49 protein-coding genes, 1 pseudogene and 1 riboswitch (1 of these 51 only partly in view) are annotated in these 56131 nt (G+C 72.7%); of the genes and pseudogenes, 22 read left to right on the forward strand and 28 right to left on the reverse strand.

Going from position 1 to position 56131, the window contains the following annotated elements; genetic code table 11:
• The first annotated feature begins 298 nt into the window (after positions 1 to 298).
• The gene (locus ACWGJB_RS00935) at positions 299 to 1522 is read left to right on the forward strand and encodes a cytochrome P450 (RefSeq protein WP_453378576.1); all 1224 of its coding nucleotides are present in this window, start codon (positions 299 to 301) and stop codon (positions 1520 to 1522) included.
• A 13-nt stretch (positions 1523 to 1535) separates the two neighbouring features.
• Here ACWGJB_RS00935 and ACWGJB_RS00940 read toward each other — a convergent pair whose 3' ends face one another.
• The 3 genes from ACWGJB_RS00940 to ACWGJB_RS00950 are packed head-to-tail and all read right to left on the reverse strand — an operon-like array spanning position 1536 to position 4086.
• On the reverse strand, positions 1536 to 2015 hold the full coding sequence (locus tag ACWGJB_RS00940; RefSeq protein ID WP_453378163.1) for a hypothetical protein: 480 nt from the start codon (positions 2013 to 2015) through the stop codon (positions 1536 to 1538).
• A complete protein-coding gene (locus tag ACWGJB_RS00945; protein WP_453378577.1) occupies positions 2012 to 2650 on the reverse strand; it encodes an RNA polymerase sigma factor in 639 nt (212 codons plus the stop codon). The genes ACWGJB_RS00940 and ACWGJB_RS00945 overlap by 4 nt, the downstream gene beginning before the upstream one ends.
• Complete coding sequence (locus ACWGJB_RS00950; protein ID WP_453378164.1) at positions 2647 to 4086, reverse strand: S8/S53 family peptidase; 1440 nt, start codon at positions 4084 to 4086, stop codon at positions 2647 to 2649. Before ACWGJB_RS00950 ends, ACWGJB_RS00945 begins: the two co-directional genes overlap by 4 nt.
• Before the next feature lie 152 nt (positions 4087 to 4238).
• Between ACWGJB_RS00950 and ACWGJB_RS00955 the strand changes: the two genes are divergently transcribed.
• Positions 4239 to 6803 (forward strand): CHAT domain-containing protein, encoded by a 2565-nt coding sequence (locus ACWGJB_RS00955; protein ID WP_453378578.1) that lies wholly within the window; start codon positions 4239 to 4241, stop codon positions 6801 to 6803.
• A gap of 118 nt (positions 6804 to 6921) precedes the next feature.
• On the opposite strand, the gene ACWGJB_RS00960 is transcribed toward ACWGJB_RS00955, so the two are convergent.
• The gene (locus ACWGJB_RS00960; RefSeq protein ID WP_453378165.1) at positions 6922 to 8649 is read right to left on the reverse strand and encodes a LuxR family transcriptional regulator AbsR2; all 1728 of its coding nucleotides are present in this window, start codon (positions 8647 to 8649) and stop codon (positions 6922 to 6924) included.
• Positions 8650 to 8743: 94 nt separating this feature from the next.
• Here ACWGJB_RS00960 and absR1 point away from each other — a divergent pair, with 94 nt between their 5' ends.
• Positions 8744 to 9823 (forward strand): beta-glucuronidase AbsR1, encoded by a 1080-nt coding sequence (gene absR1, locus ACWGJB_RS00965; RefSeq protein WP_453378166.1) that lies wholly within the window; start codon positions 8744 to 8746, stop codon positions 9821 to 9823.
• Positions 9824 to 10058: 235 nt separating this feature from the next.
• Here absR1 and ACWGJB_RS00970 read toward each other — a convergent pair whose 3' ends face one another.
• A complete protein-coding gene (locus tag ACWGJB_RS00970; RefSeq protein WP_453378167.1) occupies positions 10059 to 10907 on the reverse strand; it encodes a sulfurtransferase in 849 nt (282 codons plus the stop codon).
• 409 nt (positions 10908 to 11316) lie between these two features.
• On the opposite strand from ACWGJB_RS00970, the gene ACWGJB_RS00975 reads away from it, so the two are divergent.
• The 5 genes from ACWGJB_RS00975 to ACWGJB_RS00995 all read left to right on the forward strand — a co-directional run bounded on the left by ACWGJB_RS00975 (position 11317) and on the right by ACWGJB_RS00995 (position 15977).
• The gene (locus tag ACWGJB_RS00975) at positions 11317 to 12237 is read left to right on the forward strand and encodes an ABC transporter substrate-binding protein (RefSeq protein ID WP_453378168.1); all 921 of its coding nucleotides are present in this window, start codon (positions 11317 to 11319) and stop codon (positions 12235 to 12237) included.
• Between the two features lie 116 nt (positions 12238 to 12353).
• The gene (locus ACWGJB_RS00980; protein ID WP_453378169.1) at positions 12354 to 13391 is read left to right on the forward strand and encodes an ABC transporter substrate-binding protein; all 1038 of its coding nucleotides are present in this window, start codon (positions 12354 to 12356) and stop codon (positions 13389 to 13391) included.
• The gene (locus tag ACWGJB_RS00985; RefSeq protein ID WP_453378170.1) at positions 13388 to 14152 is read left to right on the forward strand and encodes an ABC transporter permease; all 765 of its coding nucleotides are present in this window, start codon (positions 13388 to 13390) and stop codon (positions 14150 to 14152) included. Before ACWGJB_RS00980 ends, ACWGJB_RS00985 begins: the two co-directional genes overlap by 4 nt.
• Entirely contained in the window at positions 14149 to 14910 is a 762-nt protein-coding gene (locus ACWGJB_RS00990; RefSeq protein ID WP_453378171.1) for an ABC transporter ATP-binding protein, read from the forward strand. The genes ACWGJB_RS00985 and ACWGJB_RS00990 overlap by 4 nt, the downstream gene beginning before the upstream one ends.
• The gene (locus ACWGJB_RS00995; RefSeq protein ID WP_453378172.1) at positions 14907 to 15977 is read left to right on the forward strand and encodes a phosphotransferase enzyme family protein; all 1071 of its coding nucleotides are present in this window, start codon (positions 14907 to 14909) and stop codon (positions 15975 to 15977) included. Before ACWGJB_RS00990 ends, ACWGJB_RS00995 begins: the two co-directional genes overlap by 4 nt.
• A gap of 3 nt (positions 15978 to 15980) precedes the next feature.
• On the opposite strand, the gene ACWGJB_RS01000 is transcribed toward ACWGJB_RS00995, so the two are convergent.
• The 12 genes from ACWGJB_RS01000 to ACWGJB_RS01055 form a co-directional block, all read right to left on the reverse strand.
• Positions 15981 to 17105: an LLM class flavin-dependent oxidoreductase gene (locus ACWGJB_RS01000; RefSeq protein WP_453378173.1), complete on the reverse strand. Its 1125-nt coding sequence runs from the start codon at positions 17103 to 17105 to the stop codon at positions 15981 to 15983.
• Positions 17098 to 18180, reverse strand: coding sequence for an LLM class flavin-dependent oxidoreductase (locus ACWGJB_RS01005; protein ID WP_453378174.1), 1083 nt, complete (start codon positions 18178 to 18180; stop codon positions 17098 to 17100). Before ACWGJB_RS01005 ends, ACWGJB_RS01000 begins: the two co-directional genes overlap by 8 nt.
• On the reverse strand, positions 18177 to 19550 hold the full coding sequence (locus ACWGJB_RS01010; protein WP_453378175.1) for an NtaA/DmoA family FMN-dependent monooxygenase: 1374 nt from the start codon (positions 19548 to 19550) through the stop codon (positions 18177 to 18179). Before ACWGJB_RS01010 ends, ACWGJB_RS01005 begins: the two co-directional genes overlap by 4 nt.
• A 20-nt stretch (positions 19551 to 19570) precedes the next feature.
• On the reverse strand, positions 19571 to 20782 hold the full coding sequence (locus tag ACWGJB_RS01015) for an LLM class flavin-dependent oxidoreductase (protein WP_453378176.1): 1212 nt from the start codon (positions 20780 to 20782) through the stop codon (positions 19571 to 19573).
• 105 nt (positions 20783 to 20887) lie between these two features.
• The gene (locus ACWGJB_RS01020; protein ID WP_350785419.1) at positions 20888 to 20983 is read right to left on the reverse strand and encodes a putative leader peptide; all 96 of its coding nucleotides are present in this window, start codon (positions 20981 to 20983) and stop codon (positions 20888 to 20890) included.
• A gap of 43 nt (positions 20984 to 21026) precedes the next feature.
• Positions 21027 to 21773 carry a GNAT family N-acetyltransferase gene (locus ACWGJB_RS01025; protein WP_453378177.1) on the reverse strand — a complete coding sequence of 249 codons (747 nt, stop codon included), beginning with the start codon at positions 21771 to 21773 and terminating at the stop codon, positions 21027 to 21029.
• 56 nt (positions 21774 to 21829) lie between these two features.
• The gene (locus tag ACWGJB_RS01030; protein WP_453378178.1) at positions 21830 to 22855 is read right to left on the reverse strand and encodes an ABC transporter substrate-binding protein; all 1026 of its coding nucleotides are present in this window, start codon (positions 22853 to 22855) and stop codon (positions 21830 to 21832) included.
• Between the two features lie 63 nt (positions 22856 to 22918).
• A complete protein-coding gene (locus tag ACWGJB_RS01035) occupies positions 22919 to 23713 on the reverse strand; it encodes an amino acid ABC transporter ATP-binding protein (RefSeq protein ID WP_453378179.1) in 795 nt (264 codons plus the stop codon).
• A complete protein-coding gene (locus tag ACWGJB_RS01040; RefSeq protein ID WP_453378180.1) occupies positions 23710 to 24690 on the reverse strand; it encodes an amino acid ABC transporter permease in 981 nt (326 codons plus the stop codon). The genes ACWGJB_RS01035 and ACWGJB_RS01040 overlap by 4 nt, the downstream gene beginning before the upstream one ends.
• 205 nt (positions 24691 to 24895) lie before the next feature.
• Positions 24896 to 25054, reverse strand: coding sequence for a hypothetical protein (locus ACWGJB_RS01045; protein ID WP_360479225.1), 159 nt, complete (start codon positions 25052 to 25054; stop codon positions 24896 to 24898).
• Positions 25055 to 25091: 37 nt separating this feature from the next.
• Positions 25092 to 25203: riboswitch (SAM riboswitch) on the reverse strand.
• 77 nt (positions 25204 to 25280) lie between these two features.
• Entirely contained in the window at positions 25281 to 26153 is an 873-nt protein-coding gene (locus ACWGJB_RS01050; RefSeq protein ID WP_453378181.1) for a glutathione S-transferase C-terminal domain-containing protein, read from the reverse strand.
• A gap of 199 nt (positions 26154 to 26352) precedes the next feature.
• On the reverse strand, positions 26353 to 26484 hold the full coding sequence (locus ACWGJB_RS01055) for a putative leader peptide (protein ID WP_360479219.1): 132 nt from the start codon (positions 26482 to 26484) through the stop codon (positions 26353 to 26355).
• Between the two features lie 159 nt (positions 26485 to 26643).
• Here ACWGJB_RS01055 and ACWGJB_RS01060 point away from each other — a divergent pair, with 159 nt between their 5' ends.
• Together ACWGJB_RS01060 and ACWGJB_RS01065 are read left to right on the forward strand one after the other, a co-directional pair.
• Positions 26644 to 26901, forward strand: coding sequence for a hypothetical protein (locus ACWGJB_RS01060; RefSeq protein WP_453378182.1), 258 nt, complete (start codon positions 26644 to 26646; stop codon positions 26899 to 26901).
• Positions 26902 to 27043: 142 nt separating this feature from the next.
• Positions 27044 to 27853, forward strand: a complete 810-nt coding sequence (locus ACWGJB_RS01065) for a hypothetical protein (RefSeq protein WP_453378183.1) — start codon at positions 27044 to 27046, stop codon at positions 27851 to 27853.
• Position 27854: 1 nt separating this feature from the next.
• Here ACWGJB_RS01065 and ACWGJB_RS01070 read toward each other — a convergent pair whose 3' ends face one another.
• Positions 27855 to 28193 (reverse strand): DUF2218 domain-containing protein, encoded by a 339-nt coding sequence (locus tag ACWGJB_RS01070; protein WP_453378184.1) that lies wholly within the window; start codon positions 28191 to 28193, stop codon positions 27855 to 27857.
• Between the two features lie 103 nt (positions 28194 to 28296).
• On the opposite strand from ACWGJB_RS01070, the gene ACWGJB_RS01075 reads away from it, so the two are divergent.
• Complete coding sequence (locus tag ACWGJB_RS01075; protein WP_453378185.1) at positions 28297 to 28488, forward strand: hypothetical protein; 192 nt, start codon at positions 28297 to 28299, stop codon at positions 28486 to 28488.
• 14 nt (positions 28489 to 28502) lie between these two features.
• Here the strand turns inward: ACWGJB_RS01075 and ACWGJB_RS01080 are convergent, their stop codons facing one another.
• Entirely contained in the window at positions 28503 to 29123 is a 621-nt protein-coding gene (locus tag ACWGJB_RS01080) for a hypothetical protein (protein WP_453378186.1), read from the reverse strand.
• Positions 29124 to 29397: 274 nt separating this feature from the next.
• Here ACWGJB_RS01080 and ACWGJB_RS01085 point away from each other — a divergent pair.
• A pseudogene (locus ACWGJB_RS01085) lies at positions 29398 to 30633 on the forward strand (glycoside hydrolase family 71/99-like protein); the annotation flags it as partial.
• Between the two features lie 343 nt (positions 30634 to 30976).
• Here ACWGJB_RS01085 and ACWGJB_RS01090 read toward each other — a convergent pair.
• From ACWGJB_RS01090 to ACWGJB_RS01100, 3 genes are all read right to left on the reverse strand, one after another.
• A complete protein-coding gene (locus tag ACWGJB_RS01090) occupies positions 30977 to 32341 on the reverse strand; it encodes an MFS transporter (RefSeq protein WP_453378187.1) in 1365 nt (454 codons plus the stop codon).
• Positions 32342 to 32398: 57 nt separating this feature from the next.
• Positions 32399 to 33874 carry an NAD-dependent succinate-semialdehyde dehydrogenase gene (locus tag ACWGJB_RS01095; protein WP_453378188.1) on the reverse strand — a complete coding sequence of 492 codons (1476 nt, stop codon included), beginning with the start codon at positions 33872 to 33874 and terminating at the stop codon, positions 32399 to 32401.
• Between the two features lie 148 nt (positions 33875 to 34022).
• Complete coding sequence (locus ACWGJB_RS01100; RefSeq protein WP_453378189.1) at positions 34023 to 34820, reverse strand: IclR family transcriptional regulator; 798 nt, start codon at positions 34818 to 34820, stop codon at positions 34023 to 34025.
• 221 nt (positions 34821 to 35041) lie between these two features.
• Between ACWGJB_RS01100 and fae the strand changes: the two genes are divergently transcribed.
• Genes fae through ACWGJB_RS01125 form a run of 5 tightly spaced genes read left to right on the forward strand, consistent with a single transcriptional unit; the run spans position 35042 to position 40411 of the window.
• Positions 35042 to 35605 (forward strand): formaldehyde-activating enzyme, encoded by a 564-nt coding sequence (gene fae / locus ACWGJB_RS01105; RefSeq protein WP_453378190.1) that lies wholly within the window; start codon positions 35042 to 35044, stop codon positions 35603 to 35605.
• Positions 35602 to 36714 (forward strand): mandelate racemase/muconate lactonizing enzyme family protein, encoded by a 1113-nt coding sequence (locus ACWGJB_RS01110; protein ID WP_453378191.1) that lies wholly within the window; start codon positions 35602 to 35604, stop codon positions 36712 to 36714. Before fae ends, ACWGJB_RS01110 begins: the two co-directional genes overlap by 4 nt.
• The gene (locus ACWGJB_RS01115; RefSeq protein WP_453378192.1) at positions 36711 to 38231 is read left to right on the forward strand and encodes an aldehyde dehydrogenase; all 1521 of its coding nucleotides are present in this window, start codon (positions 36711 to 36713) and stop codon (positions 38229 to 38231) included. Before ACWGJB_RS01110 ends, ACWGJB_RS01115 begins: the two co-directional genes overlap by 4 nt.
• 43 nt (positions 38232 to 38274) lie before the next feature.
• A complete protein-coding gene (locus ACWGJB_RS01120) occupies positions 38275 to 39204 on the forward strand; it encodes an NAD(P)-dependent oxidoreductase (RefSeq protein ID WP_351703363.1) in 930 nt (309 codons plus the stop codon).
• Positions 39205 to 39250: 46 nt separating this feature from the next.
• Positions 39251 to 40411 carry an iron-containing alcohol dehydrogenase family protein gene (locus ACWGJB_RS01125; protein WP_453378193.1) on the forward strand — a complete coding sequence of 387 codons (1161 nt, stop codon included), beginning with the start codon at positions 39251 to 39253 and terminating at the stop codon, positions 40409 to 40411.
• 36 nt (positions 40412 to 40447) lie between these two features.
• Here the strand turns inward: ACWGJB_RS01125 and ACWGJB_RS01130 are convergent, their stop codons facing one another.
• The 4 genes from ACWGJB_RS01130 to ACWGJB_RS01145 all read right to left on the reverse strand — a co-directional run bounded on the left by ACWGJB_RS01130 (position 40448) and on the right by ACWGJB_RS01145 (position 45115).
• Positions 40448 to 41611: a cytochrome P450 gene (locus ACWGJB_RS01130; protein WP_453378194.1), complete on the reverse strand. Its 1164-nt coding sequence runs from the start codon at positions 41609 to 41611 to the stop codon at positions 40448 to 40450.
• Positions 41612 to 41726: 115 nt separating this feature from the next.
• Positions 41727 to 42155: an OsmC family protein gene (locus ACWGJB_RS01135; protein ID WP_453378195.1), complete on the reverse strand. Its 429-nt coding sequence runs from the start codon at positions 42153 to 42155 to the stop codon at positions 41727 to 41729.
• A gap of 27 nt (positions 42156 to 42182) precedes the next feature.
• On the reverse strand, positions 42183 to 42917 hold the full coding sequence (locus ACWGJB_RS01140; RefSeq protein WP_453378196.1) for a hypothetical protein: 735 nt from the start codon (positions 42915 to 42917) through the stop codon (positions 42183 to 42185).
• Complete coding sequence (locus tag ACWGJB_RS01145) at positions 42914 to 45115, reverse strand: SpoIIE family protein phosphatase (protein ID WP_453378197.1); 2202 nt, start codon at positions 45113 to 45115, stop codon at positions 42914 to 42916. Before ACWGJB_RS01145 ends, ACWGJB_RS01140 begins: the two co-directional genes overlap by 4 nt.
• 194 nt (positions 45116 to 45309) lie before the next feature.
• Between ACWGJB_RS01145 and ACWGJB_RS01150 the strand changes: the two genes are divergently transcribed.
• From ACWGJB_RS01150 to ACWGJB_RS01170, 5 genes are all read left to right on the forward strand, one after another.
• Entirely contained in the window at positions 45310 to 46287 is a 978-nt protein-coding gene (locus ACWGJB_RS01150; RefSeq protein WP_453378198.1) for a cyclase family protein, read from the forward strand.
• A gap of 135 nt (positions 46288 to 46422) precedes the next feature.
• Entirely contained in the window at positions 46423 to 49245 is a 2823-nt protein-coding gene (locus tag ACWGJB_RS01155) for a SpoIIE family protein phosphatase (RefSeq protein WP_453378199.1), read from the forward strand.
• A gap of 122 nt (positions 49246 to 49367) precedes the next feature.
• Entirely contained in the window at positions 49368 to 50897 is a 1530-nt protein-coding gene (locus ACWGJB_RS01160) for a sugar ABC transporter ATP-binding protein (RefSeq protein ID WP_453378200.1), read from the forward strand.
• Positions 50894 to 51964 carry an ABC transporter permease gene (locus ACWGJB_RS01165; protein ID WP_453378201.1) on the forward strand — a complete coding sequence of 357 codons (1071 nt, stop codon included), beginning with the start codon at positions 50894 to 50896 and terminating at the stop codon, positions 51962 to 51964. The genes ACWGJB_RS01160 and ACWGJB_RS01165 overlap by 4 nt, the downstream gene beginning before the upstream one ends.
• 35 nt (positions 51965 to 51999) lie before the next feature.
• Entirely contained in the window at positions 52000 to 53151 is a 1152-nt protein-coding gene (locus ACWGJB_RS01170; RefSeq protein WP_453378202.1) for a substrate-binding domain-containing protein, read from the forward strand.
• Between the two features lie 43 nt (positions 53152 to 53194).
• On the opposite strand, the gene ACWGJB_RS01175 is transcribed toward ACWGJB_RS01170, so the two are convergent.
• Positions 53195 to 54445 carry an XdhC family protein gene (locus ACWGJB_RS01175; RefSeq protein ID WP_453378203.1) on the reverse strand — a complete coding sequence of 417 codons (1251 nt, stop codon included), beginning with the start codon at positions 54443 to 54445 and terminating at the stop codon, positions 53195 to 53197.
• Positions 54438 to 56131 carry the 3' portion of a xanthine dehydrogenase family protein molybdopterin-binding subunit gene (locus tag ACWGJB_RS01180; RefSeq protein ID WP_453378204.1) on the reverse strand. Its footprint extends 433 nt past the window's final position, so 1694 of the gene's 2127 nt are visible here — the last part of the coding sequence; its start codon lies off the right edge, out of view; the stop codon is at positions 54438 to 54440. Before ACWGJB_RS01180 ends, ACWGJB_RS01175 begins: the two co-directional genes overlap by 8 nt.

Below are 56131 nucleotides of genomic sequence, written 5' to 3' on the forward strand. Positions count from 1 at the left end.
GAGTTTGCGCCGTGTTATTTCCCGGGGACCCCGCGGCGGGTCGGGCCCATGTTACACTACAGCGGGCGGTACCAAGCCGGGCGGGGGGGGGGCGGGGGGGGGGGGGCGCCCCCCCCCCCCCCCGCCACCGCACTCGCCGCGCTGGTGGACTGCGCCGGCCGCTGACCCTCCGGCTGGAGCATTCCCGCAGGACACGAGGTGAGGGCCGTACGACCGTGGAGGCATGACCACGGAGATATCCGCGCCCACGCCCACGGAGCCGGCCGGGCTCACGACGACGGAACCGGCCCCGCCTCCGATGACGGAACCGGCTCCGTCCGTCTGCCCGGCGGCGCCGCCCGTACGGGACTGGCCCGCGTACGACCTGGAGGGGACCGAGTTCGACCCGATCCTCGCCGCGCTGATGCGGGAAGCGCCGGTGACGCGGATCCGGTTGCCGTTCGGTGAGGGCTGGGCGTGGCTCGCCACCCGGTACGAGGACGTCAGGACGGTCACCAACGACCCCAGGTTCAGCCGTACCGAGGTCACCCGGCGCCAGGTGACCCGGCTCGCGCCGCACTTCGCGCCCCGTCCCGGCTCGCTGGCCTGGGCCGACCAGCCCGACCACAACCGGCTGCGCAAGCCGGTCGCCGGTGCCTTCACGGTCGGCGCGATGAAGCGGCTGCGGCCCCGGGCGCAGGAGATCCTCGACGAACTGGTCGACGGGGTGGTGCGGGAGGGGCCGCCCGCCGATCTGATCGAGCGGGTGCTGGAGCCGTTCCCGATCACGGTGGTCAGCGAGGTGATGGGGGTGCCGGACACCGACCGGGAGCGGGTGCACGCCTGGACCCGGCAGATCATCTCCACCTCCGGCGGCGCCGAGGCCGCCGACCGGGCCAAGCGGGGGCTGTACGGGTGGATCACCGAGACGGTACGCGCGCGGGCCGGCGGCCCGGGCGACGACGTGTACTCACTGCTCGGGGGTGCGGTGGCCCGGGGCGAGATCGGCGAGGAGGAGGCCGTCGGGCTGGCCGGTCCGCTGCAGATCGGCGGTGAGGCGGTCACCCACAACTGCGGTCAGATGCTCTACCTGATGCTCACTCGCCCGGAGCTGATGGCGCGGCTGCGGGACCCGGCGGTGGAGCGCGGGCCGGTCATTGACGAGCTGCTGCGCTGGATCCCGCACCGCAGCACGGTCGGGCTGGCCCGGATCGCCCTGGCGGACGTCGAGCTGGGCGACGGCACCCGGATCGCGGCCGGCGATCCGGTGTACGTCTCCTATCTCGCCGCCAACCGCGACCCGGCCGTCTTCCCCGACCCGCACGGTATCGTCCCGGACCGCGAGCCCAACCCGCATCTCGCCTTCGGCAACGGTCCGCACTACTGCACGGGCGCGGTCCTCGCCCGGCTGCAGACCGAACTGCTGGTCGACACCGTGCTCGACCGGCTGCCGGGGCTGAGGCTCGCGGTGCCGGCCGAGGACGTGGAGTGGCGCCGCAGGACGATGATCCGGGGGCCGCTGACCCTGCCCGTCACCTGGTGAGTCGGAGCCGGACTCAGGCCCGCAGCCACTCCGTGACGATCACGTCCCCGCCGGTCCGCAGCCGGAGCGCGAACGGGCCGGCGGGCGGGGTGTCACTGGCGAACCGGCCCATGCCGTCGGCCGTGAGCGGGCGCACCGCCGCCGGACCGCCGAGCACCTCGATCCGCGCGGACTGCGGGGGCAGCACCTGGCCCAGCAGTCCCTCGTCGGTGACCTCGATGTCCACGGTCAGATCGCCCGCCTGGAAGGTCAGCATCCGGGGCGGGGCCTCGGCCCCTCTGACCGGGATGGCGTCGACCAGCGAGTCGAAGGTCAGCTCGGCGACCCGGGCCTCCAGGTCGTGCAGCACATAGGCGTCCATGGCCAGTTGGAGCAGCCCGGCCGGGAGCGGGTCGAGGACGACGGCCGCCTGGCGCAGTTCCTCCTCCAGGAGGTCCGCGTCGAAGTCGGCGCCGTCGAAGTCCTCCGCCACCGGGAAACCGTCGTCGCTCATACCGCACCCCTCGCGTCGAGCCGGGCCCGCAGCCGGCGCAGACAGCGCTGGCGCAGCGGGCCGATGCTGCCCACCGCGATACCCAGCGACACGGACACCTCGACATAGCTGGGCGGCGGCGAGGCCATCAGGACCCGCAGCAACTGCCTGCACCGGTCGCCGAGTTCCTCGAACTCCTGCCACAGCAGACGGATCCGCTCGGCCTCGTCCGCCTGGTCCTCCGCGTCGATCAGGGACTGCTCGGGCGTACGGACCTCGCTGACCCGGTCCAGGACCTGCGGATCGTCGGTCGGCAGCAGCCGGGTCAGCCCGCGGATCACCTTCAGACACTCGTTGCGTGCCGTGCTGGCCAGCCAGGAGCCCGCCTTGTCGGGTTCCCGGATCCGGCCCAGGTGCTGGGCGAAGCGGAACCACACGGTCTGGTACACCTCGTGCCCGTCCGCGTCGGAGAGCCGATGCGCGCGCACCACGGACCACACCAGTGGGCTCAGCCCTTCCACGAGCGCCTTCCAGGCCGCCGCGTCGCCGTCGACGGCGGACTGGACCAACGCGCCGACCTCTGCTCGGTCCACGGTCCCACCCCTCGTGTACGGCCAGTCATGGTACGCCGTGGAGGGGAGTGTTCCGGAACTCAGGCCGGAGGAGCCAGCCGTACGACCGGGACCGGCTGCCAGCTCGCCGGGCGGAGCGCCGGTACATGGGCCCCGCGCACCTCGGCGTAATCCGTGCCGCTCTCCAGCAGCTGGGTGCGTGCGGCGCGCGGGTCGGACTCCTTGTGCGCGGTCATCCGGGCGGCGACGAGGCCGGCGGCGATGGGGGTGGCGAACGACGTTCCGCTCCACTGTGCGAACCCTTCGAACATCACTTGGTCCGGTTTGCCGGGGCCGGTGGTCCCGGTGTCGGTCAACACGCCGGTGTGGCGCGGGTACTGGCAGGTGCAGGCGTAGGTGAAGCCGAACCGGCAGGCCTCGTAGGTGGTGTGCTGGTACACGTACGGCACGGGCGCGGCGAAGCCGGCCAGGGAGCTGGTGAGTTGCTCGCCGGGGGCGTAGACCTTGACCCAGCCGCCGTGGTTGGTGAAGCAGGCGCCGTACTCGCCGTCGCTGCGCAGCGCGCCGACCGAGAGGACCGCGTTCTCGTAGCCGGGCAGGTCGGCGTAGGCGGCGGGCCAGAACGGGGTGGCGCTGCCGTTGTTGCCGGCGGCGGCGACCAGCAGGGTGCCGGGCTGGTCGAGCAGGGCCTGCATGAAGCTCTCGACGCCGAGCAGCCCGTCGGTGCTGCCGTTCGGGGTGCCCGCGGAGAGGCTGATGACATCGGGCCACCCATGCCGGTCGACCGCCTCGAAGAGTTTCGCACCGAACTCCGACTCCAGGATGGCCCCCGCGTCGTTGAGGGTGTTGGTGACCGTGATGTCGGTGTTGGGGGCGAGGGCCGCGACGAGTCCGGCGATGAACGTGCCGTGGCCGACGTACTGCTGGAGGATGCCGTCGGCATCCGTCTCCGTCAGCTGCGGGTCGCCCTGGACCCGGTCGAGGAGCGGGTAGCTGCGGTAGTCGTGCACCAGACCGGTGTCGATCACCAGGACGCCGACGGCGGTGTCGGGGTCGTAAGCGCCGTCCACCGGCTGCGGGTTGGGCGTCTGGGTGAGCAGGGCGGGGAGCGGCTCGGCGGGGTTGCAGGCGTTGACCGTGGTGGACACGACGTGGTTACGGCTGACCAGTCGGCGTCCGGCGCGGCCCTCCGCCTCCCGCAGCGCGCGCAGCGCGTGGCCGACCGCACGGTCGCCGGTCCGGTCGCCGTGGTTCGGGTCGCCGACCTGGATACGGGTGATTCCGGTGCGGTTGGTCTCCGGGCCCGCCCGGCGCACCCGGTCGGCGATCAGGCCGGTGGTGGCGGTGAAGTGGGCGCGCACGGCGTCCTCGACGGCCCGGGCCTCCTCACCGTCCCGGGCGAGGACGACCCCCTTCTCGTAGAAGAACTCGGCGGAGTCGTCCGGCCCCATCGCCAGCGGAACGTCCGGCATGGAGCGCTGGATCTGATCGAACTGCTCGTGGAATCGCTGAGGTGCCATGGCCTGTCGTCCTCCCCCGGAAACGGCGTTCTTCAGTCAGAGTCTCGCGCCTGCCGCCTGATACAGCGCCAAACCAGTGGGGCATGTATGCCCAGGCCACTACCATCCGAGGGGTGACTGCGCGAAGCGAATCGGTTACGGAACTTCTGCCGATGGTGTTCGCCGCCCCCGGCGAGGCCCTGGCACGGGCGGAGCGGGTCCTTCGGTCCGATCCGTCGCCGCTGGACGCGTCCATCGCCCACCAGGTCATCGGCATCTGGCAACGGGACTTCGGGGATCTCGGCGTCGCCCTCGACCACCTGCGGCGCGCCCGGGACTTCGCGGCGCGCGCGGACTCGGCGGAGCGGGAGGCGGACGTCCTGGCCACTCTGGGGGTCGCGCTGGTGCACGCGGGGCGCACCCGAGAGGGGCTGGCCGCGTTCGAGCGCGGGGTCGCGCGGGGCAGCGGGCACACCCGCGCCCGGGTGCTGTACCGGAGGGCGTACGTCTGGTGGGTGCTGGGCCGGCACAAGGAGGCCCTGGAGGACGTACGGCGGGCGATACCGGTGCTGCGGCAGGCCGACGACGTCATCTGGACGGCCCGGGCACTGACCCTCCGGGCCACCGTGCATCTGGCCCTCGGCGCGGTGGACCGGGCGGACGCGGATTTCACGGCGGCGGAGCTGCTGTGGGAGACGACGGGCCAGGAGCACGACAAGGCGGACGCGGTGGAGAGCCGGGGCCTGGCCGCGTTCCGCGCGGGCGACATCCCGGCGGCGCTGCGGCTGCTCGCCGAGGCCGAGGAGCGGTACGCCGAGCTGGGCACACCGACGTTCATGCTGTACATCCGGCGCTGTGAGGTGCTGATGGCGGCCGGGCTCGCGCCCGAGGCGCTGGCCGAGGCGGACGCGTCCATCGCGGCGCTGGACCGGCTCGGCGGGCAGTCCACGCGCAAGGCCGAGCTGCTGCTGGCCGCCGCCCGGGCCGCGCGTTCGGTGGGGGACGCGCCGACCGCGATCGCCCGTGCCGCCGTCGCCGTACGGCTCTTCTCGGGGCAGCGGCGCAGCTGGTGGGAGACGCATGCCCGGCTGGTGCTGATCGAGGCGCGGGTGGCGGGCGGGGCCGCTTCGGGACGGCTGGTGCAGGACGCGGCGGCGGTCGCCGACCAGCTGGCGTCCTTCGGGGCGCCGGCCGCGCCGGAGGCCTCGCTGCTCGCGGGGCGGATCGCGCTGGCGCTGGGCTGGACGGCGGACGCGGAACGGCATCTGGCGGTGGCCGCGCGCAGCAGACACGGCGGACCGCCGCTGGCCCGGATGACCGGCTGGGCGGCACAGGCGCTGCGCGCCCGGGCGGCCGGTTCGCGGCGGGGCGTGCTGGAGGCCTGCCGGCGCGGCCTGGACGTCCTGGACGACCACCGGATGACGCTGGGCGCCTCGGAGTTGCGGGCCCGGGCCACCGCACAGGGCGCGGAGCTGGCCGCGCTGGCCCAGCAGGCGAGCCTGGCGCACGGCGGACCGCGCCGGCTCCTGGAGTGGAGCGAACGCTGGCGGGCCACGGTCCTGTCCACTCCCCCGACCCGGCCGCCCGCCGACCCGGCCCTGCTCACCTCGCTCACCGCGTTCCGTGAGATCGCGTCCCGCGCGGAGGACGCCCGCAGGCAGGGCCGTCCGGTGCCCGCCCTGGAGCGCGAACAGCGCCGTCTGGAAGGGGAGATCCGCTCCCGCACCCACCACATCCACGGTGAGGCCCCCGGCGGTGGCGACCGCTTCGACCCGGCCCGGCTGCTCGACCGGCTCGGCGACGCCCGCCTGGTCGAACTCGCCGTGCTGGACGGGCGGGTGCACATCCTGCTGTGCGGGCAGGGCCGGGTACGGCGCTTCGCGGGCGGCCCGCTGGCGGAGGCGGTCGCCGAGGCGGAGCACGTCCAGGCGGGGCTGCGACGGCTGGCGCATCCGGGGGCGGAGGGACGGCTGGCGGTGGTGGAGGCGGCCGGGCGGCGGCTGCAGGAGCTGCTGCTGGGCGCGGCGGCGGACCAGCTCGGCTCGGGGCCGGTGGTGATCGTCCCGCCGGGGGCGCTGCACCGGGTGCCGTGGGCCCTGCTGCCCTCGCTGCGGGAGCGGGTGCTCAGCGTGTCACCGTCGGCGGGGAGCTGGCTGCGGGCCCGGGAGACCGAGCCGCCGCCGGGCGGCCGCCATGTGCTGGTCCGCGGGCCGGGACTGGCGACCGGCGGCGCGGAGGTGCCCGAGGTGGCGGGCCGGTACGCGACGGCACGGATCCTTGAACACGCCGAGGCCCAAGTTCCGCTTGTCCTGGACGAGTTGGACGGGGCGGCGCTGGCGCACATCGCGGCGCACGGCACCTTCCGCGCCGACAGCCCGCTCTTCTCCTCGCTGCGCATGGCCGACGGCCCGCTGATCGTCCACGACTTCGAGCGTCTGGCCCGCAGCCCCTACCGGATCATCCTCTCCAGCTGCGACACCGCCCGCCTCGCCTCGGTCGGCGCCGACGAACTCCTCGGCCTGGTCACGGCGTTGCTGCCGCTGGGCACGGCCGGCGTGGTGGCGAGCAGCGCGCCGGTCAACGACGCGGCCGTGGTCCCGCTGATGCTGGCCCTGCACAAGGGCCTGGGCGCCGGCCTGTCTCTGGCGGAAGCACTCCGGGACGCCCGGGCCGCCCTGCCGGGCGACGCGGTCCACCAGGCGACGGGGTGGGCGTTCGCGGCCTTCGGGGCGGCCTGAGCGGACCGGGCCAAGTCGGCTGCGGTTCGGCGGGGGCGCCGTGCAGGACCGTCGTCGGGGTGTGGCGCCGTCGTGGCTGGTCGCGCAGTTCCCCGCGCCCCTTCGGGGCTCCGGAGCGTCACGCCGACTTCTGCTCGGGCTGTTCCACCAGCCACGGCAGCGCCGCCCGGTCGCTCGCGCCGAGGCGGGTGTATGCGCTGTAGAGGTGGTTGCCCACCGTGCGTACGGACAGGGTCAGCCGCTCGGCGATCTGGCGGTTGCTGAGGCCGGCCGCGGCGAGCGTGACGATCTGCCGCTGCCGGGTGGTGAGTTCACCGAGGACCAGTCCGGACAGGGCCGGGGTGCGCGCGCCCTGGCAGCGGCGGGCGAGGGCGACGGCACGGGTGCGGGACATCCGGGCGGCCCGCGGGTCGCGGTGCGCGCGGACCGCCTGGGCGTGCGCCTCCGCCGCGAACAGCAGCAGACCGCGTTCGGCCAGCGCCTCGCCGGCCTGGTCCAGGGCGGGGCCGTCGCCCCGCGCGAGGGCCTCCGCGTGCCGGGCCAAGACACCGTCCAGCCGCCCGGCGGCCGCCGCCGGCTCCCCCAGCCGTACTGCGCCGTAGTGCGCGAGACCCCCGTCCCCGCGCACTACGGCAGCTTCCCCCGACTCGGCGGCGGCACGGGCGAGTTCGGTACGGCAGGAGGCGTCGCCCGGCGCCGTCCGCAGTCCCTCCCTCGCCCACGCCGCCGCCTCTCGCAGCTCCCCCCGAAGCCGCGAGTACCGGGCACGCACGGCCGCGTACCCGGCCGGTACGGGCAGGCCTCCCGCGGCCAGCCACTCCCCCACCGGGGCCGGCACCTCCCGTACGTCCAAGTGGTCGATACCTTGCGCGAGTTGTTCTTGCTCGCCCTTCAGGGCGGGTTCGCACTGGCCCGGGGTGCGGGCCAGGCGGCGGCCCCGGAGCCGGCCCGCGCGGGCGCGCAGCGCGGGGCCGTGCAGCGGATGGGCGAGGCGGACCGCGCCCCGGTCGTCGACATGGATCAGGCCGTGGGTCTCCAGCCGTTCGAGGATGCCGAGGTCGAGGCCGTCGTCGAGATGCGGCGGCAAGGGCTCGGCGAAGGCGAGGCGTTCGAGGGTGTCGCGCTCACCGGGGTCCGGCCGGTCCAGGAGGGGCGTGATCCGGTCCCGTACGGTCGCGGTGAGCGGCAGCGGGCCGCGCCAGGCCCACTCGGCGGTGTCCGGCACCCGGGTCAGCGCACCGGACTCGCGCAGCGCGCCGAGCAGGTCCCGCAGCAGGCGCAGATCGCCCCGGCACACCCGGTGCAGCCGGCGCACGGTGAGCGGTTCCAGGCCGCCGCCGGCGAGCAGTTGGGCGGTCTCGTCGTACGGCAGCGGCTCCAGGGCGAGACGGGTGAGGAGTTCGCCGGTCCACAGCCGGGAGACCGCGCCGGGGACGGCCGCCGGGTCGGCGGCGGCCACCACGAGCCGGGTGCGGCCGTGCACGGCGAGCTGGTGGACAAGGGCGGCCGAGGCCTCGTCGAGGAGGTGGGCGTCGTCGACGACGAGGAGCCGTACCCCCAAGAGGTGCTGGATCGCGGCGGGCAGCGAGAGCCGGCCGGGGAGCAGGTGCGCGAACGCCGCGAAGGGGAGGGCGGAGGTCTCGGGGGTGCCGGTCACCCGGACGCAGTCGGTGCCCCGCACGGCCTCCGTGATCAGCCGGGTCTTGCCGCCGCCGGCCGGTCCGGTCACCACGACTCCCTGCCGGCCCATCCCCAGCGACCGCCTGACCAGCTCCAGCTCGTCCTCCCGGCCGGTGAACGGCCAGGGCGGTTGGAGGGTCCGCGCATCCTGTTCGTAACTCGTCACGTGAGTATGAGTCGCGTTACTCAGCCCTGATACAGGGGGACTTGAGTAGCTCCCGACTCAGGCGGCCGGCCGGGGGGAACGGCAGTCTGGGCGCATGACCCGACGCTACTGCTCGCTTGCGCGGCAGTCGGTCCCGGCGTTCGCCCCGGGGCTGGCCGCCGAGCGGCTGGGCGCGCTGACCGGCGGGCGGCGGATGTGGGTCAACGGCACCGTCCTGCACTACTACTTCTTCGATGCCGACACCGACGCCTCGGTGATCCCGGTCCCGGGGACCGGGGAGACCCGCCGGGTGCCGTGGGCCGGCGCCAAGGAGCAGCGGGACGTGGTGCGTGAGTGCTTCCGGGAGTGGCAGGACCTCGGCATCGGGGTGACGTTCACCGAGGTCCCGGACCGGTGCGAGGCCGAGCTGCGGATCGGCTTCCAGCTGGGCGACGGCTCCTGGTCGGCGGTGGGCCGGGACGCGCTCTCGGTGGGCGCCGGCGAGCGCACCATGAACCTGGGCTGGGACCTGACCGAGGCCGGCGGGCGCTGGACGGCCCTGCACGAGATCGGGCACGCGCTCGGGATGCGGCACGAGCACCAGAGCCCGTTCGCCGGGGTCCACTGGGACGACGAGGCGGTCTACACCGACCTCGCCGGTCCGCCGAACCACTGGAGCCGGGACAGGACGGACTTCAACATCCTGCGGAAGCTGGACCCGGCCGAGGCCAACGGCCCGGTGTGGGATCCGCAGTCCGTGATGCAGTTCCCCCTCGGCCCGGGGCTGGTCCTGGAGCCGGAGCAGTACCACAACGGTCTGTATCCGCCGGGTGCGCTGTCCCCGGCCGACAAGGAGTTCGTGCTCCGCTGGTACCCGCCCGCCGACGCCCCGGCCGCGCTGCTGCCGTTCCGTTCGGCGCCGCTCGGCCTCGGCCCGGGCGAGCAGGCGGACTTCGCCGTGGAGCCGCCGGAGACCCGCGTGTACCGCGTGGGCACCTTCGGAGAGAGCGACTCCGTGGTCGTGGTCTTCGAGGAGCGCGACGGGGAACCGCGCTACCTCACCGGCCACGACGACGGGGGCACCCCGCACAACGCCGGGATCAGGGTCCGGCTCGTCAAGGGCCGACGCTACTTCGTCCGCGTCCGTCTCCATTCCACGTGGGGGTCGGGGGAGACAGCGGTCATGTGCTGGTGACACCGGCACAGGGCCGTGACGCGGGGGTCGGACCACTGTCCGGCGCCGGGGGAAGCGGTCGCGGCACGTAGCCTTCGGGGGAGGGATACGTGCCGCGGCCCTACCGGTGCGCCTTTCACTCCGCCGGGGATAAGCCCCAGGGGCGCCGGACCCTGTCGACATGCGGCTCCGCCGCGTGGGCGCGACCGGCCCCCACGCACCCGCACCCGGCGCATCACCGCGTCCACCCCACCCCTCATCCGCCCAGCTCCAGCGGCCGAGAGGGGTCCTTGGCCCATTCCTCGAGCGAACCGTCGTACACGGACACGTCCTCACGGCCCAGCAGCGTGAGCGCAAGCGCCGCCCCCGCCGCCGAGATCCCCCCACCGCAGTAGAGCACCACCGGCGAGGCATCACCCAACTCCCGCACCTTCGCGTCGAGTTCGGCGGGCGGCAGCCCTCGACCGGGAATGCTGAAGCTCCCCGGAATATGACCCCGCCGGCTGTACCGGCTGGGCACGGACCCGGCGTACCCCCCGGAGGGCAACGCGCACACCAGCGCCCCCGGCCGCTCCCCCCGGCTGATCGCCGCCACCTCCTCGATGTCCGACCAGAGTTCGGCCCGCGGCACCGGCGTCACCGGTACGGCGGCAGGCTCGGGGACGCCGTCACCCGTGGCCACCGGCCGCCCAGCCGCCTCCCACGCGGCCAGGCCACCGTCCAGCACCGCGGCCGGTACCGAGATCGCGCGCAGCATCCACCACAGCCGGGCGGCCCAGATGCCACCGCCGGTGTCGTATGCGACGACCTCGGTCCCCTCCCCCACACCCAGCCGGGCCAGCGCGGCGGCCAGCGCGTCCGGGGCCGGAACGGCGAAGTGGTAGGGCGCGCCGGGGTCGGAGAGGTCCCCGGTGAGGTCGGCATGGCGGGAGCCGGGGACATGGCGCTCGGCCCAGCCGGCGCGGCCGGAGGCGGAGCGGTGGTCGCCGTCGTGGCGCGGGGAGGGCAGCAGCGCGGTGGCGTCGAGGACGACCAGCCGCGGGTCGTCCAGGTGGGTCGCGAGCCAGGTGTCGTCGACCAGGGGGCCGGGGAGGAGGGTGGTCATGGCGGCCGATCGTACGCCCGTGACCTGGACGTCTCACTGAATGGGCAGCGACGTCCCACATGACGGACGCGGCTTGCGCGGCACACGGGAGCTGCGGTTATGGTTTCGGCCATCTACGCGGGAGCCCCTCCCCGACCGGGCTGAGAGGGCGTCTGGGATCCGTTCGCCGAGCGCGGGCGCGGTCCCCATGGGGACGCCGACCGCATCAGAAGCGCTTTGCGCCCCGCGTAGGAGTACACGTGTCCACAGCAGTAGAGCCGCAGTCCCCGGTGCCTCACCGCGCTGCCTGCTCCTGTCGTCGTCGCGCCCGCTGTTGTCGCACCTGGTGTCGCCGGTCCCGCTGACCGCCGCCTCCCCCGCATCCCGCTCACCCTCTCGCGCCTGCGCACACCGCCTTCGGAGTACCCCCATGCCGCACATACGGGTCATGCTCGACTATTTCCATCCATGGCCTAATTCAGCCGGCCTCTACGTCGCCCGTGCCCACCGCTGGTACGCGGCCGCGGGGCTGGACGTCGAACTCGTGGTGCAGGATCCGGGGCGCGGGGACACGCTGGAGTACCTGGCCCGGGGCGAGGTCGACTTCGGGATCTTCCCGCCGAACCGGCTGCTCGCCCGCCGGGCGGCACTCGGCCAGCCGCTGGTCGCGGTCGCCGCCGTCAACCATCGCGGTCTGGAGGCGATCCAGACCACGACCTCGACCGGCATCAGCCGCCCCCGCGACCTGGCCGGCCGCCGTCTCGCCTTCAACCCGACCCCGCGCGGGCGGGCCATGGTCCGCCATCTGGTGGCGGCGGACGGCGGCGACCCGGACGAGGTGATCACGGTCGACGCGGGCGCGCGCGAGCTGACCGTGGACGACATCGAGGCGGGCGAGGCGGACGCGACCTTCGGCAACTACTGGTCCTGGGACGCCCTGCGCGGCGACCTGCCCGAGCGGCGGCGCCTGACCTGGCCGGTCGATGAGATCGGTGCGCCCCGCTACCACAGCTATCTGCTCGGCACGAGCGAGCGGCTGCGCGACGAACAGCCGTCCCTGGTACGGGACTTCCTGACCGTGACGGCCCGCGGATACGCCACCGCCGCCGGGGAGCCCGACGCCACCCTGGAGATGCTGGAGCGGGTCATCCCGTACTTCCCGCGCCCGCTCATCGCCCGCTCCCTCGCCCTGATCGCGCCCACGTGGACCGATCCGCAGGGGCGCTGGGGTGTGATCGACGAGGGCCGTATGGGGCCCTACGCGCACTGGCTCGCCGAGAACGGCGCCATCGAGCACGACCACGACTGGAACCGGTCCTTCACCAACAGCCTGCTGGACGTGACCGCATGACCCTGCTCACCCGGCGGCTCGCCGTCGACTTCAAGCGGGTGGACAGCGCGCTGTGTCGGGCCTGACCGCTCAGCACCGCCGCCCGGCTCCCCTCCCCGTACGAAGGACCCTCCACCATGCTCCGCCGCACCGCGCTGCCGGCCCTCGCCGCCCTGACACTGCTCGCCGTCACCACCGCCTGCTCGGCCGACGCCGACTCCACGGCCGCCGCCAAGGACGGCACCACCACCGTCACCCTGGCCCTGGACTGGACCCCCAACACCAACCACACCGGCATCTACGTCGCCCAGGCCAAGGGCTGGTTCAAGGACGCCGGGATCAACCTGAAGATCATCCCCTACGGCTCGACCGCGCCGGAGACCCTGATCGCCAACCACAAGGCCGACTTCGGCATCTCCTACCAGGAGGGTGTCACCACGGCCCGCGCCGCCGGCCAGGACATCACCTCCGTCTACGCCGTCACGCAGAAGACGGACGTGACCGTCTCGGTGCGCGCCGACCGCACCGACATCACCTCGCCCAAGGACCTGGACGGCAAGACGTACGCGGGGTTCGGCGCCCCCTACGAGAAGCCGCTCCTCCAGAAGGTGATCAAGAACGCGGGCGGCAAGGGTGACTTCAAGCAGGTCACCCTCAACACCTCGGCCTACGCGGCGCTGTACGCGGGCAAGGCGGACTTCGCGATGCCGATGCCGACCTGGGAGGGACTGGAGGCCAAGCTCAGCGGGAAGCCGCTGAAGGACTTCCAGCTCTCCGACTACGGTTTCCCGGCGATCTACTCCACGCTGATCGCGTCCTCCGACCAGTTCCTGAAGAAGGACCCGGCGGTGGCGAGGAAGTTCCTGGCCGCCGTCGACAAGGGCTACCGCTACGCGGCCGGGAACCCCGACCAGGCCGCCGACCTGCTCATCGCCGCCAACAAGAGCGTGCTCACCAACACGAAACTGGTGAAGGAGAGTTCGAAGCTGCTGGCCAAGGAGTACTACAAGGGCGCCGACGGCACCACCGGCACCCAGAGCGCCGCGCGCTGGAAGGCCTTCGCCGACTTCGAGTACGACGCCGGGCTGCTCGTCGACGCGAACGGCAAGAAGCTCACCAAGGCTCCGGACACCTCGACGTTCTTCACCGACGCCTACCTCCCGGACACCAAGTGAGGTCCGTACTGCGGTCGTTGTGGCCGCCCCTGCTGGTGCTGGCCGTGGTGGTCGGCGGCTGGCAGCTGTACGTGACGGCGGCCGGTGTCGACCCGACCACGCTGCCCTCCCCCGCCCGGGTGGCCGAGCAGGGCTGGGCGAACCGCCAGGACCTGTGGGACCAGACGCTGCCCACGCTCCAGGAGACGCTGCTCGGCTTCGCGCTGTCGTTCGCGGCGGCCTGGCTGGTGGCCGTGCTGCTCGACTTCTCCGCCGCCGCCCGCCGGGGCCTGTACCCGCTGCTGGTCGCCTCGCAGACGATCCCGATCGTGGCGGTCGCCCCGCTGCTGATCATCTGGTTCGGCTTCGGACTGCTGCCGAAGATGCTGGTGGTGACGCTGACGACGTTCTTCCCGTTGGCCGCCAACCTGGCCGCGGGCTTCGCGGCGACCGACCGGGAGGCCATGCGGCTGCTGCGCTCGCTCGGCGCCGGGCGCTGGCGGGCGTTCCGGCTGGTGCGGGTGCCTAGCGCGATGCCGTACTTCTTCGCCGGGCTGCGGGTGAGCATCACCTACGCCGTCGTCGGCGCGGTGTTCGCCGAGTACGCGGGCGCCGAATCGGGGCTCGGGATCTACATGCAGGCCCAGAAGAGCGCGTTCCGGACCGACCTCGTCTTCGCGGCGGTGGCGGTGACGGCCGCGCTGAGCATCGCGCTGTTCGGGGCGACCTATCTGCTGCAGCGGCTGGTGCTGCCCTGGGAACGGAAGGAGCGGCGGCCATGAGCGGTCTCGGTGTCGAGCGGGTGAGCAAGTCGTTCGGGGACCTCGACGTCCTGCGCGACCTCGAACTCACCGTGGAACCAGGCGAGTTCGCCGCCGTGATCGGGCCCAGCGGCAGCGGCAAGAGCACCTTGTTCAACCTGGTGTCGGGGCTCGACCGGCCGACCTCCGGACGGGTGCTGGTGGAGGGCGAGCCGGCCGGGGTGGAATCCGGCAAGGTCGCCTACATGCCGCAGAAGGACCTGCTGTTCCCCTGGCGGACGGTCCTCGACAATACCGCGCTGGGCCTGGAGGCGCAGGGCGTGCGGAAGAAGGAGGCGCGGGCGCGGGCCGGTGCGCTGTTCGCCGACTTCGGCCTCGACGGCTTCCAGCTGGCGTATCCGTCCCAGCTCAGCGGCGGCATGCGGCAGCGGGCCGCGCTGCTGCGCACGGTGGTGCTGGAGCGGCCGGTGCTGCTCCTTGACGAGCCGTTCGGCGCGCTGGACTCGCTGACCCGCACCGAGATGCAGCTGTGGCTGGCCGGCATGTGGCAGCGCCACCGCTGGACGGTCGTCCTGGTCACCCATGACATCCGGGAGTCGGTGCTGCTCGCCGACACCGTCCACGTCCTGTCCCCGCGCCCGGCCACGGTGGTCGACCGTGTGGAGGTCCCGCTGCCCCGTCCGCGCGGCGCCGACGACTTCACGGCGCCCGAGTTCGCGGCGACGGAACGCCGGATCCTGGACTCCCTGCGCGGCACGACGGCGGTGGGAACGCCGTGACTTCGCATCTCGCCCATGGTCTGGGCACCGAGCCGGTCGAGCCGGACTGGCCGGCGCTGACCGACACCGAGGTCACGGCCGTCACCGGTCCTGCCCGGGTGGTGTGGCGCAGTCCGCGTCCACTGTCGGCGGCTGCCGTGGTGGAACGGGACGGACGGCGGCTGTTCGTGAAACGCCACCATGTCTGCGTACGCACCCCACGGGGCCTGGCGGAGGAACACGCCTTCCTGCGCCATCTGCGGGAGCGCGGGGCACCGGTGGTGGAGGTCCTGGACCTGGTGGTGCGCGGCGAGTGGACGTACGAGGTCCACTCGACCGGGACCGGCACGGACCTGTACCGGGACGCGCTGTCCTGGTCGCCGTTCCGCGGTACGGCTCATGCCCGGGCGGCGGGCGAAGCGCTGGCCCGGCTGCACCTGGCGGCGGAGGGCTTCGCCGCACCGCGCCGCTCACCGCAGCCGCTGATCGCCTCGTTCACGGTGTTCGCGGCACCGGACCCCTGGGCCGCGCTGAAGACGTACACGGCCGAACGGCCCGGACTGACAGGGGCGTTGGCGGACCTTCCCTGGCACGAGGACACCCACCGTGTGCTGCTCCCGCTCCATGAGCGCCTGGCCCCGCACCTCCCGGGTCTCACCCCCCTGTGGACCCACAACGACTGGCACGCCTCCAACCTCCTGTGGGGCGAGGACGGTGAGGTCGCCACGGTCCTGGACTTCGGTATGAGCGACCGGACCACCGCGGTGCACGACCTGGCCACGGCCCTGGAACGCAACACCGTGCAGTGGCTGGCCCCCGACCGCCCGGTCCAGGAGAAGCACGCGATCGAGCTGCTGCACGGATACCAGTCGGTACGCCCGCTCACCGCCGCCGAGTCGGCGGCCCTGCCCGCCCTCCTGCCGCTCGTGCACGCCGAGTTCGCCCTGTCCGAGCTGGACTACTTCCACAGGGTCACCCGGTCCCGGGAGAACGCCCGGCTGGCGTACGAGTACTACGTCGGCCATGCCGAGTGGTTCTCGGGACGGGCGGGCCACCGGCTGCTGGAGCTGGTGGCCGCGCAGGTGTGAGCCTCAGCGCCGACGCCATTCCGCCGCGAGGAGTTCGTAGGAGCGGACCCGGTCGGCCTGGTCGTGGGTGATCGTCGTGATGAGCAACTCGTCGGCGCCGGTGGCCTCCTGGAGCTGTTCCAGACGGTCGGCTACGTGCTGCGGGCTGCCCACGAACTGGGTGTCGAGGCGGTCCTGGACCAGCTCCCGGTCCTCGTCCGTCCAGACGTGGGCCCGGGCCTCGTCGGGGGTGGGGAAGGGGATGGCGCCCTCGGCGGTGCGGATGCTGCGGACCCAGGCGCCGTACCCGGTGGCGAGTTCGCGGGCGCTCGCGTCGTCCTCGGCGACCACGACGTCGGCGGAGACGCTGACGTACGGCTTGTCGAGACCGTCCGAGGGCTGGAAGTACGACCGGTAGCCGTCCACCGCCTCCAGGACCGTGGCCGGGCTGACGTGGTAGTTGGCGGCGAAGCGCAGGCCCCGCTCGCCCGCGACCTGTGCGCTCTCGCCGCCGCTGCTGCCCAGGATCCACACCTCGAGTTCGGCGCCCTCGCCGGGCACGATGTGGGCCTCGACGCCGTCCTCGGTGCGGTAGGTCCCGGCCAGCAGCGCGAGGATGTCGTCGATCTGTTCGGCGTAGTCCTGGGACTCGGCACCCGGGAGCAGCAGCAGCTTGCGGTGGAGCGCGATCCGCGGGGAGCCGAGGAGGCGGGCGAAGGAGAAACGGGGCGGGATGACCAGGCCGCCCGGTGCCCGGCCGTCGACCACCGGGGTCGTCGTCGGGCTCTGCGTCTTCTCCGCGGGCGGGCGGCCGCCGGAGCGGCCGAGGCCCAGGTCGAGGCGGCCCGGATACAGGGCGTCGAGGAGGCCGAACTCCTCGACGGTGGACAGCGCGGTGCGGTGCCCGAGCTGTACGGCGCCGGAGCCGAGCCGGATGGTGGAGGTCGCGGCGGCGGTGAGCGCCAGGACCACCGCGGGGGACGTGCCGGCCACCCCCGGGTTGAGGTGGTGCTCGGCGAACCAGTAGCGGGAGTAGCCGAACTCCTCGGTGCGCCGGGCGAGTTCGATGGAGTTGCGCAGCGCGTCGGCGGCGGTGGCACCGCTCGGGACCGGCACCAGGTCGAGGACGCCGAGCGGGATGTCAGCCATGTGCGGGCTCCTCGGCGGCCGGGAGTACGGGGGCCCACGGGAACGGTGGGTCGGGGATGTCCTTGCGCAGGACCGGGGCCACCGCCGACTGGAAGAGCTCCAGCGAGTCGCGGTGCTGGGTGTCCGTCAGCCCGCCGGCGTCGGCGTGCAGATGGAGGACCGTGTGCCCGAACTGGTCGTGGTAGCGGTGCACTTTCTCGATGACCTGCTGCGGACTGCCGATCAGCGCCGAGCTGCGCTCGACGAAGTCCTCCAGGGTCTCGAAGACGACCGGCAGTCCGGCCCGCCGGAAGAAGGCCAGGTTCGCCTCGAACACCGGGCGGTAGGCGGCCAGCGCCTGCTGGCTGGTGGGCGCCACCAGGACGCCTGCCGTGCCCGCGCCGACTGCGATGTCCGCCGGGTCGTGGCCGTGGTACTCCCAGCGTTCCCGGTAGTAGCGGATCAACTCGGCGTACGGCTCTATGGGATTGGTGACGTTCGCGGAGAACAGCGGGTCGCCGTAGCGGGCGGCGAGGTCGACGGACTCCTTGCTGGTGGCGCTGCCGTGCCAGACCCGCACCGGCCGCTGGTAAGGGCGCGGCCAGACCTCGGCGTCCGTCAGCTCCGGCCGGAACCTGGTCTTCGCCGTCACCTTGTCCTGCCGCCACAGCCGCCGGAACACCTCGTAGCTCTCGGCGTTGCGGTCCCACTGGTCCTCGGGCGTGACATGGAACAGCTCACGCTGGGCGGTGCCGTTGCCCTTGCCGATGATCAGGTCGAGGCGGCCCTCGGAGAGGTGGTCGAGGGTCGCGTAGTCCTCGTACGCCCGCACCGGGTCCAGCAGGCTGAGCGTGGTGACGGCGGTGAAGAGCCGGATGCGCCGGGTGAGCGCGGCGACATGGCTGAGCACCACGGTGGGCGAGGAGGAGATGAACGGGCGCTCGTGCCGCTCCCCCACCCCGAAGCCGTCGAAGCCCAGTTCCTCGGCGAGCACGGCGTTGTCGAGGACCTCGCGGAACCGCTCGTGGGTGGACTTCTGTCTCCCCGTGACCGGATCCGGGCGGTGCACGATCAGGGTGATCGCCAGGAACCTCACGACGCCACCCGCCCGCCGCGGGGCGCGTCGGGGAGGGCGAGGCCGAGGTGGTCGCGCAGTGTGGTGCCCTCGTACTCGGTGCGGTAGACGCCCTGTTCCTGGAGGAGCGGTACGACCGTGTCGGCGAAGAGGTCGAGGCCGCCGGGGGTGATGTGCGGGACCAGGATGAAGCCGTCGGAGACGTCCGCCTGCACGAAGTCGTTGATCGTGCGGGCGACGGTGGCCGGGGAGCCGACGAAGGTCTGCCGGTTGCCGGTGTTGATCACGAGGTCGCGGATGGACCACTTGTTGGCCTCGGCGAGCTCGCGCCACTCACGGGCGATGGCGATCGGGTCGCGGTACATCCGGACCTGCGCGCGGCCCCGGGAGATGTGCTCCTCGCTCACCAGCGGGTCCACGTCGGGCAGCGGTCCCTCGGGGTCGTACGACGACAGGTCCCGGTTCCAGACGAACTCCAGGTGCTTGAGGGCCGTCGCGCCGCTGACCTGCTGGCGGCGCACCTGGTGGGCGATCTCCTCGGCCTCCTCGTCGGTGTCGCCGAGGACGAAGCTGGCGGCGGGCAGGATCAGCAGTTCGTCGGGGCGGCGGCCGTACTTGGCGAGGCGGGACTTCACGTCGGTGTAGAAGGCCTGGCCGGCGTCGAGGGTGGCGTACCGGCTGAAGATCGCGTCGGCACCGGACGCGGCGAACTCGCGGCCCTCGTCGGACTCGCCGGCCTGGAAGATCACCGGGCGGCCCTGCGGGGAGCGCGGCACGTTGAACTGGCCGTGGATGTCGAACTGGGCGCCCTTGTGCACGAAGGAGCCGGCCCTGGCGTCGCTCAGGAAGGTGCCGGTGGCCTGGTCGGCGAGGATCTCGTCGCCGTGCCAGGAGTCGAAGAGCTCGTTCGCGGTGGCGAGGAACTCCTTGGCGCGGGAGTAGCGCTCGTCCTGCGGCAGGAAGCCGCCGCGCCGGAAGTTCTCGCCGGTGAAGGCGTCCCAGGAGGTGACCACGTTCCAGGCGGCCCGGCCGCCGGAGAGGTGGTCGAGGCTGGCGAACTGGCGGGCCACCTCGTAGGGCTCGTTGAAGGTGGAGTTGATGGTGCCGGTCAGCCCGAGGTGCTCGGTGACGGCGGCCAGCGCGGCCAGCACGGTGAAGGTGTCGGGGCGGCCGACGACGTCCAGGTCGTATATCTTCCCGCCCTGTTCGCGCAGCCTCAGGCCCTCGGCGAGGAACAGGAAGTCGAACCTGGCGCGTTCGGCGGTCTTCGCGAAGTGCGTGAAGGAGCTGAACTCGATGTGGCTGCCGGCGGCCGGGTCGCTCCACACGGTGGTGTTGTTGACGCCGGGGAAGTGCGCGGCCAGGTGGATCTGCTTCAGGGGCTTGCTCATGGGAGTGCGGTCCTTCCGGCTCAGGCGGTGGCAGCGGCGTAGCGGTTGGCGGGGCGGGCGAGCCCGAGCAGGCCGCGCAGGGTGTCGGCCTCGTAGGCGGTGCGGAACCGGCCGCGGCGCTGGAGTTCGGGGACCAGGTCCGCGGTGATGCGCGGCAGGTCGTGGCCGAGGACGGCGGGCCGCAGCCGGAAGCCGGTGAGGCCTTCGGCGGCGAACTCCTCGAGGAGGTCGGCGAGTTCGGCCGCCGTCCCGGTGAAGATCCGGGCGTCGCTGCGGTATTCGCCGCCGTCGAGGGCGTCGAGGCGTTCCTTGCGGGCGGCGGCCGCGGCCTGGTCGTCGTCCAGGAAGACCACGAGGTCACCGAAGACGTGCACGGTGTCGTCGGCCCGGCCGGCGGTCTCCTGCTCGGCGCGGATCTCGGCGACGATGGCGCGGGCGTCGGCACCGTCCTGCGGGGTGACGTAGCCGACGTCGGCCTGCCGGGCGATCAGCCGGTAGGGGACGGTCTGGTGGCCGAGGGCGGTGACGAGCGGCTGGCCCTGCGGCGGGCGAGGGGTGATGGAGGGGCCCTTGACGCTGAAGTGCCGGCCCTCGAAGTCGATGTAGTGCAGCTTGTCGCGGTCGATGAAGCGGCCGGTGGCCGCGTCCCGGATCTCCGCGTCGTCCTCCCAGCTGTCCCAGAGCCGGCGCACGGCCTCGACGTGGTCGGCGGCCTCGTCGAAGTGCTCGGTGAGCCGCTGCTGCCCGGCCGGCGACCGCAGCTGTGCGAGGTCGATCGGCGGGAAGGTACGGCGGCCGAAGTGGTCCGCCTCGTGCGGGCGGGCGGAGATCTGCACCCGCAGGCCGGCGCGGCCGGTGCTGACGTAGTCGAGGGTGGCGATCGCCTTGGAGATGTGGAACGGCTCGGTGTGGGTGGCGATCACCGTCGGCACCAGGCCGATGTGACTGGACAGCGGCGCGATCCGGGACGCGATCAGGACGGCGTCCAGCCGGCCGCGGACCTGGTCGGTGCGGCCGTCCGGTTCGCCGTAGTGCGAGGACTGCAGGCCGAGGCCGTCCTCGATGGTGACGAAGTCGATGAGACCGCGCTCGGCCTCGGCGACCAGATCGGCCCAGTATCCGGCGGTGAACAGGTCGCGGGGGCGGGCGACCGGCTCGCGCCAGGATGCGGGGTGCCAGCCGGTACCGTCCAGCGCGACGGCGAGGTGCAGGTGGGAAGCGGGAGATGACACAGGGGTGCCTTCCTGAGGGGTCCGTACGAGGGCGCACCGAAGTCAGGGGCGCGGCGGGCGAGCGCAGGGAGATGGGGGTCCCCCGGCCGAAGTCCGGGGGGAGGGTCAGGAACAACAGAGCGCGCCGGCCACGCGCTGGAGGTCGATGTGCGGCCGGGAGTGCAGGACGGTACGGCGGCTGGGACTGAGGACACGTGTCACGTCCCGCACCTCCCCGCCTGCTCCGCGTACATCTCGTCGTGAGTCACAACAGACCGGTTTCCGTGGTTGTTCCCGGGCTGCGCACCAGCAGGATGCGGGTGCGCAGCCGCTCGGTGAAGCCGATCGACTCGTACAGCCGGATCGCGCCCGTGTTGCCCGGGGCCGCGTGCAGGAACGGTGTGTCGCCACGCTCCCGGATACCGGCGGCGACCGCGCGGACCAGCCGGGTGGCCAGGCCCCGGCCCCGGTGCTCCGGGTCGGTGCAGACGGCGCTGATCTCCGTCCAGCCGGGCAGCCTCAGCCTCTCCCCCGCCATGGCGATGAGCCGTCCGCGGTGCCGGATGCCGAGGTAGGCGCCCATCTCGACGGTCCGCCTGCGGAACGGGCCGGGCTCGGTGCGGGCGACCAGGTCCAGCATCTCGGGCACGTCGTCCGGCCCGAGCCGTACCGCCTCGGGGGCGGGCTCGGCTCGCAGCGCCGTGTCGACGAACTGCACACCGGTCCCGCCGCCGACCACCTCCCAGCCGGGCGGTGCCTCCTCGACCGGCTTGATCTTCACGATCGTTCCCGGGCCGACGAGTGTGCGCAGGTCGGCCCAGGCGTCCGGGTCGGTGGCGTCGGCGAGGGCGGCACAGGCGTAGACGTCGTCGGCGTAACGGGCCGCCCGGCCGGCCCTCTCCGCAAGGTGGGTGTGCGGCCCGGTGAGGGCCGACCAGACGGCGTTGTCGAGCGGGGCCGGGTCGGGTGCGAGCGGGGCCCCGCTTCCGTGCAGGTCGGTCTGGAGGGTCACGGAGGCGGGGTCCTTTCTCGCCTTGCAGGTTCTACAGGATGCTTCTTGACGGCCGATCAGGAGTTGTCGAGCGGCAGTCCGGGCGGGTTGACCTCGGACTTGGCGACGGCCTCGTTGGAGAGGTTGTAGGTCTTGAGCCACTCGGCGTACTGGCCGTTCCCGATCAGGTAGTTGATGGCGTCCGCGAGCGGCTTGGCCAGTCCGCTGTCCTTCTTCGCGGTGGCCGCGATCAGGCCCTGGAGGCTGCCGCCCGCGCCGGAGTAAGTACCCGCGGTGCGGGTGGCGTTGGGCGTGTTCGCGGTCTGCCTGTTGTGGTACGCGATGCCGGGGTTGGGGCCGAGGTAGGCGTCGATCTTGCCGCTGTTGAGGGCCAGGTAGACGCTGTTGCTGTCCTGGTAGTACTTGACCGTGAGCTTCTTGCCCTCCTTGGCCAGCTTGGCCTTCCACTCCAGGAGGATCTTCTCCTGGTTGGTGCCGGCGCTGACGGAGACGGTCTTGCCGGCGAGGTTCTCGTAGTTCCCGCCGAAGTTCCAGGTGCTCTTCTTCGCAACGGTGAAGGCGAGGTTGTCCTGCCGGTAGGAGGCGAACTCGTACTTCTTCTTCCGCTCCTCGGTGTCGGTGATGTTGGAGAGGGCCACGTCGACCTTGCCGCTGTCGATGCCGACGAACATGTTCTCCCAGGTGAAGTTCTTCACCTCGGGTGTGAGGCCGAAGACCGCGGCGACCAGCCGGGCGAGGTCGGGTTCGGAACCGGTGAGGGTCTTCTGGTCGCTGCCCACGTAGGCCAGCGGCGGGAATCCGGCGGGCAGGGCGCCCTCGCCGATGACGAGCTTGCCGCTCTTGCGGACGGCGGCGGGCAGTTCGGCGCTGATGGACTTGACCTCGGAGACCTTGATGGTGGTCTGCTGGGCGGCGCCGTTGGAGACCTGCCCGATGACGACCTCGCCGCTCTTGGCGCTGCCGGTCGTGGTGGCCGCGTCGCTGTCGCCCCCGCAGGCGGTGAGCCCGGTGGCGAGGGTCGCGACGGCGGTCGCCGTGGTGAGGCCGCGGATCAGGCTGCGTCGGGAGAGGAGCGTGGGCATGGCTGTCCTTCGTGTTCGAGCGAAAGGTGAGAGTTCGAGCGGGAAATGAAAGGGGGAGGTTCTTCAGAGGACCTTGCGCAGGAAGTCCCGGGTCCGTTCGTGCCGCGGATGGTCGAGGATCTCGGCGGGCGGCCCCTGTTCGACGATCTTTCCGCCGTCGATGAAGACGATCCGGTCGGCGACCTCGCGGGCGAAGCCGATCTCGTGGGTGACGATCACCAGGGTGGTGCCGCTGGACGCCAGGTCCTTGATGACCGCGAGGACCTCGCCGACCAGCTCGGGGTCGAGCGCGGAGGTCGGTTCGTCGAACAGGATGATCCCGGGGCGCAGCGCGAGGGCGCGGGCGATGGCGACACGCTGCTGCTGGCCGCCCGAGAGCTGGCGTGGATAGGCGCCGACGCGCTCGCCGAGGCCGACCCGTTCGAGGAGTTCCTTGGCCAGCTGCTGGGCCTGCGGCCTGGTCAGCTTTCCGGTGGCGACGGGGGCGGCCGCGACGTTGTCGAGGACCGTCAGGTGCGGGAACAGGTTGAAGTTCTGGAAGACGAAGCCGATCCGGCTGCGCTGGGCCAGGATGGCGCGTTCGCTCAGCTCCTTGAGACCGTCGCCGTGGCGTTTGACCCCGATCAGCTCGCCGCCGACGCTGACGTGGCCGGACTCGGGTTTCTCCAGGTGGTTGACGACCCGGAGCAGCGTGGACTTTCCGGAGCCGGACGGGCCGAGGACGACGGTGACCTCGCCGGGACGGACCGTCAGATCGATGCCGTCGAGGACGCGGTGGGCGCCGTACGACTTGTGGACGCCGTGGATCTCCAGGGCGGCCGGCGCGATGTCCGGTGCCTTCTCCGGTGCGGTGGTCATACGGCGGCCTCCCGGCGTATCCGTTCCCGCAGGCCGGCCAGGCCGGTGCGGAGTCTCTGGAGGGGGGTCGGCGGCAGCGTGCGGGTGGCGCCGCGGGCGAAGTACCGCTCGACGTAGTACTGCACGACGGAGACGGCGCTGGTCAGGATCAGGTACCAGACGGTGGCGACGAGCAGCAGCGGCACGATGTCACCGGGGTAGGTGCTGCCCATGGACTGCACCGAGCCGAAGAGGTCGAGCAGCGAGACGTAGAACACCAGGGACGTGCTCTTGATCAGGCCGATGAGCTGGTTGACGTAGTTCGGCACGATGGAGCGCAGGGCCTGCGGGAGGACGATCCGGGTGAACTGGTAGCCCTTGGGCAGGCCGAGTGCCGCGGCCGCCTCGTGCTGGCCCTGGTCGACGGAGAGGATGCCGCCGCGCACCACCTCGGACGCGTAGGCCGCCTCGTTGAGGCTGAGGCCGATCACGGCGATGGCCATGTCGGTGGCCAGCTTCGACTCGTCGAAGCTGACGAAGGACGGGCCGAAGGGCACACCCAGGCTGAGCGTCTTGTAGAGGGCGGAGAAGTTGTAGAGGAAGATCAGCAGGACGATCAGCGGGACCGAGCGGAACAGCCAGGTGTAGGTCCAGCTCACCGCCCGCAGCACCGGACTGCCGGAGAGCCTCGCGAGGGCCAGTACGACCCCGCCGAGCAGGCCCAGTACGGCGCTGAGCGCGGCGACTTCGAGGGTGACGACGAGCCCGTCGAGGATGGTGGGGCGCAGGAACCAGTAGCGGAAGCGGTCCCACTGGTAGAAGGGGTTGCTGGCCAGCCCGTGCACGAACTGCGCGACGAGCACCAGGACGACGGCGGTGGCGATCCACCGGCCGGGTCGGCGCAGCGGCTGAACTCGCTGACTTTTCGGAGGCTTTGACGGCGTGTCAGTGGGCGGTGGCGCCTCGGCCACGGACAGGACGCCTGGGGGTTCACTCATGGCGGGCTCCGGCGGAGTCGGACACCCCGGATCACACCGCCGGGCCGCGGCACCGGACCGCGTCGGGACACGGCACAGGTGCGCGGGGGCGCGCGGGACACGGGATGGGGCGGACGGCTGCGCACCGGGGCGGCCGGTGCTTCGTCGAGGACGCTGGGACGCGAGGCTGCGGGAGCCACGCTGCGGGCGAGGCGGAAAGGCCTGGTCAGACCCGACAGCGGGCGCGGCCCGGTGCGGTACACGCGCTACACAGGGCGCTGTTGACGCGGAGCAGGTCGACGGCGCGGTCGGCGACCAGCGGGCTCGGATACGGCTGTACGCAGCCCTGGGTGCGGCCCTCGGCCGACCTGGAGGCTGCGTACATGTCCCGTCACCTGTCGCTGTTGTGGCGGCCCCTGGGGGCCTCGCGCTTACCGAACATCGTCATCCGGTCCGGTCGTCACCTGGGGCACCCCACCGCGGTGCGAGGGTTGCCGGTCAGCAAGCCAGGGCTTGACGCTGACGCTCTTGACCGTTCTGGTCCGTAAGTTAGGCAGCCGCCCGAACGAATGTCAACGCCTGTCCGGCTGGCGAAACGGTTCGGGCCGCTCTCACCTGCGCGGAGCGCCGGGAGCGTCCGCCGCGTGGCCCGCCCAGTCCAGGATCTGGACGGCCGCGCCGGCGGCTTCCAGGCCCTGGCAACGGCCGTGGTGGCGGCGGGCGATGCCGTCGAGGTCCAGATGGGCGCCGAAGGCCGGGTGGGCGGCCAGCCGGCGGGCGTACGCCCACAGCACCGGGTGGCCGGCGACGGCGTGCACGGCGGCGGCGTCCAGGTGGTTGCGGTGCACGGTGTCGAGTTGCACGAGCGCCACCCACAACTCGACGTCCGCGGCCGTGAGTTGTCCGCCGACCAGGAACTCCGCCCCGGTCAGCCGGTACTCCAGCTCGTCCAGGGCGGCGAGGAGCGTCTCCAGCGCCTCCGGGTCGCCGCCCTCTCGGCCGGCGTGCTGTGCCGCCTGCTCGATGTCCTTCGCGCAGAGCCGCTCGACCTCCTCGATCTCGGCCTCGGCACCGCACGGGTACAGCCGGACGTCGCCGTCGCCGAAGTGGCGGTCCAGGTCGCGCAGGATGTCCCGGCTGTGGGTGCTGACGATCCGGCCGGACCAGTCGTCGCTGAGCACCGGCGCGAGGGCCGGTCCCGAGTAGTGGTGGGCGCTCGCCTCGTACAGCGGTCGCAGCGCCGCGTGGCTGCCGTCGGGACAGTCCGGGACGGCGGGCAGGAAGGTGACCGGACAACAGTCGTCGAGGGCCAGCAGGCTGTGGCCGACGGCGATGCGGAGGCCGTCGGGACAGGCGGTGGCGAGGTGGAGCCGGTAGCGGCGCGGCACGGCGTAGTGCCCGCTGCGGGCGTCCCGGCCGATGCGACCGCGGAAGGCGGGGCCGGTACGGACGGACGGGAGGGCGGCGAGCGGAGTGATGGACATGCGTCTCCCCGGGGGTAGGGGCGCGCGGACGTACGCGCGGCGGAAGCGTTCGTCGGTGGGCGGGCGCTCGGTGGGCAGGCGCCCGATGGCCGGACGCTCGGTGGGCGGGCGTTCGGCGGGTGGGCGTTCGGCGGGTGCGGCCGGCTACGGGCGCCCGAACGGTCACGGCCGGGCGGCGGGTACGGCCGGCGGCGGGTGCTCAGCCGGTGCGGCTGATGGCGCTGCACACTCGCTGCAGATCGATGTGCAGACGGGAGGTGAGCAGCGGGACGGGGCAGGGCGTGCGGTTCCCTCGGCGCTGTCTGCCGGTGACCGTGCGCAGCCGACCCATCTTTCCCTACCTTTTCACTAGGATTCCCACCTGGAGTGTCGATCGGCCTCCGCGTGCCGTCAAGGGGGCGTCCACGCCTGGGACACCCGGCCCGGCTTGCCCCGGGGCGGCAGGGGCTGTCCGCTGGAGGCGCAGGCCGAGTGACAGGAGCCGGATGCGATGAGCGAGCCCCCGGGTCCCGGGCCCGTGCCCGGCGCCGTGCCCGAGACCTTCGTGTTCGCCTGCGGGCGGTGCGGCGAGGTCTGGGAGGCCACCTTCCAGGCGGTGTTCTTCACCGACCCGATCGCCGACCCGGACCTGCAGAGCACCCAGGAGTACGTCGACGAGGCAGGCCGGGCCGTGCGGTCGCCGCTCACCGACGCGGTGTGCCCGCGCTGCGGCAGCCGGAGGGTGCGGATCACGGTTCCCGGAACATGACGCTCACCCGGATGGCACGCGCGGGTGGTCGGCGACCGTGCCGGATGGTGGCGTGGAGGGACGTACCGCCGTTGCCCGTGGAGTGACGCAGCATCGCTGCCCCCGCGGAGTGACGTACCGCGTTTCCGAGGAGGCAGTCGCGATGATCCGTCCGTCCCGATCCGTGCGTGTTCTCGTCTCGGCCCTGGCGGTGGGGATCCTGCTCGCCACGGCGGCCTGCACGGACGAGAGCGGCGGCCCCGAGGCCGTGGCCGTCTCGCCGGCCGGCGAGCACTCGCCCGCGTCCCCGTCGGCGACCCCCGCCCTCACCGGGGCGGGCGCGCAGGCCGCGCTGATCACACCGGCCGACATCGAGGACAACTGGCAGCTGGCCAAGGACGCGGCGACCTGGCGCAACTCGATGCTGGTCGGCAAGGTCGACGTGGCCGGCTTCCTCACCGCCAAGTCCGACGCCGCCGACTGCCAGCGCCTCCTCGACGGCCTGTACTCCGACAGCCTCCTCGGCCGCGCCTCGGGCGCCTCCGGGCTGCGCGGGTTCACCTCGGAGGACTCCCGGATGCTGTACCAGGTCGGCGACTACGGCTCGGCGAACCTGGACGCCACGCTGGCCTGGCTGAACACCCTGCCGGACAAGTGCAACCAGTTCACGGCCACCGGCAAGGACGGCGGGCAGCGGACCGTACAGGTCGTGTCGGCGAAGGTGCCGAAGTCGGGCGACGCGCGCGAGGCCCTGACGGTGACCGTCCAGGGCAACGCCAACGGCCAGCCCACCACCTACACCACGGACGTGGCGGTGCTGCGCATCGGCGCCTCCGGGGCGGCGGTCACCAACGGCGGCCTGTCCGGCGTCGACCACGACAGCACCGCGCTGGCCGTGCAGACCGGCGCCCAGCGTCTCAAGGACGTCCTGTCCGGCAAGACCCCGGCACCGATGCCGAGCCAGTTCGACTAGCTCAGTGCGGCTGCGGGTCCTCGGAGTTGGTCTGGGTGGTGCCCGGTTCGCCGTTGTCGCGGTGCCATGCGACGAGGAGTTCGTCGCGGGTGCCGAAACGGACCAGATGGCGGCCGACGACGCCCTCCAGGAGGTCGAGGTTCTCGGGGTCCGTCTCCACGGTGAGCAGCAGGGCCCCGTCGGTGGCGGTGAGGGTGCCGGTGCCGTTCTGGAAGACGATCCCGCCGGTGCCGGTCTCCTCGTCCCAGCTGGTCCGGGAGCGGCGGCCGAGGTGTGAGGCGAGCTGCTTGGCGTAGCGGGCGGGGCGGTCGGTGGTGACGCGGGCTTCGGAGCGGGCCATCGGGGACTCCCGGTACTGCGGGCGGACATACGGTGACGGGCTCACGCTACGTCGGGGCGGGGGGTGCGGCGCCGTACCGGAGTCCGCAAGCTATGCATGCCTGTTGCGTCACCCCCGCCCCGTCAAGGCGCTTGCGCGCGAGAAGGGCAACGCCCTCACCCCCGGCACGCCCGTCGGGGGAGGTCCCAACACGGACCAGCCCCAGTACCAGGACACGGTGCTGTACTTCCACACGCTCCGGCAGATCGAGTCCGCCGACGGACTCGACGTCAGCGCACTCACCCACAAGCCGTAGCCGCGGCCCGCGTCCTACTCGTACCCGACGACCTTGAAGTCCTTGCTGACGAACACATGGTGCGGCCAGTTGACGCTGATGTTGTGCACCTCGTACTCGCCGTCGGCCAGTTGGACGACCCGGTCGTCGATGCCGCCGGGGACGACGGCCTGCGCGGCCTCGACCGCCTTGTCCGCGGTCCTGCCGCTGATGATCGTCCCTTCGCCCTCGGTGTAGTCCGGGATCTGCCCGACCGACTTGTCCGGCGACGGGGTTCCCTGCTTGAAGGGGATCACTCCGGCCGCCTCGGCGGCTGCCGCTCCGCCGTCGCCGTGGCGCTGCACGACGACCCGGTCCGCCGTGATGGCCGCGCTGTCCACCGTGCCCAGGACGAGCACGCTCGCTCCGGTCCGCACGGCCTTGGCCGGCCCGCCGACGGTCTTCGTGGCCGAGGTCTCGTCCACGGTCACCTTGACGCCGGTCGCCGTCGACATGGTGAAGCCCGATGAGGACGTGGAGTCGACGATGCCGGTCGCACCGCCGTCGGCCGGACCGGCCGCAGGGGCCGCCGAGGCGGATGTGCCGCCCAGAGTGACGGCGACCAGCGCACCGGTCAGCCCGGCGGCCACGATCCATTTCCTGCCGTACGCGCCCATGGTGGCGCTCCCTTCGTAGGGGGTAGCTGCCGCCGAGCCTGCGAGCCGTTTCTTTAATGACGCTCACGCGTGTCTTAAGACATCCTGAAAACAGGACTAGACCATTCCGCACATGACACGCATGCGGCACACTCGCCTTGACCCCACCCCGACATCACCCCTTAACTCACGCCTTGAGCTAGGCCTCCCCGGTTCCGCATTCCCCCCACCTCCCCCGGCTACGGAGTTCCCGCATGCCCAAGTCCCACCGCACCTCCCCTGGACGCGCCGCAAGGTGCTCGGCGCGGCCGCCGGCGGCACCACGGCCGCCGCGCTCGGCACGTTCGCCGTCACCCGCACCGCGTCGGCTGCCACCACCGCGAGCGCACCCGGTGACGTCGTCGGCAAGTTCACCGTCGGCTACCAGGGCTGGTTCGCCTGCAAGGGCGACGGTGCGCCGATCAACGCCTGGTGGCACTGGGCCCCCAACAGCGCCTCGACCCCCTCGCCGGCCAACAACGGCATCAAGGCCTGGCCGGACATCCGCGACTGCACGAAGACGTATCCGACGGCGTTCGCGAACTTCGGCAACGGCCGCGCCCCGGGGCTGTTCTCGTCGTACGACCAGCAGACCGTGGACACCCACTTCCTGTGGATGCAGCAGTACGGCATCGACACCGCCGCACTCCAGCGGTTCAACCCGAACGGCAGCGAGGGTCCGACGCGGGACGACATGGCGCGGAAGGTGCGCGGCGCCGCCGAGGCGTACGGCCGGAAGTTCTACGTCATGTACGACGTCAGTGGCTGGACGAACATGCAGTCGGAGATCAAGACCGACTGGACGAACAAGATGTCGGCACACACGGCGAGTTCGGCGTACGCGCTGCAGAACGGCAAGCCGGTGGTGTGCATCTGGGGCTTCGGGTTCAACGACGACAAGCACGCGTTCAGCGCGGACGCCTGTCTGGACGTCATCAACTGGTTCAAGAACCAGGGCTGTTATGTGATCGGCGGGGTGCCGACCTGGTGGCGGACCGGTACCGGCGACTCCCGTTCGGGCTTCTCCGACGTCTACCACGCGCTCAACATGATCTCGCCCTGGATGGTCGGTCGGATCGGCAACTCGTCCGACGCGGACAACTTCTACACCAACGCGACCGTGCCGGACCTCGCCGACTGCGCCGCCCACGGCATCGACTACCAGCCGTGCGTGCTGCCCGGCGATGTCGCCGAACGCCAGCGCGCACACGGCGACTTCATGTGGCGGCAGCTCTACAACATGGTGCGGGCCGGGGTGCAGGGCATCTACATCTCGATGTACGACGAGTACAACGAGGGCAACCAGATCGCCAAGACCGCCGAGTCGCAGGCCTGGGTGCCGACCGACTCGGGGCTGCTCGCCCTCGACGAGGACGGCACCGCCTGCTCCGCCGACTACTACCTGCGCCTGACCGGCGACGGCGGCCGCATGCTCAAGGGCGACCTGGCCCTGACCGCCACCCGCCCCACCCAGCCCTACGTCAACGGCGCCTCGGCCGGCACCCCGGCCACCGCCACGGTCACCCTGAAGGCGCGCGCCAACGGCAAGTTCGTGACGGCGGAGAACGCAGGCGCCGCCGCGCTGATCGCCAATCGCACCGCCATCGGCAGCTACGAGACCTTCCAGCTGGTGCAGAACTCCAACGGCACGGTGAGTCTGCTGGCCGCCGCCAACGGCAGGTACGTGACGGCCGAGAACGGCGGCGCCGACGCGCTGATCGCCGACCGGACGGCGATCGGGACCTGGGAGCAGTTCGACCTGGCGACGGTCTGAGACAGCGGAGAGGTCCCGCGGGTGCTCGCCGCCCGCGGGACCTCCGTGGCGTCGGGAGGTGTCAGCCGTTCACGGGGCCGCGTGCGGTGCGGGCCGCCTTCGCGAGGTCGAGGTCGGTGGTCTCCGGGGCGAGGAACTGGGAGACCAGCCCGCCGACCGCGAGCACCCCCGCGCCGATGAGCAGCACGAACTCCACGCCGAAGCGGTCCAGGCCCATCGGCAGCAGGAAGGTGCCGACGGCCGCGCCGACCCTGCTCATCGCGGTGGCGAAGCCCACGCCCGTGGCGCGCAGCGAGGTCGGGAACACCTCGAGCGGATAGACCGCGGTGAGCGCGCTGGAGGCCGCGTTGAGGAAGATGAAGAAGAGGAAACCGGCCACGATGACGGGCGTCGAGTGCGGCCACACCGCGACCAGCGCCAGACAGCCGGCGGTGATCCAGAACGGCGGGATCAGCAGCCTGCGGCGGCCGATGCGGTCCACGACCAGACAGCCGGCGGTGACACCGGCGACCGCGGTGAACGAGTAGACGAGCAGCGCCGCGACCGCGTTGTCACCCATGTGGAGGGCGTCGAAGACCTGCGTCCAGAAGGTTCCGATGGCGAAGTACGGCAGCACCAGCGCCGCCCAGAAGACGCTCGCGAACACCGTGCTGCGGAGGTGCTCCTTGCTGAACAGCGCCCAGAACCCGGCCTGTCCGCTCGCGCTCCGCTCGTCGAGTTCGGCGTCGACGTCGATCTCGATGCCGTACCGCTCGATGAGCGCCTCGGCCTCCTCTCGGCGGCCCTTGCTCAGCAGCCAGCGGGCCGACTCGGGGATGCCGCCCCGCAGCGACACGCAGATCACCGCCAGGACCGCGCTGCTGGCCAGGGACCAGCGCCAGCCGCCGTCGACGTGCGCGAACAGGGCGCCGACCACCGTGGCCAGCGCGTAGCCGACGTACCAGCTGATCTCCAGGCTGGCCAGCAGCCTGCCCCGGCCCTGTTTGGGGGCGTACTCGGAGAGCAGCGGGGCACCGATGGCGTACTCACCGCCGATCGCCACGCCCATCAGCAGCCGGATCAGGAAGAGCTGGAGCCCGTCGGTGACGAAGAACTGGAGCACCGAGCCGACCAGGAAGATCACCATGTCGGCGAGGAACACCGGGCGGCGTCCGAAGCGGTCGGCGAGCCGGCCGAAGAGGGGGCCGCCGACGAAGATGCCGATCAGCGGGGAGGCGCCGACCAGGCCTTCCATGAGGGTGGAGAGGTGCAGGTCGGCGGTGAGGGCGGTCATGGCCATGCCGATGCCGCCGATGATGTAGCCGTCGATGCCCTCGCCTATCTGGGTGGCGAGCTTCAACTTCGTGTGCAGACGGCGGCGTTCGCGCGTGTGGTCGGGGGCTTGCGGGGTGCCGGGCGGTTGCTGGGTCGCAGGCGTCATTGCCATGTGCGGTCCTCGGGGGTGAGCGGGTGAGCGGGCGGGGACGGGCAGCGGTCGAAGAGATCAGAGGGGCCAGTCGAGGGCGATGTACTGCGTCTCCAGGAAGGCCTCGATGCCCTCCCGGCCGCCCTCCCGGCCGAGGCCGGACTGCTTGACGCCGCCGAAGGGCGCGGCCGGGTCGGACAGCAGACCGCGGTTGACGCCGACCATGCCGGCCTCCAGGCGCTCGGCGATGCGCAGCGCCCGGCCGACGTCACGGGAGTAGACGTAGGAGGCCAGGCCGTGGACGGTGGCGTTGGCGCGAGCCAGCATCTCGTCCTCGTCGGTGAAGGTGGAGATCGGCGCGACGGGCCCGAACACCTCCTCTTGCAGGACGCGGGCGTCGTCGGGGACGTCGACGAGGACGGTCGCGGGGTGGAAGTGGCCGGGTCCGCCCGGAACTTCGCCCTGCGCGGCGATCCGCGCGCCGCGCGCCAGGGCGTCGGCGACCAGGTCACGGATCTTGGCCACGGCCGCCTGGTCGATCATCGGGCCGAGGGTGACCCCGTCGGCCAGGCCGGGCCCGGTGCGTACGGCGGCCATGGCGGCGCCGAACTTCTCGGTGAACTCCGCCGCGACGTCGGCGTGCACGTAGAACCGGTTGGCGGCGATGCAGACCTCGCCGCCGCCGCGCATCTTGGCGTCCATCGCGCCGAGCACGGCGGCGTCGACGTCGGCGTCCGCGCAGACCACGAAGGGGGCGTTGCCGCCCAGTTCCATGGTCACGTTGACGACGTTCGCGGCGGCCTGTGCCAGGAGCAGCCTGCCGGTGGCGGTGGAACCGGTGAAGGAGAACTTGCGGACCCGTTCGTCGCCGAGCCAGGCCGAGACCACCTCGGGGGCCCGGTCGGTGGGCAGCACGTTCAACAGGCCTTCGGGCAGGCCGGCCTCGGTCAGCAGCGCGGCGATCGCGAGGGCGGTGAGCGGGGTCTGCGGCGCGGGCTTCAGCAGCACCGGGCAGCCGGCCGCGAGCGCCGGGGCGATCTTCCGGGTGGCCATGGCGGCCGGGAAGTTCCAGGGGGTCACGAACGCGGTGACGCCGACGGGGTGTTTGCGTACGACGTGCCGGTAGCCGCCGGCCGGGGCGTCCCCGAAGGAGGAGCCGACCCGGACCGCCTCCTCGGCGAACCAGCGGAAGAACTCGGCGGCGTAGCCGACTTCGGCCGCCGCGTCCCGGTAGGCCTTGCCGTTCTCCAGCACGATGAGCCGGGCCAGGGTGTCGGTGTGCTCACGCATCAGTGCGAAGGCGGTGTGCAGGATCTCCGAACGGCGCCGGGGCGGGGTCGCCCGCCACCCGGCCGCGGCCGTCTGCGCCGCCTCGACCGCCGCACGGGCGTCCTGGGGCCCCGCCGCGGAGACCTCCCTGATCAGCTCGCCGGTGGCCGGGTCGTACACGGGGTAGGTCCGTCCGTCGGCGGCCGGGAGCCAGCGGCCGCCGAGGAACACATCGCCTTCCGCGAGCGGCGCCTTGGCCAGGAGGTCGATGCCGGCGAGGTTCATGAGCTGCTCTTTTCTCCGTTCCGGACGGGGCTCGTCCGATGCGCGGTGAATTTACGAGCGCGTCATGGGGCCGACAAGGCACCCTCGGCGGATCGCAACGGGGGTTGCTCTGAGGGCAACTCGCCGATCTTGGGCGGGAGTACGGCGGTCAGGTGAGCCGGGCCCGCTGTGGCGGGGTGCGCCGGGGCTCCCAGCCCAGCAGCGACGACACCCGTGCCGCCGCCCGCGCCGTGGTGCGCCCGGCCTCGTCCAGCCGTTCGCCCAGCCGGGACTTCGGGGCGGAGATGTTGATGGCGGCGACGACCCGGCCCCGGAAGTCCCGGACCGGCGCCGACACCCCGACCAGCGCCTCCTCGAACTCCTCGCTGACCCGCGCGTAGCCCTGCCGTCGGGCGTCCTGGATCAGTGACCACAGCTCCTGCACCGGCATCTCCCCGCTGGTGCCGAAGCGGACGTAGAGCTCGTCGGGGGTGGCGTCGGCGAGCAGCACGCGGCCCGCCGACAGCCGCCAGGCGGGCACGCCGCGCCCCTCCCAGCCGTGCACGCGGAAGGAGTGCCCGGAGACGGAGAGCAGGGTGAGGACGTCACGGTCGCTGAGCACGCACAGGTGGCTGGTCTCCTCCAGGTCCGCCGACAGGGCGTGCATGACCGGCTCGGCCACCCGCACCAGGCGGCTCTCGGAGGTACGGGCGACCAGGGAGAAGAGCCGCCAGCCGAGCCGGTACTCCAGGGTGTCGGGGTCGCGCTCGACGATGCCCTCGGCGGCCAGCGCCTTCAGGGCCCGGGAGATCTGGGTCTTCTCCCGGCCGACCAGCTGGGCGAGGCGGACGACGCCGAGGCCGCCGGCGTTCTGGGCCTCGTCGGAGGCGAGGGCCTCCAGGAGGTCGATGTCACGGCGCAGGCCGTGGCCGCGGGAGGCCGCGGAGGAGTCGGTCACGGGGGCCATCGTATGCGCGCATCCGACCAGCGGAACCCCAGGTCAGCCCTGAAGTTGTCAGGAGAGCAACCGGCGTTTCGATTCCCCCGACCGCCTTGCGAGGGGGTGGTGGCGGACCTAGATTCGCCGCATCGGGCCGAATGAACTGCACCGAATGCGAGGTTCATCCCTTGCGGGGTTCGTCCTTCCGCGCCCGTCGAATCACGCTTCCCAGGTCCAGGAGAGATCCGATGCCCACGCCGGTTTCCCCCGCCAGCCCGCCCGGCTTCGCCCCGACCGCGCTCATCGGCGAGTCCTTCGTCGGTGCCGGCGCCAATGCCGCGCACACGAACATCGTGATCGGACGCAAGGGCGGCCCGGTCGAGACCGCGTGGTCGACGGCGCTGGCGACCCCGAGCGCCGGGCACGTCCCGTTCCTGACGGTGGTACGGCCGTCGGTGCCGGTGAAGCCGCTGACGCTGTTCGTGACCAAGGCCGCCGCCGCGGGCGAACTGCACGAGCGTGCCACCTGGGGATCCGCGCAGGCCGGGCTCGCGCAGGGGGTCGCGGACGCGGTCGAAGAGGGGCTGATCCCCGCCGGGGAGGCCGACGAGCTGCTGATCATCGCCGCGGTGTGGGTCAATCCGGCCGTCGACGACCTGGACGTCTCCTTCCGCAACCAGCGCGCCGCCGCGTACGGCGCGGTCCGGGCGGCCGTGACCGGCACCCCGACCGTCTCCGACGTGCTGGCGGCCGCCAAGGAGGGCCCGGCCAACCCGTTCTACACCCCGACCCCCGAGGTGCTCGCCCGATGAAGATCACCGACATCACCCTGGACCGGCTGCGGCTGGAGCTGGACCCGCCGTTCCGCGCCGCCTGGGACCCCGAGCCGCGCCGCGCCTTCGACGCCACGATCGTCCGCGTCCACACCGACGAGGGGATCACCGGCATCGGCTCCGGCGACCTGATGGACGGCTTCGAGACGTACAAGCACCTGTTCGTCGGCGAGGACCCGCTCGACATCACCCGGCACGTCCGGGCGATCGAGACCGCCAACTTCCACGGCGCCCACTACTGGCCCCTGGAGGCCGCGCTGTGGGACGTCATCGGCAAGGTGCACGGCCGCCCGGTGTCGGAGCTGTTCGGCAACGCGGCGAAGAAGCTGCCCGCCTACGCCTCCTCCGGTGAGCTGAAGTCCCCGGCGGAGCGCGTGGAGACCGCCCTGAAGGTACGCGCGGCGGGTTTCCGCGCCATGAAGATCCGCATCGACCGCAACCGGGTCGACGAGGGCATCGCGGCGGTCCGTGCGGTGCGCGAGGAACTCGGCGCCGGCTTCGAGATCATGGTGGACCTCAACCAGTCCTGGCGGATGGCCGGCGACACCGCGAACGCCTCCGACCTCGCCAGGACCCGCAAGACCGTCGCCCGGCTCGCCGAACTCGACGTCTTCTGGGTCGAGGAGCCGCTGCCGTACGCCGACCTGAACGGCTTCAGGCAACTGCGCGCCGAGAACCCGGGGGTGCGCATCGCCGCCGGCGAGATGCACCACTCCCCCACCGAGCTGCTGCGCTACCTCGAAGAGGACGCCCTCGATGTCTACCAGATGGACGTGGTGCTGGCGATCGGCATGCACCGCGCCCGCACCCTGGCCGAGTTGGCCCACCTGAAACACCGTCAGTTCACGCCGCACAGCTGGACCAACGGCATCGGCGTGCTCGCCAACCTCCACGTGGCGGCGGGCGTCGGCGGCGGCCCGTTCTTCGAGTTCCCCTACGACCCGCCCGGCTGGACCCCCGAACGCCGTGACTTCATGCTCGCCGAGCCGGTCCGGGTGAACGCCGAGGGCGACCTGGAGATCCCGGACCTGCCCGGCCTCGGCATCGAGCTGGACGAGGAAGCGATCGACCGCTGGAGGATCAAGTGACGTACACGATCGACGAGTTGCTGACGCGGTCGTACGACGACTGGCTGGCCGCGGCGGGCAAACTCACCTTCGACGCAGGCCTGTTCATCGACGGCGCCTTCACCGACGCCATTTCCGGGGACTCGTTCACGAGCATCTCGCCACGCGACGGCGCGGTGCTGACCCGGGTGCAGGCGGCCGGGGCCGAGGACGTCGACCGGGCGGTACGGTCCGCACGGGCCGCCTTCGAGGACGGCCGCTGGCGTGACCTCGCGCCGAAGGAGCGCAAGCGGATCCTGCTGCGCTGGGCCGAGCTGATCCTGGCGAACGCCGAGGAACTGGCACTCCTCGACACCCTGGAGATGGGCAAGCCCATCACCGAGTCGGTGCGGATCGACGTGGCCAAGACGGCGGAGACCATCGCCTGGTACGCCGAGACGATCGACAAGACGTACGACGAGGTGGCCCCGACCCCCGGTGACGCACTCGCGCTGATCACCCGCGAGCCACTGGGTGTCGTCGGCGCGGTCGTGCCGTGGAACTACGCGCTGCTGATCGCCGGTTGGAAGCTGGGCCCGGCGCTCGCCACCGGCAACAGCGTGGTCCTGAAGCCCGCCGAGCAGACCTCGCTCGCCGCCCTCCGGCTGGCGGCGCTGGCCACCGAGGCGGGGCTGCCCGACGGCGTGTTCAACGTGGTCCCGGGCCGGGGCGAGGTCGCCGGTCAGGCCCTCGGCCGGCACCCCGAGGTCGACAAGATCGCCTTCACCGGCTCGGCCGAGGTGGCCCGGCTCTTCCAGGTGTACGCGGGCGAGTCCAACGGCAAGCAGGTCGCCGTGGAGGCGGGTGGCAAGTCGCCCCAACTCGTGCTGGCCGACGCCGACATCGAGGCCGCGGCGTCGGCCGTGGCCTGGGGCATCTTCTACAACGCGGGGCAGACCTGCAACGCGGGCTCCCGGGTCGTCGTGCACGCCTCGGTCAAGGACCGGCTCCTGGACGCCGTACGGCGGATCACCGCCGAGACCTTCCGCCTCGGCGACCCGCTCGACCCGGCCACCGTCATGGGGCCCATCGTGGACGAGGGCCAACTGACCAAGATCCTGGGCTACATCGAGCGCGGGAAGGCGGACGGGGCCCGGGTCCTGCTGGGCGGTGAGCGTACGCTCACCGACAGCGGCGGCACCTTCGTCGAACCGACCGTGCTCGACGGCGTGGTGAACACGTCCGTCGTGGGCCAGGAGGAGATCTTCGGCCCGGTGCTGGCCGTCGTGTCCTACGACGGTGAGGTGGACGAGGGCGTGCGGCTGGCGAACGAGAGCGACTTCGGGCTCGTCGCCTCCGTCTGGACCCGGGACGTGACGGTCGCCCACCGCACCGCGAAGCGGCTGCGGGCCGGCACGGTCTGGATCAACACCTTCGACGCCAGTGACGTCATCACCCCCTTCGGCGGCTTCAAGGCCACCGGCGCGGGCCGCGACAAGTCCCTGCACGCACTGGATGCCTACACGGCACTGAAGACCACCTGGATCAACCTGGCCTGAACGGGCCCCTTCCCCACTTCACCTGCATCGAGCGAGGACAACGATGAGGATCGGTTTCATCGGCCTGGGCAACATGGGACGCCACATGGCCCGCCACCTGATCCACGCGGGACACCTGGTCACCGTGTACGACACCCGGCCCGAGGCCGCCGTCGAGCATCTGGCGCTCGGCGCCCGCTGGGCCGACACCCCGGCGCAGTGCGTGGCCGACGCCGAACTGCTGATCACCATGCTGCCGAACCCGCGCGTCGTCGAAGAGGTGCTGCTGCGCGGCGGAGCCGCCGAGGCACTGCCCGAGGGCGCGCTGTGGATCGACATGTCGACCTCCACCCCGGCCGTCGCGGACCGGATCGCCGCCGACGTCCTGGACCGGCGCGGGGTGCGCCGCCTGGACGCCCCGGTGAGCGGCATGGCGCACGGCGCCGAGGCCGGACGGCTGCAGATATTCGTCGGCGGGGCGGCGGACGACTTCCGGATGTGCCTGCCCGTCTTCGAGACCCTGGGCGACCCCGACAAGGTGCTGCACGTGGGCCCGCTCGGCGCCGGCTACACGGTCAAGCTGATGATCAACCTGCTGTGGTTCAGCCACCTGGTGGCCACTTCCGAGGTGCTGGCGATGGGCACGAAGGCGGGGGTGGACCTGGGGGTGCTGCGCAGTTCGCTGCTGGCCAGCCCGGCCGCCTCGCACTTCCTGGAGAGGGACCTGCTGTCCGTGCTGGTCGACGGCGACTACGACGACTCGTTCGCCATGGTCCTCGCCTGCAAGGACCTCGGGCTGGCGGTGGACCTCGGCCGCGACCTGGGCGTCGCCACGGAGCTGTCCGCGCTGGTGGAGCAGATCTACCGCCGTTCCAAGGCCCAGCACGGCGACCTGGCCGGGGAGATGAGCCCGGTGCGTCTCTACGAGGCCCTGGCCGGACGGGAGTTCCGCCTCCCGCACCCGGAGGAGGCCCTGCTGAGCACCCCCGCCTGAGCCGAACCACACTCCGTCTTCCCCGCGTCTCCAGGAGCCGTACGCCATGGGCGAGTCCCTCACCAGTCAGCTGACCGTCGACCCCACCTGCCGTATCGAGTTCGGCCCCGGCCGTCTCTCGCACCTCCCGGACCTGGTCGCCTCCCTCGGCATGAGCCGCGCGTTCGTGGTCACCGACCACGGGCTGCGGGCCGCCGGGATTCTCGGCCAGGTACTCAAGGTGCTGGACGCGGCGGGCGTCGAGCACGGGGAGTACGACGGGGTCGGCGCCAACCCGTCCACCGGCAACGTCGACGAGGGCGCCGCCCGCGCGCGGGAGTTCGGCCCGGCGGTGGTCGTCGCCCTCGGCGGCGGCTCGGTCCTGGACGCGGCCAAGGGCATCTCGCTCCTGGTCGGCAACTCCGACGCGGTGGCGGCGGACGCGGACACCCTGTGGGAGGCACTGGACGGTCTGCCGCTGATCGCGATCCCGACCACCTCGGGCACCGGCGCGGAGACCAACGGCTTCGGTGTCATCGAGGACACCGGAGCCCGCCGCAAGGTGTACATCGGCCACCCCTCGGTCAAGCCGCGGATCGCACTGCTCGACCCGGAGCTGACGCTCGGACTGCCCGCCCGGATCACCGCCGCCACCGGTATCGACGCCCTGGTGCACGGCATCGAGTCGCTGGCCTCCCGGGGCGCCAACCCGGTCTCGGTGGCGTACGCGACGCAGGCGGTGGCCATGGTCGGCCGCTGGCTGCCCCGCGCCCATGCCGACGGCTCGGACCTGGAGGCGCGTGCCCAGCTGATGCTCGGCGCCCATCTGGCGGGCCAGGCGCTGACCATCTCCGGGCTGGGTCTCGTGCACGGCATCGGGCATGCGCTGACCGCCCACACCGGTACCCCGCACGGTGTCGCGCTCGCCGCCGTCCTGGAGGAGGTGCTGGAGTTCAGTGCCCCGGCGGCCGGCGACGCCTACGAGCAGACGGCCCGCGCGCTGCGCCTCGCCCCGCCGGCCGACGGCGACTGGGCCCGCGCCGCGGTCGAGGCCGTCCGCGAGATCTCCGGCTCGCTCGGCGTCAAGCAGCCCCTGCGCGACCTCGGCGTCCGCCCGGACCTGCTGCGCCCGATCGCCGCGGGCGCCCTCGCGGACGCGGTGACCGCCAACGCCCCGCGGCAGCCGACCGAGGAGCAGGTCCTCGGGATCCTGGAGGCGGTGTACTAGGGGGTCAGGAGCGGCCGTGCGCGTGCGGCGGGACCGTCACCACCGCACGTGCAGGCTGGACGGCTTGCGGAACACCAGGCCGTACGGCGCGGCGGGCCGTTCCGGGTCGAGGCCCAGTCCGGGAAGGCGTTCGAGCAGGCGCTGAAGGGCGATACGGGTCTCCAGGCGGGCGAGATGGGCGGCGAGGCAGTGGTGCGGGCCGTGCGCGAAGGCCAGTTGGAGACGGGCGTTGCCCCGGCGGATGTCGAAGCGGTCCGGGTCGGGGAAGACCGCCGGGTCACGGTTGGCGCCGGTCAGGGAGACGGTGACCAGGTCGCCGCGACGGACGGCGGCCGGGCCGAGGACGATGTCCCGGGTGGCGTAGCGGTCCACCACAGCCGCTCCGGGCTCCAGGCGCAGCGACTCCTCGACCGCACCGTCCAGCAGGGTCGGATCGGCCCGGACGAGGGCGAGTTGGCCGGGGTCCCCGAGCAGGTGGAGCAGGGCGTTGGTGATCATCGCCTCGGTGGTCTCGATACCGCCGAACATCAGAACGGCCGCGTTGGAGGCCACTTCGGGCGGTGTCAGCCGGCCGGCGGCGGAGACGAGGAGCGAGGACGCGTGCCGGTCGGCGACCGTGGCCTCGACGGCGGCCCGCAGCTCCGCGTAGGCGGCGGCGCCCGCGGGGCCTGCTTCCAGTCCTTCGGTGATGTCCGAGACGGACCGTACGATCGCGTCGTACCAGGCAAGGACCGTGTCCGTGGTCGCCCCCACCAGTCCGAGCGCCTCGGTGACCACGGCGACGGCCAGCGGTCCGGCGAAGGTCCGGCGCAGTTCGGCGGTGCCGGACGGTTCCAGTGCGGTGATGAGGCGGTCGGTCTCCCGCTCGATGAACACGGCGAAGCCGTCGTGCACCTCGCGGGGCCGGAAGGGAGCGGCGAAGGGCTCGCGGTGGCGGGTGTGCGCGGCGCCGTCCAGGGAGAGCATGCTGGGGCCGACGACCTGGGCGGTGGAGAAGCGCGGGTCGTCGACGGTGAAGGAGACGGCGTCCCGCATCACGCCGAGCGCGAGGTCGCGGCGGGTGACCAGCCAGCCGTTCAACTCGGGCAGCCAGGAGACGGGTTCGTCGGCGCGCAGCCGTGCCAGGCGCGGGTGCGGATCGCGGGCGAGTTCGGCGAGCGTGGTCGAGGCGCCGAGCGGGAAAGCGTCGACGGTGCTCATCACACGGTCCGGCCGGGGAGGGGGAATCCGTTCACCTCCCCACCTAAGCACGGCACCCGGACAGCCGGTTCGCCGCCCCGGACCTGACGAACCACCGGCTCACCGCCCACGGGGATCAGTCGTCCACGACCGAGACGGCGATGGGCGTCCCGGCCTCGATCGTGCGGCTGACCGTGCACAGCCGGTCGTGCGAGACGGCGACCGCCCGGGGCAGGATGGCGCGGGCCCGGTCGCCCGACGGGCCGTCCGGGAAGGTGACCGAGAAGGCGACCGCGAGGTCCGTCATCCGGTTGCCGCCCTCGTCGCCGGCCTTGTGGCCGCTGACGGTGACGGTGAAGGCGGCCGGCTCGGTGTGGCGGCTGGTGGCGACGTCGACGTCGGCCGCGGTGCAGCCGCCGATCGCGGCGAGCAGGAGCTCCACCGGGGTGAACTCCGTGCCGTCGGCGGTACCGAAGACGATCGTGCCGCCGCGTGCGTTGGTCGCGGTGAAGCGGCCGGTGGCGGTGCGCTCGACCGTCACCAGGCGCAGGGAGTCTTCGCTCATACCGCCGAACCTATGGCAGCCCGGCCGTCAGCGCAGGATGTTCACGGCGCGCGCCACCACCAGGACCACCGTCACCAGGGAGACGGAGGACTGCAGCATCATCAGCATCTTGGCCCAGCGCGACAAGGGCATCACGTCGGTCGGGCTGAAGGCGGTGGAGTTGGTGAAGGACAGGTACAGGTAGTCGAGGAAGGTCGGCTCCCAGTCCTGCGGCGCGGTCTCGGGGCTCTGCATCTGCACGAAGAGGAAGTCCGGGTACCGGCGGTGGCCCTGGACCCGCGCCATCGGTCCGCCGCGGTCCCACTCCCAGTACCAGAGTGCGAACACGATGACGTTCGTCAGCCAGATTCCGCCGCCGGTCAGCAGGAGCGGTCCGGCGTCCTCGCCCTCGGTGCCGTTCACCAGGCCAGCCACCAGCCGCACCGCCGCCCAGCCGTTGGCGAGGCTGATCACGCACATCAGGCCCAGGCCCAGCATGCGCAGCCACCGGGTGCGGGGCTCCACCCGCCGGGGGTTGCCGACGATCAGGCCGGCCAGCAGCACCAGTTCCAGGGCCGGCAGGGCCCAGTACGGCTGGAGGGCGAGCCGGTGCGGCAGCGCCAGCTGGAGCGCCACGGCCACCAGGATCACGGCGGTCACGGCCCACCGCGGCTCGCCCTGCGTGGCGCTGCGCCACGCGGGCACCACTTCGCGCTCGCCGTCCGCCAGCAGCCGCTCGATCCTGGCCAGCCGGTTCTCGGCATCGCTCATGCGGTCGTTCATGGCGACGATTGTCCCCGAGACCACTCGCCGGCCGGCCGGCCGTCGCAGGAGGTCTCCCCCGGCCCCGGACGCGCCGGACGCCCCGGACGCCCCCGACTCGCCGGACTCGCCGGACTCGCCGGGAGCAGGGGCTGGGCTCGGGCGATGAGCAGGGCGACGTCGTCCTCGCCGCCGGGCGGCCGCAGCGTCTCCAGGATGCGTTCGCAGGTCTCTTCCAGATCGCGGCCGCGGGTCGCGGTGAGGGCGTCGAGCAGGGTGTCCAGGCGGGCGTCGATGGGTTCGCTGCGGGTCTCGACCAGGCCGTCGGTGTAGAGGACCAGTTCGTCGCCGGGGCGGAAGTCGATGGTGGCGGCCTCGAAGGGCACCCCGCCGACGCCCAGCGGTACGCCGGCCGGCAGGTCGAGCAGCCGCGCCGGGTGGCCGGCCCGCAGGAGGGCCGGGGGCAGGTGGCCGGCGAGGCACATCCGGCACTCGCCCCGGTGCGGGTCGCAGACGCAGTAGAGGCAGGTGGTGATGGCCTGCTCGCCACCTTCGGTGAGGTGGTCGAGGTGGTACAGGGCCTCGTCCGGGGCGAGGTCGAGTTCGGCGAAGGCGCGGGCCGCGCTGCGGAGTTGCCCCATGGTGGCGGCGGCGTTGATGCCGCTGCCCATGACGTCCCCGACGACCAGGGCGGTCTTGTCGCCCCGCAGGGGTATGGCGTCGTACCAGTCGCCGCCGATCTCGCTCGTGGCGCCGGCGGGCTGGTAGCGGCAGGCCACCTCCAGGCCCGGCAGGTGCGTCGGGAGCTGGGGGAGCAGACAGCGCTGGAGGGTGAGCGCCGCATGGCGCTGGGCCTGGTAGCCGCGGGCGTTGTCGATACAGACAGCGGCCCGGGCGGCCAGTTCACTGGCGAGGAACACATCGTCGTCGTCGAAGGGCGCGGGGTTGTTCCGGGTGCGGGCGAGGGCCAGGGCGCCGAGGACCTCGCCCCGGGCCGGTAGCGGTACGGCCAGGTAGGAGTGGACGCCGGCTTCCGCGAGGAGGGTGGCCGCCGCGTCGTGGCAGGCGATGCGGTCCAGGTCCTGACGCGTGGCGCGGGGCAGCAGGACCGGGTGACGGGTGCGCACGCACTGGGTGATCAGGCGGTCGCTGTCGTAGGTGACAAGTCCCCCGGGCGGGTCGGCCGCGCTGGCCGCCTCGCCGACGTGGACCGCGCTGACGGCGAGGGTGCGGAAGCACGCCGGGCCCTCGTACGGCGTGGTCCGGCCGTCGAGCGCGCTGTCGAGCACGTCCACGGCGGCCACGTCGGCCAGGTCCGGTACGACGACGGCGGCCAGCTCGCGTGCTGTCGTCTCCAGATCGAGGGTGGTGCCCACGGAGGCGGAGGCCTGGGCGATCAGTGCCAGCCGTCGCCGGGCGTCGGCCGCCTCGGCGGCCGCCCGATGGCGTTCGGTGACGTCGATGACGGAGTAGGCCAGGCCCAGCACCCGCCCGCCGGAGTCCTCCAGCCGGTAGTACGAGACGGACCAGGCGTGGTCGTGGTCCGGGTCACCGGGCGGACGGCAGACGATGTCCCGGTCCACGACCGACTCGCCCGTCTCCAGGACCCGGCGCAGCCGCGCCTCGGGCCCCGTGTCCAGGTAGGTCAGGATCTCGCTGACCGAACGCCCCAGACGTTCGGCGGCGGACTGGCCCGTGATGCGTTCCAGGGCGGGATTGACGGCGAGGTACCGCAGGTCCGAGTCCAGGATGGCCAGCCCGACCGGGGACTGGGACACCAGGCGCATGGCCAGGGCGGCATCCCGTTCGACCCGCTCCACCGCGGCCTGGTCGGCGGCGAGACCAAGTGCGTAGAAGCCGCCGAGGTCGTCCATGAGCCGCATGTTGCGGAACTCCACGAGGCGGGTGCTGCCGTCCTTGTGCCGGACCGGGAAGACCCCGGCCCAGTCCTGACCGGATTGCATGACCTGCGTGAACAGCCTGGCGACCTCGTCCCGGTACTCCTCGTGGACCATCAGCTGAGCCGCGTACTGCCCCAGCGCCTCCGCCGCGCTGTGCCCGAACAGTTCCTCGGCCTTCGGGCTCCACAGAACGACCTGTCCCTCCGCGTTCAGCACCACCGCGGCGACGCCGAGCAGATCCAGCAGGCCGCCGGGCGGCGCGGCGGGACCGTCCGCCGACCGGCCGGCGACTGCTCGGGAGGAGTCCGTCGTGCCCATCCCTCATCTTCCCTCCCGCCCGGTGCCCTGGCTCGTGGCACGTCGGCGGGCGTCTGTCTTCATCCATGGTCGCCCCAGACCGAGGCGGCCCACATCTGGACCTGCCCGCGCAGGCCGCTGTGCGAAGCTGGAGCTGATCACAGGCGCCACGCTCCCGTGCGTCCCGCTCGGGAAACGGAGAACGGTGAGTACCGATGACCTCGAAGTCCGCCGATGCCGCCGATCCCCCTGGTCCCGGCCCGGCCGTCGCCGGCAACGGGCCCGACGTCTCCCGGCGGGAGTTCGACGCGCTCTTCGAGGCGGTCCGCACCTGGGGGCGCTGGGACCCGGCCGACCGCGGCGCCTGGAACCGGGTGACCGCGGACCGGGTACGGCGGGCCGCGGCCGGAGTGCGGTCCGGGGCGGTCGTCCCGCTGGCGCTGCCGTGGAACACCCGGCCCGGCCCCGACAACCGCAGGCCCGCGCTGCACCACATGACCGACCTCGGTGACGTGGAGCCCCCGGAGCCCACCGCCCACAAGGACTTCATCGCCGCCGACTACCACGGCAAGGGCGTCACGCATCTCGACGCCCTGTGCCACATCGCCTACCGGGGGCAGCTCTACGACGGCCGGACGGCCGCCGACGTCGTGGGCACCGCGGGCGCCCGCTTCGGAGCGGTGTCGGCGCTCGGACCCCTCGTCACCAGGGGTGTGCTCCTGGACCTCCCCGCCGTCCTCGGGGTCCGCTGGCTGGCGCCGGGACGAGCGGTGCACGCGCGGGACGTCACCGACGCGGAGCGGACGCTCGGGGTGACGATCGGCGAGGGTGACGCGGTGCTGCTGCGGTCCGGGCACGTCCGGCGCCGCAGGGAGCTGGGCGCCTGGGACCCGGAGACCGCGAGCGCGGGCTTCCACGTGGACGCCGTACCGCTGCTGGCGGAGCGCGGTATCGCGCTGCTCGGCGGTGACGGCGACAGCGATGTACGGCCCTCGCCCGTCGAGGGTGTGCACTCGCCGGTCCATGCCCTGGCCCTGGCCGCGATGGGCGTCCCGCTGCTGGACAACCTCGATCTGGAAGCCCTCTCGGCCGCCACCGCGGAGGCCGGGCGGTACGAGTTCCTGCTGGTGGTGGCACCGCTGAACGTCCCGGGCGGGACGGGTTCGCCCGTCAACCCGGTGGCGGTCCTGTGACGGACAGCCTGGCGGTATACGCATGACAGCAATGCCACCCCGTGACTCGCGCCCTTAATATCCGTATTCTCTTTTATGTCGGATTGTTTACGGAAATTGTTTACGGAAAGTGGACTATCGCGAGCGAGGCGAAGCGTGGTGCGGTTCGGCGGGGCACCGACGCCCACGGGGCGTTCGACGGGCGGCGCAGGGCCCGCGCTTTCGCGTGAGCGGTTCCTGGGGGGCGAACCCGTCGACGCGGGTGTACGCACCTCGATCCTGAACTCGTGGCAGCGTTGCCGGTCCCTGGGGCTCTCGGCGGACCAGGCCGACCTCCCCTTCCGGGACGATTTCGAGCGGGACGCCCGGATCGTACGCGCGGCCGTGCCGGTGCTCGACCGGCTCCAGTACAGGTTCGCCGGCAGTCGGCTGAACATCTCCGTCGCCGATGCGAACGGCACCGTCCTGCTGCGCCGTTTCGGAGAGGCGTCCCTGGCCAGAAGCCTTCCGGCGATCCAGTGCGTGCCGGGGTTCGTGTTCGCCGAGCGGGTCGCCGGCACGAACGGCATCGGTCTGGCGCTGGCGGAGCGGCAGCTCATCCGGGTCTACGGCGCCGAGCACTTCGCCGAGCGGGCCCAGACGAGCGCCTGCCGCGCGCTCCCGGTCCGCGACCCGCTCAGCGGCCGAATCGAGGGCGTGCTGTGCTTCGGTTATCCACGCACCTTCGACGACCCCCGGCTGGCCACCGTGATCCGCAAGGCGGCGCGAGCCGTCGAACGGCGGCTGCTGAGACAGAGCTCCGCACGTGAGCGGGCGCTGCTGCGGGCGTACGTGGAGACCGAGGCGGAGGCCGCCGTCGGCTGTCGCCACACCGTCGGACTGGACGAACTGGCCATCGGACAGCACCCGCGGGACCGCGCGCTCCTCATGGAGAAGGCCACCGAGCTGCTCTCCCGCGCACAGCGGGCAGCTGTCCACGTCTGCCTGTCCGACGGCCGCCGTGTCACGCTGCTGAGCCGCCCCATGACAAGTACCACCGGAGTCGAGGGCGTGGCCATCGAGGCCGTCCTGCCCGGCCCCGCGCCACGAGATCTCCTCATCACCCCATGGCGGTTCGACGAGTTGCCGGACTTCCCCGCCGCGCCCGCCGCCCCCGGTTTCGTCCTGCCGTCCGGGGCCGTCACCGTCACCGCGCCCGGTCAGGTCGCCTCGGGCGGCAGGGGCGTCACGGTCGCAGAAGGACGGGCAGGCCGTCCCGCCGCCGCGCCCCCGTCGAGAGGGCTGCTGCTCGTGGGGGAACCGGGGGTGGGACGGTACGCCCTCGCCGCACGACGCCGGCTGGAGCTGCTGTCCGAGGCCAGTACGCGCATAGGCACCACCCTGGACGTGCGCCGCACCGCCCAGGAACTGGCCCGGACGGCGGTGCCGCGACTCGCCGACTACATCACGATCGACCTGCCCGAGGCGGTCCTGCGCGGCGAGGAGTCCGCCGAGCCGCACGGCGACCTGCGCCGTACGGTGGTGCACGGCATCCGCGACGACTGTCCCTTCCATCCGGTCGGCAAGCAGGTCGACTACGGCCCGGCCACTCCGCAGCTGCGCTGCCTGACCGGCGGAGAGCCGGTGCTGGAGCCGGATCTGGAGGTCGCCGCGGGCTGGCTGGCCCACGACCCCGAGCACACCGAGGAACTGCTCACCCACGTCCACTCCCTGATCGCGGTCCCGCTGGTGGCCCGCGGTGTCGTCCTGGGCGTAGCCGCCTTCTACCGCGGCCGGGATCCCACACCCTTCGGCGACGACGACCGTTCGCTGGCCCAGGAACTCGCCGCCCGTGCCGCCCTGTCCATCGACAACGCCCGGCGCTACACCCGCGAACGCACCATGGTCCTGGCCCTCCAGCGCAGCCTGCTCCCGCAGGGCCTGCCCGACCAGGACGCCGTCGAGGTGGCCCACCGCTATCTGCCCGCCGAGTCCGACGTGGGCGGGGACTGGTACGACGTCATCCCGCTCTCCGGCACCCGGGTCGGGCTCATGGTCGGGGACGTCGTCGGCCACGGCATGCTCTCCGCCGCCACCATGGGCCGGCTGCGCACCGCCGCCCGCAGCTTCGCCGAACTCGACTTCCCCCCGGAAGAGGTCCTCACCCATCTCGACAACCTGGTGGGACGCCTGGACCGGGAGGACCCCGCCGCCGCCGAAGCGGGCATCCTCGGCGCGACCTGCCTGTACGCCGTCTACGACCCGACCACGCAGCAGTGCACCATGGCCCGTGCCGGGCACCCGCCGCCCGCGCTGGTCCGCCCCGACGGCACGGTGTCCTTCCACGAGCTCCCCGCCGGTCCGCCGCTCGGCCTCGGCGGCCTGCCCTTCGAAGCCGTCGACGTCGACCTCCCCGAGGGCAGTCTGCTGGTCCTCTACACCGACGGGCTCATCGAGGACCGGTACCGCGACGTCGACGTCGCCCTCGACCGGCTGCGTGCGGTCCTGGCGCAACCGGGGCGGACACCGGACGAGACCTGCCAGGCGATCCTGAACAGCGTGGCACCCGTCCACCCGGGTGACGACATCGCGCTGCTCGTCGCCCGCACCCGTGCCCTGCCCCCCGACCGGATCGCCGGCTGGGAGCTGGAGGCCGACCCGGCCCTCGTCGGCGAGGTCCGGGCCGCCGCCATGCGGCAACTGGCCGACTGGGGAGTCGACGAGGCCGCGTTCGCGGCGGAACTGATGCTCAGTGAGCTGGTCACCAACGCGATCCGGCACGGCTCCGGCCCGATCCGGGTGCGGCTGCTGCTCGACCGCACCCTGATCTGCGAGGTCTCCGACACCAGCAACACCGCCCCGCATCTGCGCCGGGCGGCCAGCACCGACGAGGGCGGCAGGGGCCTGTTCCTCATCGCCCAGCTGGCACAGAGCTGGGGGACACGCTATCTGCCGCAGGGCAAGGTCATCTGGGCCGAGTGCGGCCTCGAGGGCAGCTGAGGCCGGCACCGCCGCTGACCCGTTGGTGTCACACAGAGCGACAGATACCCGAATTGACACGGATAGTCGCATTAGGATCGCTGGCGACAGTCGGGAAGAACTCGCCAGGCCGACCCTCGGAGATGTCCGTGCACGACCCTCCCGACACCTCTGCGCACCCCCTGGTCCGCGTCCGCGGGCTCACCAAGCGGTTCGGCGGGACCCTCGCGCTCGACGGGGTCGACCTCGACGTCCGCGCGGGCAGCGTCCTCGCCCTCCTGGGCCCCAACGGGGCCGGAAAGTCCACCCTCATCAAGGTGCTCGCCGGCATCCACCACGCCGAGGCGGGGCGGATCACGGTGGACGGGCACCCGCTGGGCAGCCATGCCGCCTCCGCCGCCATGTCCTTCATCCACCAGGACCTCGGTCTGGTGGAGTGGATGACGGTCGCCGAGAACATCGCCCTGAGCACCGGATACCGGCGCCGCGCCGGGCTGATCTCCTGGCGGCGCACCCGGGAGCGGTGCGCCGACACCCTGGCGGCCGTCGCCGGACACCTCGACCCCGCCACGCCGGTCGCCCTGCTCTCCCCCGCCGAGCGGTCGCTGGTGGCCATCGCCCGGGCGCTGGCCACCCGGGCGGCACTCGTCGTCCTGGACGAGCCGACCGCCCGGCTGCCCGCCGCGGACTGCGCCCGGCTGTTCCGCGTCCTGCACACCCTGCGCGACCAGGGGCACGGCCTGCTCTACGTCACCCACCGGCTGGACGAGGTGTACGAGGTCGCCGACGCCTTCGCCGTCCTGCGCGACGGCCGGCTCGTCAGCCACGGCGACCTGGCGGGCCACAGCCCCGCCCGCCTGGTCCACGACATCGTCGGCGAGGAGCCAACCCGGTACCGCCCCGCCACCGTCCCCGCCGACGGCCCGGCCGTCCTCACCCTCGACGGCGTACGGACCGCCGGTGCGGGACCGGTCGGCCTGGACCTCAGGGCGGGCGAGGTGCTGGGTCTGGTCGGCCTCTCCGGCGCCGGACACCGGGAACTGGGCCGGGCCCTGGCAGGTGCCCGCCCCCTCCTCGGCGGCCGGGTACTGCTCGACGGCCGGCCGTACCGCCCCCGCACGGTCGCCGACGCCGTCCGCCTCGGGGTCGGCCTGGTGCCCGGGGACAGACAGCGGGAGGGCTGCGCCGCCGAACTGACCGTGCGGGAGAACCTCCTGGCCAACCCGCGCGCCGCGGGCGTGCCGGCGCTGCGCCGGATCGTCCCCCGCCGGGAACGCGCGGTGGCCGCCGGCCTGATCGAACGGTTCTCGGTGCGTCCCCGGGACAGCGAGGCCCCGATCGGCACGCTGTCCGGCGGGAACCAGCAGAAGGTCATGATCGGCCGCTGGCACCCGGTGGGCCTGCGCCTGCTGGTCCTGGAGGACCCCACGGCGAGCGTGGACGTCGGGGCCAAGGCCGCCGTCTACCGGCTGCTCGACGGGGCACTGGCCGCCGGGCTCGCGGTGCTGCTCGTCTCCACGGACTTCGAGGAGGTCGCGGGCGTGTGCCGGCGGGCCCTGGTGTTCGTCCGCGGCTCCGTGACGGCCGAACTGAGCGGCCCCGCGCTCACGGTCGCCGGGCTCACCCGGGCGGCCTCGGCCATGCCCCCCGCCGGAACCGCGACGGCCTCATGACCGCCTCGCCCCGGGCCCCGGCCCGGCCGCGCCGCGGCCCCGCCGGACACCACGTCGGCGCCTACGGCCTGCTCGCCCTCACCGCTCTGCTCTTCCTGGTCTTCTCGCTCACGCTGCCCCGCACCTTTCCCACCCGGGACACGGTCGACTCGATCCTGTTCAACCAGTCGATCCCGGCCGTCCTCGCGCTCGCCGCCACGGTCCCCATCGTGACCGGCGCGTTCGACCTCTCCCTCGGCTACGGCCTCGGCCTCGCGCACGTGATGGCGATGCACCTCGTGGTCACCGAGCAGTGGCCCTGGCCCTGGGCCTGCCTGGTGGTGGTCGCCGGCGGGGCGGTCGTGGGCGTCCTCAACGGTGCGGTCGTCGAGTTCGGCCGGATCGACTCCTTCATCGCCACCCTCGGGACCGGCAGCATGATGTACGCCGTGACCGGCTGGATCACCGACGGCGGCCGGATCGTCCCCGGTCCGCAGGGGCTCCCCGCCGCCTTCACCGATCTCTACAACTCCAGGTTCCTCGGGCTTCCGGTGCCCGCCTGGTACGTGCTCGCCCTCGCCGTCGCCCTCTGGCTGGTGCTGGAGCGGCTGCCGCTCGGCCGCTACCTCTACGTCGTCGGCTCGAACCCGCGCGCGGCCGAGCTCGTCGGCATCCCGGCCCGCCGGTACACCGTCTACGCGTTCGCCGCATCGGGGCTGCTGGTCGGTTTCGCCGGTGTGCTGCTCGCCGCCCAGCAGCAGATCGGCAATCCCAGTGTCGGCCTGGACTATCTGCTGCCCGCCTTCGCCGGGGCGCTCCTCGGCTCCACCACGATCAGACCCGGCCGCCCCAACGCCCTGGGCACGCTGGTCGCCGTCGCCGTGCTCGCGGTCGGCCTCACCGGCATCGGCCAGCTGGGCGCGGACTTCTGGACGGTCCCGCTGTTCTACGGCGGCACGCTCCTGCTCGCCGTCGGGCTGGCCGGCTACTCCGCCCGCCGTCTGCGCACCGGGGCCGACGCGTCCGCCGCCCCCTCCGAGCCGTCCCCCTCGGCCCGGGACGGTGACCCGGCGGGCCCCACGCCATGAGTCCCCCGCGTCCTTCTCCCGCGCGAGGAGCCCCCGTGCGCCGCAACCGCAGGGTCTCCCCGGCCCGATGCGTCACCGTCGCCCTGCTGGCGGCCGCGACCGCGCTCACGGGCTGCCAACGCGGGTCGCCGGACGGCCCCGCGGTCTCCGCCACCGGCCCGAGCGGCTGCCCGGCGGCCCAGGCACGGGCCCAGGCATCCGTCACCCGGGCGGAGCGGACCGACGTCCCCTGGAACGGGCCGACCAGCGGCCCCGCGGCGGTGTCCGGCAAGACGATCGTCTACGTCGCGCAGGCCATGACCAACCCCGGGGTAGCGGGCGTCGCGAAGGGCCTGCGGGAGGCCGCGAAGGTCATCGGCTGGAACGTCCGGGTGATCGACGGCGAGGGTACCCCCGCCGGTATCCAGGCGGCGCTGGGGGAGGCCGTCGCTCTCAGGCCCTCGGGCATCGTCATCGGCGGTTTCGACCCCGACTCGACCTCGCAGCAGACCGCGCGGGCCACCGCGGCGGGCATCCCGCTCGTCGGCTGGCATGCGGTCACCTCCCCCGGCCCCAGCGTGCGGCCCAAGCTCTTCGCCAACGTCACCACCGACGTCGGCGACGTCGCCGCGATCAGCGCGCAGTGGGTCGTCGCGGACTCCCGGGGCAACGCCGGGGTCGTCCTCTTCACCGACGCCTCGATCCCGTTCGCCCACCACAAGTCCGAGCTGATCAGAAAGGGGCTGGCCACCTGTGCGGGGGTGCGGGTGCTGGCGTACGAGAACATCCCCATCCCGGACACCAGCACCCGTACCGCCAGGGAGGTCTCCACCCTCCTGGCCCGCTTCGGGAGCCGGTGGACCCACTCCGTGGCGATCAACGACCTGTACTTCGCCGACGCCGCCCCCGCCTTCCGCGCGGCCGGGAAGAGAGGCACCGGGCCACCCTTCAACATCGGCGCCGGCGACGGCGATCCGTCCGCCTTCCAGCGCATCAACGGCGGCCAGTACCAGGCGGCCACCGTCCCCGAGCCGCTGTCGCTGCAGGGCTGGCAGATCGTCGACGAGTTCAACCGCGCCTTCTCCGGCCGTCCGGCCAGCGGTTACGTCGCGCCTGTGCACGTCTCCACGGCGGCCAACAGCAAAGGGACCTCGGCCTGGGACCCGTCGGGCTACCGGGAGGCGTACCGGAAGATCTGGGGCAGATGACTTCGAGAAGTCCGGAGGACCCGCCGTGCGGCGCCGGGTCCGGCTACACCGCCGCCTTCGTACTCTCCGGCGGTGCCGTCTTCCGCGCCGTGATCACAGCGGTCGGCATACCTCGCCGCGCCGATGCCCACTCCGGCGCGGCCCGGTGAATCGGCGTCCCCGAGCCGGTCAGCGGTGCGCCCGTCCCGCCCCGCCGGATCGCGACGATCTCCGCCGCGATGGACAGCGCCGTCTCCTCGGGCGTACGGGCGCCGAGGTCGAGGCCGATGGGTGACCGCAGCCGCGCCAACTCCGCGTCGCCCAGGCCGACTTCACGCAGCCTGTGCTCCCGGTCGGCGTGCGTACGGCGGGAGCCCATCGCGCCGACGTAGGCGACCGGCATCCGCAGGGCCGCCGCCAGCAGGGGTACGTCGAACTTGGCGTCGTGGGTCAGCACGCACAGGACCGTACGCGCGTCGGTCTCGGTACGCCGGAGGTAGCGGTCCGGCCAGTCGACCACGACCTCGTCCGCCTCCGGGAAACGGGCCCGGGTGGCGAAGACGGGACGGGCGTCGCAGACGGTCACGCGGTAGCCGAGGAGCTTTCCGGCGCGCACTAGCGCGGAGGCGAAGTCGACCGCGCCGAAGACGATCATGCGAGGTGGCGGCAGACGGGTCTCGATGAACAGGGTGAGGCCGCCGGGGCAGTGGGAACCGTCCTCGGGGATCTCGACGGTACGGGTGCCTCCGGCGGTGAGCGTGGCCAGGGCCTCGGCGGTGACGCGTTCCGTGGGGAAGGTCGCGGGCATCCCGGGGGCCGGATGCGGCCGGCCGTGCCCACGCGGCGGAGCCGTGGACGGCACGGCTCCGGGTCCCTCGGCAGGTGCGTGCACAGCCGCGCCCAGAAGTTCCGCCGGTCCACGTATCACGCGGGTGAGGGCCATGGGCTCCCCCCGTGCCGCGGCCGACAGCGCCGCCTCGTACAGGCTCCGGTCCGGTGCGTCCCGGGTGACCGGCGTGACCAGAACCTCGATCACCCCACCGCACGTCAGCCCCACCGCGAAGGCGTCCTCGTCGCTGTAGCCGAAGCGCTCCAGAACCGGCTCGCCGTCCTGGAGGGCCTGCACGCACAGGTCGTACACCGCCCCCTCCACGCACCCACCGGATACCGAGCCGATCGCCGTGCCCGCGCCGTCGACCGCGAGGGCGGCGCCGGGAGGACGCGGCGCGCTGCCGCCGACGGACACCACCGTGGCGACGGCGAAGTCGCGGCCCTCCTCGGCCCACCTGCTCAACTCCGCGGCGAGGTCAAGCATCCCGGCCTGCCCGCAGGACGCGATCGGGGCGGATGGGCAGGGTGCGATGGCGTACGCCGGTCGCGTGCCAGACCGCGTTGCCGACCGCCGCCGCGGCGCCCACGATGCCGATCTCGCCGATGCCCTTGATGACGAGGGGGTCGTCCTCGTCCGGGTCCTCGGGCAGCCAGTCCGCCTCGACGAGCGGGACGTCCGCGTTGGCCGCGAAGTGGTAGCCCGCGAGGTCGGCGCCGACGTGGGCGCCCGAGGCCCGGTCCCGGACCGCCTCCTCGTGCAGGGCCATGGAGATGCCCCAGATCATGCCGCCGACGAACTGGTTGCGGGCGGTGAGCGGGTTGACGATCCGGCCCGCCGCGAAGATGCCGAGCATCCGGCGGACCCGCACCTCGCCGGTCATGACGTCGACGGCGACCTCGGCGAAGTGGGCGCCGTAGGAGTGCCGTTCCTTCTGCGGGAGCGCGGCGACGGCCTCCGCCGTGTTCGAGCGGACGGTGATGCCCTCCGGAGGGATGCCGCCGCCCAGGGCCAGTCGCCCGCGCAGTTCGTCGGCCGCCGCGGTGACCGCCCAGGACCAGGAACTGGTGCCCATCGAGCCGCCCGCGATCATGGCCGGCCCGAAGTCGCTGTCCCCGATCAGGACCCGGACGCGGTCCGGCGTCACCTCCAGCGCGTCGGCGGCGATCAGGGTGAGCGCCGTACGGGCGCCGGTGCCGATGTCCGCCGCGGAGATCCGGACGGTGAAGCCGCCGTCGGCCTCCGCGGTCACCGCCGCCGTGGACGGAAGGGCGCCCGCGTGGAACGTGGCCGCCGCCGTTCCGGTGCCGAGCAGCCAGCGGCCGTCGCGGCGCAGGCCGGGACGTGGATCGCGGTCCGCCCAGCCGAACCGTCGGGCGCCTTCGTGGAAGCAGGCGATCAGACCGCGGCCGGCGAAGGGCAGCCCGGACACGGGCCCGGTCTCGGGCTCGTTGCGGGCGCGCAGGTCGATCGGGTCGACGCCGCACTTCTCGGCCAGTTCGTCGAGCGCCGACTCCAGCGCGAAGGATCCCGGTGCCTCGCCCGGCGCGCGCATCCAGGTCGGGGTCGGCACGTCGAGCCGTACGATCCGGTGGACCGTGTGGTGGGCCGGGGCATCGTACAGCACCCGGGCCGGCATGGCGGCGGGCTCCAGGAACTCGTGCACCGTCGAGGAGAGGTTCAGTGACCGGTGTTCCAGTGCGCGCAGCCGTCCGTCGGGGTCGGCGCCGAGCCTGACGCGCTGTGCCGTGGGGCTGCGGTACCCGACCAGGGAGAACATCTGACGGCGGGTCAGGACGACGCGGACGGGGCGGCGGAGGAGGGTCGCGGCCATGACGGCGGCCACCTGGTGGGCACGGACACCCTTGGAGCCGAAGCCGCCGCCGATGTGTTCGGAGCGTACCCGCACGGATGCCGGGTCGAGCGAGAACAGGTTCGCGAGTTCCCCCTTCACCCAGATGGCACCCTGGTTGGAGTCGACGACCTCCAGGCGGCCGGCGTCCCAGTGGGCGGTCGCCGCGTGGGGCTCCATCGGGTTGTGGTGTTCCTCGGGCGTGCTGTACTCGGCGTCCACGACGACGGCGGACCGGGCGAGTTCGGCCTCCAGGTCGCCCTTCGCGGTCACGGCCGCGGCGTGGGGCGCGCCCGCCGCGGTGTACGCGTCCGGGCGTC

The sequence above is a fragment of the Streptomyces sp. NPDC054813 genome, assembly GCF_053611365.1.

Excerpts from the sequence above, each read along its gene's own strand:
- ACWGJB_RS01065 (WP_453378183.1), top strand. The coding sequence starts at position 27,044 with ATGATCCGTCCGTCCCGATCCGTGCGTGTTCTCGTCTCGGCCCTGGCG.
- fae (WP_453378190.1), top strand. The coding sequence starts at position 35,042 with ATGCCCACGCCGGTTTCCCCCGCCAGCCCGCCCGGCTTCGCCCCGACC.
- ACWGJB_RS00940 (WP_453378163.1), bottom strand. The coding sequence starts at position 2,015 with ATGAGCGACGACGGTTTCCCGGTGGCGGAGGACTTCGACGGCGCCGAC.
- ACWGJB_RS01080 (WP_453378186.1), bottom strand. The coding sequence starts at position 29,123 with ATGGGCGCGTACGGCAGGAAATGGATCGTGGCCGCCGGGCTGACCGGT.
- ACWGJB_RS01140 (WP_453378196.1), bottom strand. The coding sequence starts at position 42,917 with ATGAACGACCGCATGAGCGATGCCGAGAACCGGCTGGCCAGGATCGAG.
- ACWGJB_RS01175 (WP_453378203.1), bottom strand. The coding sequence starts at position 54,445 with ATGCTTGACCTCGCCGCGGAGTTGAGCAGGTGGGCCGAGGAGGGCCGC.
- ACWGJB_RS00935 (WP_453378576.1), top strand. The coding sequence starts at position 299 with ATGACGGAACCGGCTCCGTCCGTCTGCCCGGCGGCGCCGCCCGTACGG.
- ACWGJB_RS01145 (WP_453378197.1), bottom strand. The coding sequence starts at position 45,115 with ATGGGCACGACGGACTCCTCCCGAGCAGTCGCCGGCCGGTCGGCGGAC.
- ACWGJB_RS01130 (WP_453378194.1), bottom strand. The coding sequence starts at position 41,611 with ATGAGCACCGTCGACGCTTTCCCGCTCGGCGCCTCGACCACGCTCGCC.
- ACWGJB_RS01035 (WP_453378179.1), bottom strand. The coding sequence starts at position 23,713 with ATGACCACCGCACCGGAGAAGGCACCGGACATCGCGCCGGCCGCCCTG.
- ACWGJB_RS01060 (WP_453378182.1), top strand. The coding sequence starts at position 26,644 with ATGAGCGAGCCCCCGGGTCCCGGGCCCGTGCCCGGCGCCGTGCCCGAG.
- ACWGJB_RS01070 (WP_453378184.1), bottom strand. The coding sequence starts at position 28,193 with ATGGCCCGCTCCGAAGCCCGCGTCACCACCGACCGCCCCGCCCGCTAC.
- ACWGJB_RS00970 (WP_453378167.1), bottom strand. The coding sequence starts at position 10,907 with ATGACCACCCTCCTCCCCGGCCCCCTGGTCGACGACACCTGGCTCGCG.
- ACWGJB_RS00990 (WP_453378171.1), top strand. The coding sequence starts at position 14,149 with ATGAGCGGTCTCGGTGTCGAGCGGGTGAGCAAGTCGTTCGGGGACCTC.
- ACWGJB_RS00975 (WP_453378168.1), top strand. The coding sequence starts at position 11,317 with ATGCCGCACATACGGGTCATGCTCGACTATTTCCATCCATGGCCTAAT.
- ACWGJB_RS01040 (WP_453378180.1), bottom strand. The coding sequence starts at position 24,690 with ATGAGTGAACCCCCAGGCGTCCTGTCCGTGGCCGAGGCGCCACCGCCC.
- ACWGJB_RS00980 (WP_453378169.1), top strand. The coding sequence starts at position 12,354 with ATGCTCCGCCGCACCGCGCTGCCGGCCCTCGCCGCCCTGACACTGCTC.
- ACWGJB_RS01165 (WP_453378201.1), top strand. The coding sequence starts at position 50,894 with ATGACCGCCTCGCCCCGGGCCCCGGCCCGGCCGCGCCGCGGCCCCGCC.
- ACWGJB_RS01030 (WP_453378178.1), bottom strand. The coding sequence starts at position 22,855 with ATGCCCACGCTCCTCTCCCGACGCAGCCTGATCCGCGGCCTCACCACG.
- ACWGJB_RS01010 (WP_453378175.1), bottom strand. The coding sequence starts at position 19,550 with ATGAGCAAGCCCCTGAAGCAGATCCACCTGGCCGCGCACTTCCCCGGC.
- ACWGJB_RS01000 (WP_453378173.1), bottom strand. The coding sequence starts at position 17,105 with ATGGCTGACATCCCGCTCGGCGTCCTCGACCTGGTGCCGGTCCCGAGC.
- ACWGJB_RS00950 (WP_453378164.1), bottom strand. The coding sequence starts at position 4,086 with ATGGCACCTCAGCGATTCCACGAGCAGTTCGATCAGATCCAGCGCTCC.
- ACWGJB_RS01120 (WP_351703363.1), top strand. The coding sequence starts at position 38,275 with ATGAGGATCGGTTTCATCGGCCTGGGCAACATGGGACGCCACATGGCC.
- ACWGJB_RS01095 (WP_453378188.1), bottom strand. The coding sequence starts at position 33,874 with ATGAACCTCGCCGGCATCGACCTCCTGGCCAAGGCGCCGCTCGCGGAA.
- ACWGJB_RS01160 (WP_453378200.1), top strand. The coding sequence starts at position 49,368 with ATGTCCGTGCACGACCCTCCCGACACCTCTGCGCACCCCCTGGTCCGC.
- ACWGJB_RS01135 (WP_453378195.1), bottom strand. The coding sequence starts at position 42,155 with ATGAGCGAAGACTCCCTGCGCCTGGTGACGGTCGAGCGCACCGCCACC.
- ACWGJB_RS01110 (WP_453378191.1), top strand. The coding sequence starts at position 35,602 with ATGAAGATCACCGACATCACCCTGGACCGGCTGCGGCTGGAGCTGGAC.
- ACWGJB_RS00955 (WP_453378578.1), top strand. The coding sequence starts at position 4,239 with ATGGTGTTCGCCGCCCCCGGCGAGGCCCTGGCACGGGCGGAGCGGGTC.
- ACWGJB_RS01045 (WP_360479225.1), bottom strand. The coding sequence starts at position 25,054 with ATGTACGCAGCCTCCAGGTCGGCCGAGGGCCGCACCCAGGGCTGCGTA.
- absR1 (WP_453378166.1), top strand. The coding sequence starts at position 8,744 with ATGACCCGACGCTACTGCTCGCTTGCGCGGCAGTCGGTCCCGGCGTTC.
- ACWGJB_RS01090 (WP_453378187.1), bottom strand. The coding sequence starts at position 32,341 with ATGGCAATGACGCCTGCGACCCAGCAACCGCCCGGCACCCCGCAAGCC.
- ACWGJB_RS01125 (WP_453378193.1), top strand. The coding sequence starts at position 39,251 with ATGGGCGAGTCCCTCACCAGTCAGCTGACCGTCGACCCCACCTGCCGT.
- ACWGJB_RS01150 (WP_453378198.1), top strand. The coding sequence starts at position 45,310 with ATGACCTCGAAGTCCGCCGATGCCGCCGATCCCCCTGGTCCCGGCCCG.
- ACWGJB_RS01055 (WP_360479219.1), bottom strand. The coding sequence starts at position 26,484 with ATGGGTCGGCTGCGCACGGTCACCGGCAGACAGCGCCGAGGGAACCGC.
- ACWGJB_RS01100 (WP_453378189.1), bottom strand. The coding sequence starts at position 34,820 with ATGGCCCCCGTGACCGACTCCTCCGCGGCCTCCCGCGGCCACGGCCTG.
- ACWGJB_RS01050 (WP_453378181.1), bottom strand. The coding sequence starts at position 26,153 with ATGTCCATCACTCCGCTCGCCGCCCTCCCGTCCGTCCGTACCGGCCCC.